Source organism: Nocardia jinanensis (assembly GCF_014645735.1).
Taxonomy (GTDB): Bacteria; Actinomycetota; Actinomycetes; order Mycobacteriales; family Mycobacteriaceae; genus Nocardia; species Nocardia jinanensis.
In genome coordinates this window covers 941,976-999,646 of the sequence record NZ_BMMH01000001.1, presented here as the reverse complement: position 1 = coordinate 999,646, position 57,671 = coordinate 941,976, and the positions used below count along the sequence as shown (strand labels likewise).

Annotated in this window: 50 protein-coding genes and 2 tRNA genes (2 of these 52 cut by a window edge); 26 read left to right on the top strand and 26 right to left on the bottom strand. The window is 66.6% G+C overall.

Annotated features, from left to right (window positions below; translation table 11 throughout):
- The 6 genes from IEY68_RS04620 to IEY68_RS04595 form a co-directional block, all read left to right on the top strand.
- On the top strand, positions 1–153 hold the final stretch of the coding sequence (locus tag IEY68_RS04620) for a PD-(D/E)XK motif protein (RefSeq protein WP_308434942.1). 864 nt of this gene lie to the left of the window's left edge; only the last 153 of its 1,017 coding nucleotides appear in the window; its start codon lies off the left edge, out of view; it ends in the stop codon at positions 151–153.
- A complete protein-coding gene (locus IEY68_RS04615) occupies positions 150–2,111 on the top strand; it encodes a hypothetical protein (protein ID WP_062995621.1) in 1,962 nt (653 codons plus the stop codon). The genes IEY68_RS04620 and IEY68_RS04615 overlap by 4 nt, the downstream gene beginning before the upstream one ends.
- Complete coding sequence (locus IEY68_RS35910) at positions 2,111–3,007, top strand: hypothetical protein (RefSeq protein ID WP_229718591.1); 897 nt, start codon at positions 2,111–2,113, stop codon at positions 3,005–3,007. The genes IEY68_RS04615 and IEY68_RS35910 overlap by 1 nt, the downstream gene beginning before the upstream one ends.
- Entirely contained in the window at positions 3,007–3,828 is an 822-nt protein-coding gene (locus IEY68_RS04605) for a DUF6339 family protein (protein ID WP_062995619.1), read from the top strand. Before IEY68_RS35910 ends, IEY68_RS04605 begins: the two co-directional genes overlap by 1 nt.
- A gap of 1,216 nt (positions 3,829–5,044) precedes the next feature.
- Positions 5,045–5,581 carry a hypothetical protein gene (locus IEY68_RS04600; protein ID WP_189094031.1) on the top strand — a complete coding sequence of 179 codons (537 nt, stop codon included), beginning with the start codon at positions 5,045–5,047 and terminating at the stop codon, positions 5,579–5,581.
- Positions 5,582–5,784: 203 nt separating this feature from the next.
- Entirely contained in the window at positions 5,785–9,216 is a 3,432-nt protein-coding gene (locus IEY68_RS04595; protein ID WP_189094030.1) for a phosphotransferase, read from the top strand.
- Here IEY68_RS04595 and IEY68_RS04590 read toward each other — a convergent pair.
- The 14 genes from IEY68_RS04590 to urtA form a co-directional block, all read right to left on the bottom strand.
- Positions 9,213–11,270, bottom strand: a complete 2,058-nt coding sequence (locus IEY68_RS04590) for a S8 family serine peptidase (protein WP_229718590.1) — start codon at positions 11,268–11,270, stop codon at positions 9,213–9,215. The genes IEY68_RS04595 and IEY68_RS04590 overlap by 4 nt on opposite strands.
- A 559-nt stretch (positions 11,271–11,829) precedes the next feature.
- Complete coding sequence (locus tag IEY68_RS04585) at positions 11,830–12,618, bottom strand: ABC transporter permease (RefSeq protein ID WP_062995609.1); 789 nt, start codon at positions 12,616–12,618, stop codon at positions 11,830–11,832.
- On the bottom strand, positions 12,618–13,355 hold the full coding sequence (locus IEY68_RS04580; protein ID WP_062995607.1) for an ABC transporter ATP-binding protein: 738 nt from the start codon (positions 13,353–13,355) through the stop codon (positions 12,618–12,620). Before IEY68_RS04580 ends, IEY68_RS04585 begins: the two co-directional genes overlap by 1 nt.
- A gap of 140 nt (positions 13,356–13,495) precedes the next feature.
- Entirely contained in the window at positions 13,496–13,978 is a 483-nt protein-coding gene (locus IEY68_RS04575) for an MTB12 C-terminal domain-containing protein (RefSeq protein WP_062995605.1), read from the bottom strand.
- A 184-nt stretch (positions 13,979–14,162) separates the two neighbouring features.
- Positions 14,163–15,398, bottom strand: a complete 1,236-nt coding sequence (locus tag IEY68_RS04570; protein WP_062995603.1) for a cytochrome P450 family protein — start codon at positions 15,396–15,398, stop codon at positions 14,163–14,165.
- Positions 15,399–15,419: 21 nt separating this feature from the next.
- A complete protein-coding gene (locus tag IEY68_RS04565; RefSeq protein ID WP_062995601.1) occupies positions 15,420–16,673 on the bottom strand; it encodes a cytochrome P450 family protein in 1,254 nt (417 codons plus the stop codon).
- Between the two features lie 826 nt (positions 16,674–17,499).
- On the bottom strand, positions 17,500–19,236 hold the full coding sequence (gene atzF, locus IEY68_RS04560) for an allophanate hydrolase (protein ID WP_062995597.1): 1,737 nt from the start codon (positions 19,234–19,236) through the stop codon (positions 17,500–17,502).
- Between the two features lie 2 nt (positions 19,237–19,238).
- On the bottom strand, positions 19,239–22,898 hold the full coding sequence (gene uca, locus IEY68_RS04555) for an urea carboxylase (protein ID WP_229718589.1): 3,660 nt from the start codon (positions 22,896–22,898) through the stop codon (positions 19,239–19,241).
- Between the two features lie 51 nt (positions 22,899–22,949).
- Complete coding sequence (locus tag IEY68_RS04550; RefSeq protein ID WP_268241616.1) at positions 22,950–23,651, bottom strand: GntR family transcriptional regulator; 702 nt, start codon at positions 23,649–23,651, stop codon at positions 22,950–22,952.
- A gap of 10 nt (positions 23,652–23,661) precedes the next feature.
- Positions 23,662–24,354 carry an urea ABC transporter ATP-binding subunit UrtE gene (gene urtE, locus IEY68_RS04545; RefSeq protein ID WP_062995653.1) on the bottom strand — a complete coding sequence of 231 codons (693 nt, stop codon included), beginning with the start codon at positions 24,352–24,354 and terminating at the stop codon, positions 23,662–23,664.
- Between the two features lie 5 nt (positions 24,355–24,359).
- Positions 24,360–25,334: an urea ABC transporter ATP-binding protein UrtD gene (gene urtD / locus IEY68_RS04540; protein WP_189094027.1), complete on the bottom strand. Its 975-nt coding sequence runs from the start codon at positions 25,332–25,334 to the stop codon at positions 24,360–24,362.
- A complete protein-coding gene (gene urtC / locus IEY68_RS04535; RefSeq protein ID WP_062995595.1) occupies positions 25,331–26,449 on the bottom strand; it encodes an urea ABC transporter permease subunit UrtC in 1,119 nt (372 codons plus the stop codon). Before urtC ends, urtD begins: the two co-directional genes overlap by 4 nt.
- Positions 26,446–27,333 (bottom strand): urea ABC transporter permease subunit UrtB, encoded by an 888-nt coding sequence (gene urtB, locus IEY68_RS04530; RefSeq protein ID WP_062995593.1) that lies wholly within the window; start codon positions 27,331–27,333, stop codon positions 26,446–26,448. The genes urtC and urtB overlap by 4 nt, the downstream gene beginning before the upstream one ends.
- A gap of 6 nt (positions 27,334–27,339) precedes the next feature.
- Complete coding sequence (urtA, locus tag IEY68_RS04525) at positions 27,340–28,629, bottom strand: urea ABC transporter substrate-binding protein (protein WP_062995591.1); 1,290 nt, start codon at positions 28,627–28,629, stop codon at positions 27,340–27,342.
- Between the two features lie 269 nt (positions 28,630–28,898).
- On the opposite strand from urtA, the gene IEY68_RS04520 reads away from it, so the two are divergent.
- On the top strand, positions 28,899–29,504 hold the full coding sequence (locus IEY68_RS04520) for a ClpP family protease (protein WP_062995589.1): 606 nt from the start codon (positions 28,899–28,901) through the stop codon (positions 29,502–29,504).
- Positions 29,505–29,642: 138 nt separating this feature from the next.
- The gene (locus IEY68_RS04515) at positions 29,643–30,233 is read left to right on the top strand and encodes a ClpP family protease (protein WP_062995588.1); all 591 of its coding nucleotides are present in this window, start codon (positions 29,643–29,645) and stop codon (positions 30,231–30,233) included.
- Between the two features lie 4 nt (positions 30,234–30,237).
- Here the strand turns inward: IEY68_RS04515 and IEY68_RS04510 are convergent, their stop codons facing one another.
- Complete coding sequence (locus tag IEY68_RS04510) at positions 30,238–30,606, bottom strand: helix-turn-helix domain-containing protein (RefSeq protein ID WP_062995586.1); 369 nt, start codon at positions 30,604–30,606, stop codon at positions 30,238–30,240.
- A gap of 189 nt (positions 30,607–30,795) precedes the next feature.
- Entirely contained in the window at positions 30,796–31,125 is a 330-nt protein-coding gene (locus tag IEY68_RS04505) for a hypothetical protein (protein WP_062995584.1), read from the bottom strand.
- 363 nt (positions 31,126–31,488) lie between these two features.
- Between IEY68_RS04505 and IEY68_RS04500 the strand changes: the two genes are divergently transcribed.
- The 4 genes from IEY68_RS04500 (at position 31,489) to IEY68_RS04485 (ending at position 35,522) form a co-directional block, all read left to right on the top strand.
- Positions 31,489–31,692, top strand: a complete 204-nt coding sequence (locus IEY68_RS04500) for a cold-shock protein (protein ID WP_062995652.1) — start codon at positions 31,489–31,491, stop codon at positions 31,690–31,692.
- 314 nt (positions 31,693–32,006) lie between these two features.
- Positions 32,007–33,605, top strand: coding sequence for a phosphoglycerate dehydrogenase (serA, locus tag IEY68_RS04495; RefSeq protein WP_062995582.1), 1,599 nt, complete (start codon positions 32,007–32,009; stop codon positions 33,603–33,605).
- Positions 33,606–33,805: 200 nt separating this feature from the next.
- Complete coding sequence (locus tag IEY68_RS04490) at positions 33,806–34,813, top strand: 3-isopropylmalate dehydrogenase (protein WP_062995580.1); 1,008 nt, start codon at positions 33,806–33,808, stop codon at positions 34,811–34,813.
- Positions 34,814–34,919: 106 nt separating this feature from the next.
- Positions 34,920–35,522 (top strand): Uma2 family endonuclease, encoded by a 603-nt coding sequence (locus IEY68_RS04485; RefSeq protein ID WP_229718588.1) that lies wholly within the window; start codon positions 34,920–34,922, stop codon positions 35,520–35,522.
- 52 nt (positions 35,523–35,574) lie between these two features.
- On the opposite strand, the gene IEY68_RS04480 is transcribed toward IEY68_RS04485, so the two are convergent.
- Positions 35,575–36,792, bottom strand: a complete 1,218-nt coding sequence (locus IEY68_RS04480) for an MFS transporter (protein WP_189094026.1) — start codon at positions 36,790–36,792, stop codon at positions 35,575–35,577.
- A 186-nt stretch (positions 36,793–36,978) separates the two neighbouring features.
- Between IEY68_RS04480 and IEY68_RS04475 the strand changes: the two genes are divergently transcribed.
- From IEY68_RS04475 to IEY68_RS04460, 4 genes are all read left to right on the top strand, one after another.
- The gene (locus IEY68_RS04475; RefSeq protein WP_062995578.1) at positions 36,979–37,740 is read left to right on the top strand and encodes a fumarylacetoacetate hydrolase family protein; all 762 of its coding nucleotides are present in this window, start codon (positions 36,979–36,981) and stop codon (positions 37,738–37,740) included.
- Between the two features lie 13 nt (positions 37,741–37,753).
- Entirely contained in the window at positions 37,754–39,229 is a 1,476-nt protein-coding gene (gene gltX, locus IEY68_RS04470; RefSeq protein ID WP_062995576.1) for a glutamate--tRNA ligase, read from the top strand.
- A 220-nt stretch (positions 39,230–39,449) separates the two neighbouring features.
- Positions 39,450–39,521: transfer RNA gene (locus IEY68_RS04465), tRNA-Gln, on the top strand.
- A gap of 149 nt (positions 39,522–39,670) precedes the next feature.
- Positions 39,671–39,743 (top strand) — tRNA-Glu (locus IEY68_RS04460).
- 617 nt (positions 39,744–40,360) lie between these two features.
- Here IEY68_RS04460 and IEY68_RS04455 read toward each other — a convergent pair.
- Positions 40,361–40,888: a pyridoxamine 5'-phosphate oxidase family protein gene (locus tag IEY68_RS04455; protein WP_062995574.1), complete on the bottom strand. Its 528-nt coding sequence runs from the start codon at positions 40,886–40,888 to the stop codon at positions 40,361–40,363.
- A gap of 34 nt (positions 40,889–40,922) precedes the next feature.
- Positions 40,923–41,624 carry an IclR family transcriptional regulator gene (locus IEY68_RS04450; RefSeq protein ID WP_062995572.1) on the bottom strand — a complete coding sequence of 234 codons (702 nt, stop codon included), beginning with the start codon at positions 41,622–41,624 and terminating at the stop codon, positions 40,923–40,925.
- 145 nt (positions 41,625–41,769) lie between these two features.
- On the opposite strand from IEY68_RS04450, the gene leuC reads away from it, so the two are divergent.
- From leuC to IEY68_RS04435, 3 genes are all read left to right on the top strand, one after another.
- On the top strand, positions 41,770–43,185 hold the full coding sequence (gene leuC, locus IEY68_RS04445; RefSeq protein ID WP_062995570.1) for a 3-isopropylmalate dehydratase large subunit: 1,416 nt from the start codon (positions 41,770–41,772) through the stop codon (positions 43,183–43,185).
- 48 nt (positions 43,186–43,233) lie between these two features.
- Positions 43,234–43,842 carry a 3-isopropylmalate dehydratase small subunit gene (leuD, locus tag IEY68_RS04440; protein WP_062995568.1) on the top strand — a complete coding sequence of 203 codons (609 nt, stop codon included), beginning with the start codon at positions 43,234–43,236 and terminating at the stop codon, positions 43,840–43,842.
- A gap of 156 nt (positions 43,843–43,998) precedes the next feature.
- Complete coding sequence (locus tag IEY68_RS04435) at positions 43,999–44,646, top strand: HU family DNA-binding protein (protein WP_062995566.1); 648 nt, start codon at positions 43,999–44,001, stop codon at positions 44,644–44,646.
- A 298-nt stretch (positions 44,647–44,944) separates the two neighbouring features.
- Here IEY68_RS04435 and IEY68_RS04430 read toward each other — a convergent pair whose 3' ends face one another.
- From IEY68_RS04430 to cofC, 3 genes are all read right to left on the bottom strand, one after another.
- On the bottom strand, positions 44,945–45,910 hold the full coding sequence (locus IEY68_RS04430; protein WP_062995564.1) for an NUDIX hydrolase: 966 nt from the start codon (positions 45,908–45,910) through the stop codon (positions 44,945–44,947).
- Entirely contained in the window at positions 45,907–48,096 is a 2,190-nt protein-coding gene (locus IEY68_RS04425; protein ID WP_189094025.1) for an RNA degradosome polyphosphate kinase, read from the bottom strand. Before IEY68_RS04425 ends, IEY68_RS04430 begins: the two co-directional genes overlap by 4 nt.
- 136 nt (positions 48,097–48,232) lie before the next feature.
- Positions 48,233–48,919 (bottom strand): 2-phospho-L-lactate guanylyltransferase, encoded by a 687-nt coding sequence (gene cofC / locus IEY68_RS04420; protein ID WP_062995562.1) that lies wholly within the window; start codon positions 48,917–48,919, stop codon positions 48,233–48,235.
- Between the two features lie 30 nt (positions 48,920–48,949).
- Here cofC and IEY68_RS04415 point away from each other — a divergent pair, with 30 nt between their 5' ends.
- Together IEY68_RS04415 and IEY68_RS04410 are read left to right on the top strand one after the other, a co-directional pair.
- Positions 48,950–49,945, top strand: coding sequence for an NAD(P)H-dependent glycerol-3-phosphate dehydrogenase (locus IEY68_RS04415; protein ID WP_062995560.1), 996 nt, complete (start codon positions 48,950–48,952; stop codon positions 49,943–49,945).
- 56 nt (positions 49,946–50,001) lie between these two features.
- A complete protein-coding gene (locus IEY68_RS04410) occupies positions 50,002–51,117 on the top strand; it encodes a D-alanine--D-alanine ligase family protein (protein WP_062995558.1) in 1,116 nt (371 codons plus the stop codon).
- 4 nt (positions 51,118–51,121) lie between these two features.
- Here the strand turns inward: IEY68_RS04410 and IEY68_RS04405 are convergent, their stop codons facing one another.
- Positions 51,122–51,706: a DUF3515 domain-containing protein gene (locus IEY68_RS04405; protein ID WP_062995556.1), complete on the bottom strand. Its 585-nt coding sequence runs from the start codon at positions 51,704–51,706 to the stop codon at positions 51,122–51,124.
- Positions 51,707–51,954: 248 nt separating this feature from the next.
- Between IEY68_RS04405 and IEY68_RS04400 the strand changes: the two genes are divergently transcribed.
- The 4 genes from IEY68_RS04400 to IEY68_RS04385 are packed head-to-tail and all read left to right on the top strand — an operon-like array spanning position 51,955 to position 54,842.
- Complete coding sequence (locus IEY68_RS04400) at positions 51,955–52,956, top strand: thiamine-phosphate kinase (RefSeq protein WP_268241618.1); 1,002 nt, start codon at positions 51,955–51,957, stop codon at positions 52,954–52,956.
- Positions 52,957–52,967: 11 nt separating this feature from the next.
- The gene (locus IEY68_RS04395; RefSeq protein WP_062995552.1) at positions 52,968–53,651 is read left to right on the top strand and encodes a uracil-DNA glycosylase; all 684 of its coding nucleotides are present in this window, start codon (positions 52,968–52,970) and stop codon (positions 53,649–53,651) included.
- 37 nt (positions 53,652–53,688) lie between these two features.
- A complete protein-coding gene (locus tag IEY68_RS04390) occupies positions 53,689–53,928 on the top strand; it encodes a hypothetical protein (RefSeq protein WP_062995550.1) in 240 nt (79 codons plus the stop codon).
- 50 nt (positions 53,929–53,978) lie between these two features.
- Positions 53,979–54,842 (top strand): alpha/beta fold hydrolase, encoded by an 864-nt coding sequence (locus IEY68_RS04385; RefSeq protein ID WP_062995644.1) that lies wholly within the window; start codon positions 53,979–53,981, stop codon positions 54,840–54,842.
- 199 nt (positions 54,843–55,041) lie between these two features.
- Here the strand turns inward: IEY68_RS04385 and IEY68_RS04380 are convergent, their stop codons facing one another.
- From IEY68_RS04380 to rpmB, 3 genes are all read right to left on the bottom strand, one after another.
- Positions 55,042–55,827 (bottom strand): enoyl-CoA hydratase/isomerase family protein, encoded by a 786-nt coding sequence (locus tag IEY68_RS04380; protein WP_062995548.1) that lies wholly within the window; start codon positions 55,825–55,827, stop codon positions 55,042–55,044.
- 39 nt (positions 55,828–55,866) lie between these two features.
- The gene (locus IEY68_RS04375; protein ID WP_063916164.1) at positions 55,867–56,304 is read right to left on the bottom strand and encodes a GNAT family N-acetyltransferase; all 438 of its coding nucleotides are present in this window, start codon (positions 56,302–56,304) and stop codon (positions 55,867–55,869) included.
- Positions 56,305–56,498: 194 nt separating this feature from the next.
- A complete protein-coding gene (gene rpmB, locus IEY68_RS04370; RefSeq protein ID WP_011210730.1) occupies positions 56,499–56,690 on the bottom strand; it encodes a 50S ribosomal protein L28 in 192 nt (63 codons plus the stop codon).
- Between the two features lie 353 nt (positions 56,691–57,043).
- Here rpmB and fakA point away from each other — a divergent pair, with 353 nt between their 5' ends.
- On the top strand, positions 57,044–57,671 hold the 5' portion of the coding sequence (gene fakA / locus IEY68_RS04365; protein ID WP_062995639.1) for a DAK2 domain-containing protein. Its footprint extends 1,088 nt past the window's final position; only the first 628 of its 1,716 coding nucleotides appear in the window; it begins with the start codon at positions 57,044–57,046; its stop codon lies beyond the right edge, outside the window.

Sequence of the window (57,671 nt, the reverse complement as noted above, 5' to 3'; positions counted from 1 at the left end):
AAGCTCACTCGCGTAAACCTCGTGGCGAGTGGCGCCTCCGCAAACGTTCGTGATGTCGACTACACCATCGATCTGGGGGTCGAGCCGCCGAAGCCTATGGAGAACAGCGATATAGAACGGTATCTGGCTGCAATGCTCGAGGAGCAGGTATGACCTCGCCCGCGTGGTTTTCCCAGTCGTTTCCACCCGAGGGTGCAAGCACCGCGGAAGGTATCCGTAATCAGCTCGGTAAGCCTGAACTGGACCACCTGACGATCCTTGTGCGTGAATCTGCCCAGAACAGTTGGGACGCACGAGTCGAGGATGAAGCGCAGGTTCACTACCGGATCAATCTGCAGACTGTCAGTGCCGCGCACGCTCCGGCGTGGCGAGAGCATCTACTCCGGAAAGCGCCGGCAAAGCAGTACCTGCCGCTACGAGAGTCGCTTCAGAAGCCCACGATTCGTGTCCTGTCCATCTCCGACCGCGGCACCAAGGGCCTCGGCGGACCGACTCGCGCTGATACCGTCACAGATCAAGGGCGTGACTTCGTCGCATTCTTACGCAATATCGGCGAACCGCGCGATCAGGCGTTCGGCGGAGGCACGTACGGTTTCGGCAAGGGAATCCTGTATCTGGTTTCCAATCCCGGAACTATCCTCGTGCATACGCGGTGCCGGTACGAAGGCCGGTATCAAACTCGACTGATGGCAGCGTCGCTGTGGAAGAGCTTCGATGCCGGAGAAGAAGGCTCGGCGCGTCGGTTCACGGGACGACACTGGTGGGGCGACATATCCGGTGAAGTGGTCGAACCTCTTATCGGAGACGCAGCGGATTCGATGGCCGCGAAGCTGGGCCTTCCGCCGTTCGATCCGACAGAGACCGGCACCACCGTAGTCGTCATCGACCCCAATCTGGAGGGGCTGGGGGCCGCCGATGCGGCCGATTACATCGCAGAAACTATTGCATGGCAGCTATGGCCCAAGATGCTGCCCGGGAGTGACGGTATCGCACCGATGCGGTTCACCGTTGCCTACGACGGGATAGAAGTATCTGTCCCGGATCCGATGAAGCACCGGCCTCTGCGAATGTTCGCACGTGCGTATGCGGAGATGGCGGGGTCCGGGGGCGAGGATCTGCACTGGCGGCGGACCAAGCTTCTCGGTCGGTTCGGTCTCGATCACACGATGGCGCCACGGTTCGAGCTCAGCCGAGCGGCCGAGATGGCCGGGTTCGGCGAGGGGCGAGTCCATCACGTCTGTCTCATGCGTCCCGCCGAGCTCGTGGTCTGCTACTGGCCGGGTCCGGATACGCCGAGTGAAGTGGTCGCGTATGCGGGCACGTTCCGAGCCGACGAGTCGATGGACGAGACCTACGCGGCGGCCGAACCGCCGACTCACGACAGCTGGAATCCACAGTCGCTCGAACATCCCGACAGTTCCCACGTGAAGACGACCTTCACCAGGCTGAGGGAGCGGATCCAAGCCGCGGTGGTTTTGCACGGAAAGGGGGACGTCGAGGTCGCGGACGTGTCGTTGGGGGCGGCCAGCGATAAACTTGCACCCCTGGTCGGTGGCGCATGGGGCATCGGGTCTGCTACCGACTACGCCCGTCCAGGTGACACCAAGGCGCCGCCACGTAGGCGCCGGTCCACGGTTGCAGCAGATGAGGATTTCCGATCCGAAGAGCCGGTGCCGCCTGATTCCGTGACGGAGCCGGAAGAAATGGAAGTCGGCGGTGGGGAGATCGGTATTCGGACGGACGAGATGGCGGCTCATCGCAAGCCGAAGGTTCGTCGTCCGCGGGTGGACTACGTCGGTGACGCCTATTTGGACGAATACTGGGGGAACGCGGTAGTCGTTCAGGAGTTCCGATTGCCCATTCCAAGCGTGCAGCGCATAAGCGCCACAATTGCTGTTGCGTTGGCAACGGACAGCGGAGTCGAGACCGAGCCTCCTGCGGGTGCTGAAATGCCCGGACTGGTGGGATGGGAAGATCCCACCGGCCAGTTGCACAGTACTCCCACCTTCGTGATCGAGGGCGGCGATGGATCGGTGTGGAAGGCTATCGCCAAGCCTGCTCCGGACACCATGACCGAAATCCATCTGTCCGTAAAGGTGGTGGGGTCCTGATGACTCAGCGTGTTCTCCCGTACCGGACGGCATCCGAAGGGTGCGTAAAGGCCGCCGACTGGTGCTTACTCATCGATGGCGACGAGATCCCGTTGCCCGAGGCATACCCGAATTGGGACTATCAGACAAACTTGAACCTGTGTCGCGAGCTACGGATCGACCGATCCCGAGTACTCAAGGAATCCGGCCTAGCGCCTGATACGGAACTGGTGGTAGCCGCACTCTGGACCTCAACCGGGTCCAAATTGCGGGGTACGTTGCAGCGAGCGGTAGTCCCCGAGTCGGGCGTCATCGAATTATCGGGAACGGTGGTTGGCTCCCACCTCGGCGGCACTGTTCTGCTGGACACGGTCCTGGTGCTCTCCAGACGTCGACACGGGCATGATCGCCCTGTTGCGCCGCGCCGAGCGGGTTCGGTGATGTGGTCCGACCGCACCCAGATTCGACTTCAAGGTGATGCGCCGCAGTTCCCCATCGCCATAGTGGACTTCGTCAAGACGAACTATCCGGAGACAGCCGCTTGGCATCTCGAGATCGGACCCGGTCTCGATTCCGCCACGATGGGTTCGCTGCTGCTGTTGGTGAACGAGCAATATCCCATGATCACCGAAGCCCTTCAGCGCGCCGGAAAACCGACTCCGCAAGATCGGATGGCGTTGGCGATGATCCACGCCGATGTAGCACGCATCATGGTCGAGTATGCTCTTCGGCATCCAGAATTCGACGGTGCTGCGGACTATCTCGACGAGACCATCGGGGCTACCCTCCAAGAACTGTTGGTGCGGCTCTTCCCCGGTCGCTCACTCGCTGATATCAGATTGCGGGCCGAGCAGGCACCGAATGTCTTTGCTTCCGAACTTCAATCCGCAGTCAAGGTCTTCGAAGGAGTTGTGTGATGCTGTTGTATCCGCGGCTCCTGCGTTCGCGTGCCAGGGAACTCGCGGGCCGATATCGTGAACAGGCTGCGGGAGAACTTTCCCGAGAGTGGAAGACGCGCGACGAATCTGCTGTCTTCGTAGCGACCGGGGGAACCCGAGTGAGCGAGGACAGGCTCCGCTGGATGCGAGAGACGATTGTCGACCTCGCGCGCGAGTCGGCGTTCCCCGAAGCCCCCGATCCCGCGCAGAAAGTCACTTTCGATCTGAGTTCGGCACGCATCCTGCATCGGGAAATGAGAATAGCGCCGGCAGAGGCGGCTGCGGGTGATGTGTGGGCTTTCTTGGCCCTGGTGCTTCTTCCTGATATCGCTCATTGGCGTTATCCGAGGCCTCCAGGAGATCGCGTACTCGGTACCGACCTGACGCGGCATGTGTTCGGGAGACTCTGGTGGCGATCGCAGTTCGTTCACTCTTCATCAGAACCGGACCCATACGCTGCCCTCTCGATCCTGGGAGAGTCGGCCTTCGACCAGATCTATGCCCGTCGAGCATCGCTCGGCGGAAGCCCGCATCTGATCAAATCGATCCTCCGAGTTTGGAGGACTCTGGATCTGACCGGGCTGCAGGAGCGCGATCTTCTCCGAGACTTTCTGAAGCGACTGTTGAGATTGGCGCCATTCGTCATGTTCGAGGCACTCGACGAGCAGGCTCTCGACGAAGAGTTGCTGACTGTGGCCCGTGAGACAATTCTGGGCGTACTCGAATCGAAGGGGATGGATACCGGCGAGGCGGTTGTACGTGCGGATCGGGCCACCAGGGTTCGGCATCCGAAAGTCTGACGATCTACTCAACCGATCTTGTGATCGTCCGTCCGGCCGACCCCGGCGATCGCTTTCGTAGTGCATGCGGGGATTGCCCGGATCGTCTGTGAGCGTACGGCTAGTAGCCCTTGTGTCGGTGACTTGCTCTGTAGGTGTCGAGCCTTCGCGCCGGGATCTGCCGGGCAATAACAACTTACGGTCGTAGCAGGGCTCACGCTGTATCGGAGAAGTACTCGGGAATCATCTGGGATACTCGAGTGTGCGAGGAATACCTGGGCAATCCGAACCGGTGGATGCGGAGAGAGTGGGAGGCTGTTCTGTGCTCATAGGAGCGGCAGTCCTGACCCGGTCCGGCCTTCCCGGACTGCCGATCCCATCTGTATCCAGGCTGTGATGTGATCACGACCCGGCAGAGTCCGATCGGCCGGCGCGCGGGTGCTCAGTAGCCCGTGATTCTTCCGCGGATACATGGCTCACGGTGGACCGAGCCACATGCCGGTACTGAAAGTACGGTCGGTCGGCGGGTCGATCTCGACGGGTGAGGGCTCCTGGTTGCGCGCGCCGGTGCTCACCGATACGCGGCACTGTTGAGGACAGTTGGTGGCGCCGCGAAGCCGAACGGATCGGTGGGCGGATCGGTGACAATCCGACCGCCGGGCTGCTGCCGGATATCGTCGTGCTCGCGGGTGCTGGGCCGCCTTCATCCGGATTCTATGAGCACACCTCGTTGTGGCGGATGGAGGCGTGGGGTGCAGTGGGCGCATGGTCGCGCTCGGTGGGCGGTTCGAGACGTGGTTCCCCGGCGTCGGGTGAGTCAGTTGGCGCTGCCGGTTCGTTCGCTCGATACCGCTCGGGAGGTCGATAGCCGGGTCGAGGCTCTGCTGGTCGCGAGCCGTGCGTATCGCGGGGTCACGTGGTTGTGGAACTCCGGGAACGATCATGCTCTCTCGGTAGGCCGTGCCACGGTGCTTTGGTTGCACTATCTGCTCGTGCGGGATTGATCGGTCGCTGCCGTGCCGGCAGAGCTCGAGTGCGTTCGACCGTTGGCGGCACCCGGGCTCCGTGCTGCTACCGAGATGGCTCGAGTAAATTCACCCTGGTCGGTCCGGTCTGCTGCTGCGAGCCTGAGGACATGATGTTTTCCCAGCTCTCGATTGTCGGCCGGAGCGCTGGTCTCGCGTTTCTCGCTGCGCTCACAGCGGTCGCGTGTGCGACAGGTACTGAACATCCGCCGGTGCCGCACCCCGACGAACCCGAGCCGCCGCCTACATCGGCCGGACCGCCCCCGGCCCCGCCCGAGCCCGCTCTCCCCCCGGGACGCCACCCTGTCGTGGTACACGACTGTGATTACAGCGGCGGCTACGAAGTCACCGAGAAACGCAATCACATTCCGGGTGCCACCATCGACGTGCATGCGATCGAGGTATATGAAGCACGTGGTTCCGGCGTGGTCGGCCCTTACTCGGAGGAGGCGGCGGACGTGTTCGTGCACAACACCGCGCGTCCGCAGGTTCTGGTGCTGACCGCGGAAGGTGGGCCCACGGTGTGGCGTGTCCACGCCGATGACGGCGTACGCATTCCGATGGTCGTGCTCGGGAGCGGCGATAGCCGGGTGGAGGGTGTACCGCACGGTATAGAGGTCGTCACCGAACGCAACTGGGCCTCGGTGACAGACCCGGCTCTGGCCGCTCTGGCCGAAAGGTCTGCGACATCGGAAACCGATTGCTATTCGGCAAGCGTGTTCTCGGTCCGCCCGGAACTGAACGGTTGACACGAGTTTGCGGGGCCGATCTCCGGAACAGACATATGGACCGTCGTTCGGTAGCCCGTGGTGTCTGTTACGGAGGACGAGGACGGATGTGGAAGACGACCCTTCCCAGCTGATCGGTGGCCGATAAGCTCTTTGCTGCAATAGGATTCGCACTGAGTCGATTCCGAGGGAACCATGGGTCGACCGCGTCGAGGGGGAACGATATGGCGCTGACCGCACGGTTCCAGCCAGGATCTACACGTCGGCCGTTCGTGGATCGTGAGATCGTGCTCTCCGCGTTCGACAGCGCGCTCGCCGAACTCCCGGATCGTCCCCGCGTGCTGCTGCTGAGCGGCGTCGGTGGGATCGGGAAGTCTCGATTACTCACCGAACTGCGTTCGCGTGTCGGCGCCCGGCCGACGGCGCTGCTGGACTTTCAAGTACCCAGCCAGCGGCAGGCCGCGGAGGCTCTGGTCGCTCTGCGTATCCAGCTCGGTGAGAAGAGAGTCAAATTTCACCGGTTCGATATCGCCTGTGCGGTGCTCTGGCAGCGGCTGCACCCGCATCTCCGATTCACCGGTGACTCGCTCGCGCTCGCGGAGCACAGCGAAATCCTGACCGAGATTCTGAACGACACGACCGGAATCCCGGTGTTCGGGACGGCGGCCAAACTGGTCGAGACCGGGGCGCGCCGCGCGGTCCGCAGTCACCGGATTCGTCACGACCCGGTATTGCAGGAGCTGGATCGGATGAGTTTGGCACAGCTCGAGGAGGCTGTTTCGTATCTGTTCGCCCAGGACCTCTCCGCCGGCACGGCAGGACGCTCCTACGTGATCTTTTTCGATGCCTACGAGGCGATGATGGGCGGGCCGCGGCAAGGTCGGTCCGCCGCGATGGATCTGTGGTTGCGTGATGTCGTCGCCCAGCTGGACACCGGGCTCGTGGTGATCGCCAGTCGCGAACCACTCGGGTGGGAACGGCACGATCCGGAATGGGACGAACGGACCCGTGAAATGCGGGTCGACGATCTGCCGATGGACGCCCGGTACGCACTGCTGGACGCCTGCGGTGTCGAAAACCCCGCCGAACGCGAGGTGATCGCCCGCTCCAGCGCCGGGGTGCCCTTCTACCTGCATCTCGCGATCGACGCCCGGGGGCATCTGGATGGGGTCGGCGCCGATGAGTTGGTGTCACCGGAAGCGATACTCGACCGTTTCCTGCGCTATGTCCCTCACGATGAGATACGCGTGCTCGAACTGCTCGGCGTGCCGCGAACCTTCGATCACGACATCTTCCGCACGATCACCGCTCGCTTCGACCTCCCGGGCAACCCGGTGATCTGGAACTCGCTGATCGCGTACTCGTTCGTCTACTCCGCCGACGGCGATGGCGACCGCTACCAGCTGCACCAGCTCATGATCGCCGCGCTGCGCCGCCGCCTGCCCGACGACGTATGCGCCGAGCTGCATTCGGTCCTGCACCAGCTGTGGTGGGAGCGAGCCCAGGATGCGGGTAATCGGGTCTCGGCGTGGCGCGAAGCCGGATATCACGGGTTGCGGTCGGGTGCTCTCGATGCGGTGGAACTGCTGGGCTACGTGGACCGCATCGTGGCCGGCGGCGGGTATCAGGGCATCGACGGTGTGATCAGTGACCTGGAACGTTACCTGCGCGATGGGGGTGGGAACGTAACAACTATGGCGGAGATCTCGGACTTGGCGACCTGTCTGGAGGCGGAGGGCGCTCTGCTGCTCGGCGACGCGAAAGCCGCCGACCGGTTGACCCGGGATATCGATCTGGCTCGCACCGGGCCGATCGCGGATCGGCTCGCAGTCGCCGCCGGGAACGCGCGCCGCATCCTCGGGGAAACGGATGCGGCGCTGACTATCTACACCTCGGTGTGGGACGGCGGTGCGGGCCGGGCACAGCTCGAAGCCGGGTTGTGGGCGGCGGATCTGCATATGTGCCAGGGCCGATTCGCGCAAGCTCTCGGACTGTGCGAGGAGTTGGTCGCCGCTGCGGGGGACGATCGGGAGCTTCTGGGCGATATCGCCCGTTTGCGCTACCTGTCCTATCGTCTCGCCTTCGATACCGAGACGGCTGCACACTATCTGGTGGAGGCAGAAGATCACTACATCGCCGCTGGCAGCATCGTCGGCCAGGCGAACATTGTGACGAATCGCGCTGAACTGCTGGCGTTGACCGACCCCGGTGCCGCGATCGCCGCCGCCGGTGCCGCCATCGCCGGGCAGCGCGAACTCGGTGCTTTGCACGAACTCGGTAAGTCCTATACCGCGCTGGGGTTGGCCCAGCTGGCTCTCGGAGAGCTCGACGCCGCGGACCGCGCTCTGGCCGATGGATGCGATGTACTGGAACAGGCCGGGTACCGTTCCGGGCGGGCACGGGCCGACCTGTTCCGCGCGGCGGTACACGCCCGTCGTGGTGCGCGGTCGGAGGCGATCCGCTGTGTCCGATGGGCGATCTCCGAACTGGAAGCTACCGAGGTGTATCCCGGTTTGATCCTGGTGGCGCGTGCGGTGCTGTCGCTCTACGGTTGGATCGAACCGGATGTCTCCGACGCGGCGGTACGGGCGCTGGGCCGGATCCAGCCACCGGCACCGGACGCCGACCTCGATCGGGGAGCTCAGCGGCTGATCGCGCGTGTGCTGGGGATCGAGCCGGACCTGCTCTACTACGAAGCCGCGGCTCGAACCGATACGGCGGCAGGGTATTACAACCACAATGTGCGAGTCGACGGAATGCTGGGCGCTGTGAACGTTCGCATTCCTGTCGCGGGTGCGGATGTGATGGATCTGCGGCAGTGGCCCGAAGCGTTGGTGCTGCGGGCGATCGAGGCATCTGTGGTTCCCGCGCCACGACTGCGATGGGAGTCGCGGTCTCCGAAATACCAGATCCACGATTACATCGAGGGCGAATTACTGGACCGGATCGCCCCCAGAGGTGTGGCGGTGCCCGCGCACGTTCCCACGGATGTGGGCGCATTCTTCGGCTCGTTGCGGCAGGTCCCCTCGGACCGGCTACCGACCACACCCGACGAGAACAGAGGCGACCCCGCTTCGTTCGCGCGGCGGCTGTCGGACGTTTCACAGCGCGTGTATCGGGAGGCGAGGGCATCGTTCGGTCGGCTCTATCGAGACCTGGAAGTGCCGCCGGATCCGTTCGCCGGCATCGTCGATTCCTGGACCACACTGCAGACCAGGCCCTTCCGGTTGCTGCACTCGGATGTGCATCGCAAGAACATGATCATTCGAGCCGGCCGGGTCGTGTTCATCGACTGGGAACTGGCGCTGTTCGGCGACCCGGTGTACGACGTCGCAACGCATCTCCACAAGATGGGCTATTTTCCGGACGAGCGGGAAGTTTTGCTGACAGCATGGGCAACCGCGGAGCCTACGGCCGCCGTCGGTGCGTGGGCCACGGACCTGCAAACGTACCTGAACCACGAGCGTGTCAAGTCTGTGATTGTCGATGCTGTCCGCTATACGAAGGTGTTGGCCGAGGGGAGCCGGGGTCCCGAGGAGGAGCAGGCACTCGTTACCAGCCTGGTCGGTAAGCTGACGGCTGGTCGAGCCATCTGGGGCCGTACCGATCCGGTCGACCCCGCACAGGTAGAGGCCGTAATGCGGTCGTGGCACTAGTTCTCCCGCCGCACGCGGGTACTTACGCCGTGGCGGGGATGCCAGTCCACGTCTGCGATCAAGCGCCCCGCTGCCACGCTGAACCTGACGATTGCCGTCGGCTGCTCACCGTCGACATCGAGGAGGCGGACAGAAACATTCTTCGGCAAATCCACGCCGAATGTCGTCAATGCCGTCTCTCGATCTCGACGAAGCAGCTCCTGGAATGCTGTCGAGCCCATCACCTCTCTGACGAGTAGGCGCACACGATCGTTGCGGCCGAGCACGACCAACGTACGGTGCAATTCCTCCAGCGTTGAGCTGGCGACGCCATCGGCAAGCGCGGTTTCATGTGCTTGCACCGCCCGTTCCAGCCGTTCGGCCAGCAGGGGAGGGATCGATTCGTCGGATACGGCGGACTCAGGTGCGAGCACGGACCCGGCCGATCGGAGCGGCCACCACGGCGTGGTAGCCCTGATCACCGCATCGTAGGCATTGATGCGGCCGTAGCCCATCATTCGGCTCCACTTACCGTTGGGACGCAACTCGTTGTACGTCTTCACGTCGTAGGCATTACCTACTTTGTCGGCAGTGGATTCGATGATCTCTCTGACTTTTACGTTGGTCAGCGACGTGTTCCGGCTGATGATCAATGCCGCGAGTCCCGCAACATGCGGCGCGGCAGCGGAAGTTCCGCGAAAATCGGATGTGTAATCATTGCCGACTTCTCCCATATTTCCGGTCCCGCGCACCGTCGTCGTCGGAATCGCTGTTCCGGGCGCCATAACCGAGATCTCGGACTCGAAATTCGACCAGCTTGTTCGATGGTCGTTCTGATCCGTGGCGCCGACGGCGATAACGTATTTGTTGCTTGCGGGAAAATCTGTTGCCGGCTTCCCGGTGCTGTTGTCGAGATCCCCGGGTTTGTCGCCGTTTCCGGCCGAAGCGCACAGCACCACATCGTAGTAGTTGTGAGAGCCTTGGATCTGCGCATCGACGAGCAGGCTCGGTAGTACGCGGAAGCTCATATTGATGACGCGAGCGCCGGAATAGGAAGCAAAGATGATCGCATTCGTGATCTCCGAGTCCGACAGGGTGGTGAGTCCGATGGGCATGATCTTGCACAGACCTGCCATTCCCGAAATTCCTTTGAGGCTGTCCGTCGTAGCCGCGGCCACCCCGGCGACCATTGTTCCGTGACCTCTCGGAGCAAAGGATGTGGCAGGATCTTCCTCACCGATTCCTGGGGAGATTCCCCAGGTCTTGCCTGCCACATATGCCAGATCCGGATGCGTGAGATCGCAGCCCGAGTCGATGACCGCGATCTTCACGCCCGGGTCGCCTCTTGTCCAGTCCCACGCCGTCACTCCGGGACCACCCGCGTCGACCTTCACCATGTTCCACTGTCCGAGGTACGGGGGATCGGCCTTATAGAACGTGTCCAGTGGTTCATATGAATAGGGTGACAGCATCGGCATACTGTCGAACTGGACTCCGTCTACTGTGTGGTCTCCGTTATCCAGCAATCGAGTGCGTAATTCGTACGCGGACGTTGTCGGATCCACCACCCGGTAATACCGATAACAGATCATGTATCGGGACCGTTCGGTGTCCTCCCTTAACGAAGGATGCTCGACAGGTTCTTTGATCAAGAGGACGTCGGGCAGCGGGCAGTACCTTCCCGAAAGTCCGCTTTCACCGGGGTAAACGTATACCGGCGCGATCCAATCGACGTTGTCACCGAACTGGTCTTCGGCTGCGCGGAGAATATCGCTCCGGGCCGCATCGCCGGACAGCGACCGGACCCAGTAGCGCCGCGTGGTGTGGTTTACGCGTGGAGCGATCGAGGATTCGCGATCCCGGGGGTCACCCTCCAGCGTGAGCTCCAGTCCCCGGAGTCTCGGGGCGAAAGCGTCGATATCGATGGGATCTTTCAACCCGAGCAACAGTCGAGTGGGATCGAGCGTCACGGTCGTTTTCGAGTCCCGAACGAGCTCGGATGGAAAGCAATACTCACTTCCGGTGTCCTCGACGCCATAGCTGTTTTCCGATCCGGAGTCCATCGTCGTCACCACCAGTGTTTCCAGAGGTATGTCCGGTCCACGAGGGGCCGGACCTCATGCTGTGACCGATCGACTACTCAGGACATGCCACGTAGACCGGACTCACGGTCGTCCGACCTGATGATGGCGACGTGGACAGTTATCCCCGAACTCGCATTCGTCGAGACTCGGATTCGCTGTGGCCGGTAGCCGGGTGAATCGGCCAGGAACGCTGTGCGCCATGGGGCACAATCCGCACGATGCTGCGGTGTACGCCTGCACGACCGTTCGAGCCACCTCTCGCGATGGCAATCAGGTCAACCATGTGCGGGATTCACGTTTCTCCCACTATCGATAATGAGACGCCCCCATCGTCGACGCAACCCCCCTGATCGAGAAACAGCAGGCCGCCGGAGTTCTCTCAGTGCCCATCTCTGCTCCGAACCCTCGCCGAGCCGTCGACGGCACCGCCGACAAGGGGTGAGAGGCGGTCGAGCTTTCGGCGCGCGGTGGGAGCGCCGCCGCTGCTGCTCGACGTGATGCCGGACAAGGTCGCCAGGGTCCAGCCGTGTGCCCCGACCTCCGATCGGAACTAATATCCCTTCGTGTCGGTGACTGAGAGTCGTACCGTGCCGACCGAGAAGATCACCACACAGATCACCGCGAAGTAGACCAGCGATCCGTTCTGCCCGCCGAACAGGCTCTCGATCGTTGCCAGCTGCCCCACTCCCAACTCGCCGTTCTTGAACGGCGACAGTTGTTGAAGGGTGACACCCAGGTCCCCGGGCACGAAGGTTACGAACACCTCCACCCCGAACTTCCACAGCAGCACGATCATGACCACCAACCCCGGCTTCGGAACCAGTGCCGCCACTCCCAATCCGAGCGCTGTGATCAGCAGTGTGTAGATCGGAACCCCGATCAACAGCTGAATCCCGTCGCCCGAGAACACTTCGACCCGGCCCCAGATCTCCGGGAACAGCTGCGGAAAGGCCCACAGGATAAGGAACGTGACCACCAGGGCGGCAAGGCCGGCGATCACGCCGAAGACCACGAGTTTCGCGATGGGCAGGAGCCAGCGGCGGGTCTGGATTCCGAAGACCGTTTCGACCGTGTTGTCCTTGAATTCCGCGCACAGCGAGGACACCCCACCCGCCATGAGGATGAAGGACGAGAAGACGAGAATCCAGTAGGCGGCGTTGTTGGTGTCCATCCCGCCGGCGCCGTTGAGTTTGTTCGCTTCGGTGGCTTTCGCGATTCCGAAGTTGAGGCCCAGCGGAATCAGGATGGCGAGGGGGACGATGGCGTACCAGACCGAGCTGCGCCGGGAGAGTTTGGCGATTTCACTGCGGACCGCGCGGACGAGGTAGGTGGCGATCATTACTTCGCACCTCCGGCCGCGACGTATTCGACGCTGTTCTCGGTGATCTCGATGTACGCCGATTCCAGTGGGCGTGGTCCCGACCCTGCCGCCACCAGTTCGTCCTTACTCGTATCGGACAGGAGTTTGCCTTTGCCCATGATGACCACGCGGGTACCGGTGATCTCGACTTCGGTGAGGTTGTGGGAGGCCACCAGCAGGCATTTTCCTTCGGCAGCCAGGCCGAGGAGGAGTTCGCGGAGCCAGATGATGCCTTCGATGTCCAGGCCGTTGGCCGGTTCGTCGAGGACCAGGGTTTTCGGGTCGCCCAGCAGGGCGGAGGCGATGCCGAGGCGCTGGAGCATGCCGTAGGAGAATTTGCCGACCGATCGTTTCGCGACCGGGGCGAGGCCGACTCGGTCGAGTACCGGCGCGATATCCGATTTCGGCAGGCCGCCCAGCCTTGCCTGCCACAGCAGATGTTGTTCGGCGGTATGCCCGGGATTGCGGGCGAAAGCGCCCAGGCCGAAACCGATCTCGTTGATCGTGCTGCGGAAATCTCGAAGTCCGCTGCCGTTGACCGAGATCGTGCCGGAGCTGGTGTGGGCCAGGCCGGCGATCATGCGCATCATCGTGGTTTTCCCGGCACCGTTCGGTCCGAGCAGATAGGTTATCGAGCCCTGCTCGGCCTCGAAGGTGACGTCGTCGACGGCGAGTTTCTCACCGAAGCGTTTGGAAACGCCACGAACGCTGATCATATGAATTCCTGGTGACTGGTACCGGTCCGGCCGGGAACGGAGGTCCCGGTGGCTGTTTCGGAAATGCGGGCGCACGCCCGAGCGGAGCGACGCCCCGGGCCGAATGGTCTCGGGGGTCGCTCCGGCAGGTGTGGCCGGGATCAGTAGCCGAAGGTGGGGTTACCCTGGCATTCCATTTCCTGGCAGGTGGCCTTCCAGTCGAACTTCCACAGGCCGCCTTCGCGGATGTAGTGGTAGAGGGTGCTCTGCGCGGGGAAACCGGCCATCACGCCGTGCACGGTGACCGTCATGGTGTTACCGGAGACATCGACCGGGGCGATGGCGCGGCCCTGGATGGAGAAGAAATCCATGGTCTTGCTGGTTTCCATGATCCGCTCGAGGGCGGGGCGGGCCGAGGGGCCGTTGTAGGTCACCTCGATCTTGGGATCCATACCGATATTCGGGTTCCAGAACGCGGCGAATTGCCTTTCGATCTGCGCCAGGGTCGGCACCTCGTCGCGGACGTAGAGATCCGATGCCTGGGAGGACCGGATGGAGAAATCGGCCGACGCTGGTTGCGTCAGGCCGAATCCCATGAGCGCGGTGAGAATACAGACAGCGGCGATTCTGATGAATCTGGACATGACGGCCCCTTCTAAGACCAACCTGCGAACCGATGCGCCGGAGGCGGTGTTCGCGGTATCGCATACCTCGTCCGCCGGCGCTGCCCGAGTGGGCGAACGCAGCGCGAAACACACTCGGACAATGCGAAACGCTAGCGGCGGATCTTAGGTTAGTCAATCCTAAGTTTTGGATCGGGGGCCGGGGTCACACCACCACCGGGAGGGTCCGGTGACCGTTGGTGACGAGGCTGGGGACATTGGCGAGGGCCGCGGGATCATCGGTGACCAGTCGCATCTCCGGGAACCTGCTGAAGAGGGCGGGCAGCGCGACCGTCGCTTCGAGCCGGGCCAGGGGAGCGCCGAGGCAGTGGTGCACGCCGTGGCCGAAGGCCATGTGGTCCTTGGCAGGCCGCGACGGGTCGAAGGAATCGGGGTGTCGGGGGTGGACCTTGGGGTCGCGGCCCGCGCCGGCGAGCCCGGCCAGGATCGCGTCGCCCGCGGCGATGCGGTGGCCGCCGGGCAGGTCGATGTCCTCGAGGGCGAAGCGCATCGGCATATGGGCGATCGGGGGTTCCCAGCGCAGGGTCTCCTCGATGATGTCGGACCAGTCGAGCCGGCCGGTGAGCGCGGCGGTGCGGTGCTCCGGGTGGGTGAGCAGGGCATGCACGGCGTGATCGAGGAGGTTGGCGGTGGTTTCGTGGCCGGCGACGATAATGAGCAGGAGGGTGTCGCCCAGTTCCTGTTCGCTGAGTTTCGAACCGTCCTCGTCGTGGGTGGTCATGAGCACGGTGGTCAGGTCGTCGCCGGGGTTGCGGCGCTTGTAGTCCAGGAGTTCGTGCAGGGTGGTGTAGAGGCCGGCGAAATTGGCCTGGGCCTGTTCGGGAGTGAGGGTGGTGTCGAGGGTGCCGCCGGCGTAGGTGCGCAGGGCGGTGGACAGTTCGGCGGGTACGCCCATCAATTCGCCGATCACCCCGATCGGGAGGGCGCAGGCGAAACGGTCCCGCAGATCGACGGGTTCATCGGCCGGGGTAGTGGCGATCTCGTCGAGCAGTTCGGCGGTGATCGCCTCGATCCGGGGACGCAGGGCCTGCGTCCGGCGGTGGGTGAACGCGGGGGCCACCAGTTTCCGCAGCCGCCGGTGGTCGTCGCCGTAGGCGGTGAGCAGGTTGGAGACGGCCACCCACGGCCACATCACCCAGTCCTGCGGGACCTCTCCGGTGTGCATGGCGGGCCAGTGCCGGTTGGCGTCCTTGGAGACGCGGGGATCGGTGCACAGTTTCTCGAGCAACTCGGCATCGATCACCGACCACGCGGGCACGCCGCCGGGAAGTTCGATCACGGCGAGCGGGCCGCGCGCGCGGATGCGGTGGATCTCGGTGTGGAAGTCCGCGCCGGCGGGGTCGAGCACGAGCGGTTCGGTCTGCGACTGTTCCTGAGTCATCGGGTTGCTCCTGTCATCGGGTCAAGGGCGCATCGGGGTCAAGGGCGCGGACGGGGGAAATCGGACGGGTAGCGCGCTGAGGGCGCGATGGAACAGGCCGGGACGCCACTCGAGCTGATCGGTGGGGATCGCGAGCTCGATCTCCGGCAGGGCGTCGAGTAGTTGATCGACCGCCTCGCCGGCGATGATGCGGGCGATATCCTCGGCCATACAGGCGTGCGTGCCCTGTCCCCAGGCGAGATGGGACCGGTTGCCGATACGTTCGCCGCCACCGATTCTCGGATCGGTGTTGCAGGCGGCGATGCTGATCACCACCGGCTGGTCGGCGGGCAGCCAGGTATTGCCGACGAGGATCGGCTGGCGTGGATAAGAGGTGCAGAAGTTCGGTAGCGGCGGGTCGGTGAAAAGCACCTCGTCGATGGCGTCGCGGGTCGACAGCGAACCGCCGAGCATATGACTGCCGAACCGATCGTCGATGAGCATGAGTCGCAGCGTGGTGGTGATCAGCGAGGTGGTCGGCTCGGTACCGGCGGCGTACACCAGGGCCGCCTGCTGCACCATCTCCATATCGTCGAGCCGGGATTCGTGCTGCATCATCCGAGAGGTCACATCCCGGGCCGGGCAGGCACGCTTCTGTCCGACCACCTCCATCAGGGCTCCGGCGAAACGCGTATTGCCCGCGGCGGCGCTCTCGGCGGAGGTGGCGTCCAGGATCGCCGCCATACCCTCGAACGCCGTACGCCCGGTCTCCGGTGAGAGGCCCATCAACTCGGTCAGGGTGGCGAAGGTGAGCGGAAACGCGTACTGCGTGCGCAGATCCGCCGCACCGGCTTCGCAGAAATCGTTGATCAACGGGATCGCCAGGCGCTCGATGGTGGCGCGCAGCAGATGCTGATCCACCGACTCGAGGCCCGCGACGATGGGCGGCCGCAGGCGGGCGTGCTCCTCACCGGCCGAGCGCAGGGCGTTGGGTCGGTACTCCATCATCGGCAGGAGCGGGCAATCCGGTGGGACCGTTTCCTGCCAGCGGCGGGGGTCGGCGGGGAAATGGTCCGGGTCGTGCAGGATCCTCAGGGCGTGGCGATATCCGACGACCAGTGTCGCGGGCACGTCCGGCGCCAGATCCACCGGGACCAGCGGCCCGAACCGGCGCCGCATCTCGCGATACGCGGCGGCGGGGTCGGCAGCGAACTCGGGTGTGTACAACGGCACGCGCTCCCCGCCGAGGGCGAGGGGAGACCCCTGCAGGGCCGGGTGTGTGGACGACGTCGTCATTGGTCACGTACTCCAGAGCGGATCGATGGTTCGGTCGAATGCCCGGTGCACGGCGCCACCCCGCGCGACGGCAGCACGAACACGGCTGCGGGCGCCCAGGACGCGGTTCATCGTGCGGTGTTCCCGACCGGAACGATTACCGGGCTGTCCAGATGATGGCGGTTCGTCGGCGACGAAACCGCCATGTATCAAGCGAAGATCGGGCCGGTGCACCGCCGGCGGCGGGGTCGCCGGCCGTCGATAATCGAGGGCGGCCCGGCCGGGACGGCGGAGTTCGCCGGATCGTGGCGGCCGAGCGCGTACGGCGGATCGGATGGTGTGCGGTGTACGCACCCCGGAGGGTATTCGGGGCCGCTGTCACCCGATGGGCACAATCGGCGCGCCGACGGGCGTGCGTCACTCGGGAATCGGGATATCGGACGCAGGGGGCGTGCTCGTCGAGGACGCCGGCGCGGCTGCCCAGAAGCGGAATCGGCGGAGTGGCCGGACCGGGCGAAGGCGGTGGCGCGGCACGACCCGGCACAACGAATCCCTCCCGCTTCGTCGAATGACTTTCGTCGTGAATTGTAGTTCAGCACTTCGGAATACGTGCGGCGAGCGAGGTGCCGCAGGTCATCGGACCCGGCGGCGAGGTGACGCGGTCCCGTTTCGAATCGTCCGGATAGCGTGCGCGTCCGGCGACTCGTTGGCGACGGGAAGGTGCCGTCGATGGCCACCCGGCCGCTCCTGCTTCGCAGGCTGCCCTGCAACCCTCATCGGGAACGGCCGGGTGGCGCGCCGTGCGGCTGGACGGGCCGCACGGCGGGTCTTCAGGGTCGGATCGGTATCAACGACCAGCTTTCAGGTAGTTGCGCCACCCGCCGTATTCGGTGATATCTGTGGCGGCGCGGGCGGATTCGTAGTCGCAGGCGAAACCGGTGACCCACTGCCCGGAATCCAGTTCGACCTTGCCGAGGGTCATCGGCGCCGGCAGATTGCTCAGGAATGTGCCGAGGGCGGCGGGGGAGAGCCGGTACAGCTCGCCGGGTAGCGAACTGCCGGAACCGGCGCCCACGCGGAGCATGCCGGGTTTCGGTGGGGTGGCGGTCAGCGCGACCATGCGGTACGCCGCCGAGGTGGTGACCTCGCCGAGGAATCGCGCTTCGGCCTGCTCCAATTGGTGGTGCAGCGGGAGGCCGCGCAGGTGGGCACCGACGACCAGGAGGTCGGTGCCGGTATCGGTGAGCAGCGGTGCGGGAGCGTCCAGCAGCCGGGCGGCCAGGTCGATACCCACCTGGTCGGCGAACGCGGGGGTCACCAGCATGACGCCGAACGGGTCACCCGTCGCGGTCTCCGCGCCCGGTACCGCGACAGCGGCCAGATCCAGGAGGTTGCAGAAATTGGTGAAGGTACCCATGCGGGTGTTGATCGTGATCGGTTCGGCGGTCACCGCGTCGATGGTGGGGTGTTCGGTCGTGGTGGGGAGCAACAGGGCCGGGTACTGGTCGAACAGACGGCGTGCGGCGGCCGCGGCCCGGGCGAGCCGGCCGAGGTCGGTGACGTACTCGTGGGCGGCGGGACGTGCCGCGCCCGCGACGATCTTCGCGACGACCGGGTCGGCGCCTTCGGGCTCGCCGCTGAGGAATTCGCCCATCGCGGCATAGCGCTGCGCGACGATGGCACCGTCGTAGAGAAGTACGGCGGCATCGAGCAGTTCGCCGATATCCACTGTCGCTACCTCGCCGCCGCCCGCCTTCCAGCGGGTGATCGTCGCGTCGAAGGCCGCCCGGTAGGCGGGGGCCAGGGCGGTGAGATTGTGGTCGGCGGGTATCGCGAGGGTGGTGCGGGCGGGCGCGCCCAGGGGTGTGTCGGCGGGCCAGGGACGGGAGCGGGGGTCGGCGGGGTCGGGGCCGATCATGGCGGCGGTCACCGCGGTGGCGAGGGTGAGGTCGCGGGCGAAAACGGTGACCACGTCGTAGTCCGGGCAGGCGGGGACGACACCGCTGGTGGGTACGAGTCCGAGGGTCGGTTTGACGCCCACTATGCCGTTGAGCGCGGCCGGGACGCGGCCGGAGCCCGCGGTATCGGTGCCCAGTGCCGCGTCGACCATGCCGAGCGCGACGGCGACGGCCGAACCGGAGCTGCTGCCGCCGGAGACCCGGTCGGGGAACAGGGCGTTGCGGACCGCGCCGTAGGGGCTGCGAGTGCCGACGAGGCCGGTGGCGAACTGGTCCAGGTTGGTCTTGCCGAGCACCAGCGCACCCTGCTCGATCAGGCGGGCCACAGCGGGAGCAGTGCGCTCTGGCGTTCGTTCGAATCCGGGGCAGGCGCAGGTGGTCGGGATATCGGCGACGTCGATATTGTCCTTCACGGCGATCAGCAGCCCCGCCAGTGGCAACTGCTCACCTTCGGTGAGCCGGGACTCCAGCGCGGCGGCCTCGGCCAGTACCTCGGCCTCGGCGCGCAGGGTGATCCAGATCTCGGGCCGGTCGTGTGCACGGATGGTCCGGTAGGCGCGGGCCACCTTCTCGGTGGGGGCGACCGGGGTCTGGGTCGCCGGTGCCTCTAGCGGTAGTTGCTCCACGGTCAAGCCGCTCCTTCGGTTTCGACGGCGACCAGAGGTGCGCCGGTGGTGACTTGATCGCCCGCCGCGACGGTGATCGTATGAACGGTGCCCGCGACCTCCGCGACCACCGGCAGCTCCATCTTCATCGCCTCGAGCACGAGCAGGGTGGCACCGGCCTCGACGTGATCGCCCTCGGCGACCTCGACCCGCCAGACATTGGCCATCATGGGCGCCGCGACGATATGGGCGCCTGCGGGCAGGTCGAGCTCCGCGGTGGGTTCGGGTTCGGCGGCGAGATCGGCCGGGGCGTCGAATTCACCGCTCGCCTCCCAGCGCTGCCGCTCGGCGGCGAACGCGGCCTGCCGATGCTCCTCGGTGACGGCGATATCGGCAGAGTTCTCGTTCAGGAACGCGAGATGTTCGGCCATGGCGAATTCGCCTGCACTCGTGCGCATTTCGTAACGGCCCGCCGCCATATCGGCGCGCAGGCCGAGCAGTTCCCCGGCCGAGACCGGATACCAGCTGATGCGGTCGAAGAACCGGAACAGCCACGGTTTGCCGGATTCGAACGGTGCGCGCTGCCGGTAACCCGACCAGATCGGAACGGTGCGGCCCACGAGCTGATAGCCGCCGGGGGATTCCATTCCGTAGACGCAGAGGTACTTACCGCCGATACCCACCGCGTCGGAGGGGGTCCAGGTGCGGGCGGGGTTGTACTTGGTGGTCACCAGGCGGTGGCGGGGGTCGAGCGGGACGGCCAGTGGTGCCCCGAGGTACACATCACCGAGACCGAGCACCATGTACTGGGCGTCGAAGACGATATCGCGCACCTCGTCGATACTGTCCAGACCGTTGATCCGGCGGATGAACTCGATATTCGACGGCAACCAGGGGGCCTCGGAGCGGACGCCGTGGCCGTAGCGTTCGATGGCCGCCACGATGGTCGGGTCGTCGAAGGACAGCGGTAGTTCGATATGGCGGCTCGGGACACGCAGGTCGGCGGTATCGGGGATATCGTCCTCGAGTTCGCCGAGCAGGCGGACCACGGTGCGCTGGTCGATGACACCGGGGTCGAAGTGCAGGTGCAGGGAGCGCACCCCGGGGGTGATATCGATCAGGCCGGGGATGGAGGCCTGTTCGAGGCGTTCGCTCAGGGCGTGGACCCGCATCCGCAGACCCAGATCGAGTTCCATCGGGCCGTATTCGATCAGTACGTTGTCGTCGCCGCCGCGCAGGTATTTCACCTCCGGGGTGCCGGTACCGGCGTCACGGCGGCCCAGCACACCGTTGTCCTCTTCTCTGGACCCGAGGAGTTCGGGGGTGGGCAGGCTCCGGCCGCGCAGAGCGGGCGAGGCGCGGAACGCGCCCGTCCGTTCGTCGGCGATCGGGACGAAACGCACCTGGTCGCCGGGGCGCATCTGGCCGAGTTTCCAGCGGTGCGCGGAGATCACGGTGAGGGGGCAGGCGAAACCGCCCAGGCTGGGGCCGTCGGGACCCAGCAGGATCGGGGTGTCGCCGGAGAGATTGAGCGCGCCGACGCTGTAGGGGCAGTCGTGCAGGTTGGACGGGTGCAGTCCGGCGTCGCCGCCGTCGGTGCGCGACCAGGTCGGTTTGGGGCCGGCCAGGCGCAAACCGGTGCGGTTGGCGTGGGCCTGTACCTGCCAGGTGGCGTCGTAGAACTGGGCGATATCGGCGGGGGTGAAATAGTCGGGGGCGGGCTGGGGGCCCTCGCCGACACCGACGTACCAGGTGTGGCCGAATTCGGGTCGTTCGCCGACCGGAATGGGCGCGGGGTCGAGCAGACCACCGGCGTCGGGTTTGATGCCGAGGATATCGCCTCCTGCGACGGCGCGGCCGGTGATACCGCCGAAACCGCCCAGGGTGAAAGTGGCCGCGCTGCCGTGGTAATCGGGGGCGAGGATGCCGCCGCGGACGGCGAGGTAGGTGCGCAGACCGGTGTCGTGCGGGGCGCCGATATCGAGGACCGAACCGGCGGGGACGGTGACCGGCTCCCACATCGGGACCGGCCTGTCGTCCACCGTGACGGGGGCTGCGGCGCCGGTCACGCAGATGACAGTGGTATCGGTGACGCGGATCCGCGGACCCAGCAGCGTGGCCTCGAGACCGTTCTCGCCGAGCGAGTTCCCGACGGCGTGGTTGGCGAGCTGGAAGGACAGATCGTCGAACGCGCCCGACGGCGGGATACCGACACTCCAGAGTCCGAGACGGCCCGGGAAGTCCTGGATGGTGGTGGAAACCCCGGCGCGCAGCACTTCCAGGCGCGGACGGATGGTGGCCAGGCTGCCGAGGGTGGCGGTGGTGTGCCGGGCATCGAGCATGGGGGAACTCGTGGCGGCGGCGCGTAATTGGGGCAGGTTGGTGGTGATACCGAACATGCGCGTCTCGTCGAGGGCCGCGCGCAGCCGGTGCAGGGCCTCGGGGCGGCTCTTCCCGGAGGTGATGATCTTGGCGATCAGCGGGTCGTAGTACGGGCTGATCTCGGTACCGGTTTCGACCCAGGTCTCGACCCGCGCCGTCGCGGTGGGGATCTCGACACCGGTGAGGGTGCCCGCGCCGGGACGGTAGTCGTTACCCGGGTCCTCGGCGTAGACGCGGGCCTCCACGGCATATCCGGTGATCGGTGGCCCGGCGTCGGGGATCGCGTCGAGGAATGCGGAATCCCCGCCCGCCAGGCGCAGCATCCACTCCACCAGGTCGACGCCGGTGACGGCTTCGGTGACCGGATGTTCCACCTGGAGCCGGGTGTTCACCTCCAGGAACGACGCCTCGCCGCGGTCGACGTCGTAGATGAACTCGACCGTTCCGGCCGAGCGATAGCCGACATCGCCGAGCAGTCTGCGGCTCGATTCGAGGAGCCGTTCGCTCACGGTGTAGGGGAGACCGGGAGCGGGTGCCTCCTCGATGACCTTCTGGTTGCGCCGTTGCAGACTGCAATCGCGGGTCCCCAGCGATACGGCGCGCCCGCGACCGTCGCCGAAGATCTGCACCTCCACGTGGCGAGCCCGGGCCACGAACCGCTCCAGGTACACGGCCGAGGAACCGAAGTTGTTCTGCGCCAGCCGGATCACCCGCTGGTAGGCCGCTGTGAGCTCCTCGGGAGTCGCACACGCGGCCATCCCGATACCGCCGCCGCCTCCGGCTGCCTTGAGCATCACCGGGTATCCGATGCGGTCGGCCTCGGCGCGGGCTTCGTCGAGATCGGTGAGCAGACCGCTACCGGCGACCAGCGGGACACCCGCAGCCGCGGCGGCCTCGCGGGCGCTGTGCTTATCGCCGAAGAGCCGCAGATGTTCGGCGGCCGGACCCACGAACGCGATACCGGCGGCCTCGACCTCGGCGGCGAAACCGGCATTCTCGGAAAGGAATCCGTATCCGGGATGAATGGCGGTCGCGCCGGTGGACAGCGCCGCCTCGATCACCGCGTCCGCCCGCAGATACGACTCGGCGGCCGGGGCGGGACCGAGTCGGACCGCGCGATCGGCCATCCGCACATGCCGTGCCCCCTCGTCGGCGTCGGAGAACACCGCGACCGTATCGATCCCCAGCTGCCCGGCGGTGCGCAGGATGCGGCAGGCGATCTCACCGCGGTTGGCGATCAGCAGACATTCGGGCAGCGGCGTATGCAGCGGCGTATACAACTGCGGGGCGGTCTCGGTCACGGTCGATCCTCTCGGCGTGGACAGTGCGGCTACCGGAGTAGCCGGGGAGTTTCAGGTCTTGGTCGCGCGGGCCATGCGGGTCAGCTGGAGCACCTGACCGGCGCGGTCGGCCACCACGCGGCGGGATTGGTCGATATGGGCGAGGAGCTGTTCTCGGGCGCCGGTGAGATCGCGGTCGAGGACGGCCTCGCCGATGACGATGTGCTCCTCGATGGTCGCGAGCATGCGGTCGGGGGTCAGGTAATCGAACATCCGGACCGGGCGGATCCGGGCGTTCACAGTGCGCAGGGCGTCGGTGAGAGCGCGATTGCCGGAGGAATCGAGCAGGACGGTGTGGAACTGTTCGTCGGCGTCGACGAAACCGGCGTCCGGGTCCGGGGGCGCGGTGCGGAACGCGCGCCAGCGGTCGATCTCGGGTCCGAGAACGGCACGGTCGTGGCCCAGTTCCGGATCGTCGAGGACGCGGGCGATGCCCTGAACTTCCAGGGTGATCCGCAGCTCGTAGTAGTCGCCCAGGGTGTCCAGGCGCGGGCGGTAGGGGAACAGTCCGGCGTCGTGGCGTTCGACCAGACCGTCGGCCTGCAGCCGGGCCAGCGCCTCGCGTACCGGGGTGCGCGAGACGCCGTAGCGTTCGGCCAGCCGTTCCTCGCCGAGCCGCTCCTCCGGCGCGAGCGCGCCGGCCATGAGTTCGTCGCGCAGCGCCTTGTACACAGTGTCGCTGCGTGATTCGCGTTTGCTTCGAGGTTCTGTCACGACGCGCAGCCTAGAGAGTCATGGCGGCGCGAACGGTTTCGACAGCCCCGGCTCCGCCTTCCCCGGTAGAAGTGACCCGCCCGCTCTCCAGCACGTAGTACCGGCTCGCGGCCCGGAGGGCGAAACCGATGTGCTGTTCCACCAGCAGCACTCCGAGCCCGCCACGCTGCACCAGGCCGGTGATGGTGTTCTCGATCTCGGCGACCACCGACGGCTGGATACCCTCGGTGGGTTCGTCGAGGATCAGCATGCGTGGTTCGGTGATGAGTGCGCGGGCGATGGCCAATTGCTGGCGTTGTCCACCCGAGAGCAGCCCCGCCCGGCGGTCGAGCAGATCCTTCAGCGCGGGGAACAGGTCCAGTTGTTCGTCGATCAGCGCCGATCCGCGTTTGCGGCCGTCGGCCACCACCCGCAGGTTCTCGGCGGTGGTGAGATGACCGAAGCACTGCTGTCCCTGCGGAACATAGGCCAGCCCGCGCTTCACCCGGGCGCTCGGTCGCAGTGCGGTGATATCGGCGCCGTCGAAACGGATCTTGCCCCGGTCGGCGCGCACCAGTCCGACGGCCGCGCGCAGCAGCGTGGTCTTCCCGGCACCGTTGTGGCCCATGATCGCGGCCACGCCGTCGGCGGGTACCTCGATCCCGATCCCGTGTACGACCTCGGTGCGGCCGTAACCCGCGTGGACGTCGATGAGTTCCAGCATCGCGGTCACCCTCCCTGTCCATTGCGCCCGAGCGCGGGCCCTGTGTGGTCCCGCTGCGCTCCCGCCTCCGGGCTCGAGTCGCTCGGGCGGTGTTCCTCGGGCCCGACCGAGGGCGCTACTCGGTTACCCGGCGCCACCGGCTCCGGGGCCGACCCGGTCGGGTCCTCTTCTCCGGCGGCCGCGGCGGTGCCCAGATAGGCCTCCTGTACTGCGGGATCGGCTTGCACCTCGGCAACCGATCCCTCGGCGAGTACCGCGCCGCGGGCCAGCACCGTCACCGAAGTGGCGAAGTTGCGCATGAAGTCCATATCGTGTTCGACCACCACGACGGTGCGCTCACCGCCGATACGGCGCAGCAGGTTCCCGGTCTCCTCGCGCTCCTCCTGGCTCATCCCGGCGACCGGTTCGTCCAAGAGCAGCACCGAGGCGTCCTGCACGAGCAGCATCCCGATCTCGAGCCACTGCTTCTGGCCGTGCGCCAGGGTGCCGGCGGGTTTGTCGCGCAGCGCCGTGAGGCCGATGGTCTCCAGGGCCTGTTCGATCGATGCGGAGACCTCGACCGGCCGGCGGCGCAGCATGGTCCAGATCGAACGGCCCGCGCCCGCGGCGATATCGAGGTTCTGCAATACCGACAGCTCCTCGAATACGCTCGCGGTCTGGAAGGTGCGGCCCACGCCCAGGCGGGCGATCTGGTGCACCTTCTTGCCGAGCAGTTCGACCCCCGACTTCTGTACCGACCCGGTCGCCGGGACCAGCCCGGTGATCGCGTCGATCATGGTGGTCTTCCCGGCGCCGTTGGGTCCGATGAGGAACCGCAGATCGCCCTGGAACAGTGTCAGATCCACGTTCGAGACGGCTGTGAACCCGTCGAATTCGACGCTGAGTCCCCGGACCTCGAGGTAGTCGCTGTGCATTCCGGCGTTACCGCCGGCGACCGGTGCGCCGGCCGCCGTGGTCGCGCTCGTCGCCTGCTCGGTCATGACGACACTCCTACCGGGGTAGCGGGTGCGGGTTCCGGTGCCGGGCCAGGTGGTGCCGGGTCCTTGTCGTCCCCGCGTCCGCGTCGCCGCAGGAGCGTGACCAGACCCGCGAGACCCGCCGGGAAGAAACCGACCACGACGATGAAGAGAATGCCCTGCGCGTAGACCCAGCCCGAGGGGAAGTTCTCCGACAGGCTGGTCTGCGCCCAGGCCACCGCGACGGCGCCCAGCACCGGCCCGAGCAAGGTGGTGCGGCCGCCGATGGCGACACCGGTGAGGAACGCGATGGAGGGGACGATCCCGATATCGGCGGGGGAGATGATCCCGACGATCGGTACGAACAGCGCGCCGGCGATACCGGCGAACAGTGCCGCCACCGCGTAGGCGACGACCTTCACATTGGCGGGGTCGTAGCCCAGGAAGCGCACCCGCTCCTCCTGATCACGCACCGCGACCAGGAGTTCGCCGTAGCGGCTGTACATCAGCTGCCGGGTCAGCGCGACGATCACCAGCAGCGCGCCGGCCACGATGAAGAACAGCAGCCGCCGGTTGACCGGGTCGTTCAGGGCGAGCCCGAAGAAACTGCGGAACCGGTTGAGCCCGTTACTGCCCCCGGTGGACTGCTGGCCCACCAGCAGGATCGCGAACGCAGCGGCCAGCGCCTGGGACAGGATCGCGAAATAGGCGCCCTTGACCTTGCGTTTGAACACACCGAGTCCGAGCAGGACCGCCACCAGCGGCGGCACGATCAGAATGCCCAGGATCGTGACCACCGGCGAACCGAACGGCACCCAGTATCCGGGCAGGTCGCGCATGCCCGCGATCTGCATGAAATCCGGGACGTCGTCGCCGCGTAACTGCGCGTCGGAGATCTTCAGATGCATCGCCATGATGTAGGCGCCGAGCCCGAAGAACACGCCCTGTCCCAGGGTGAGCATGCCGCCGCGGCCCCAGGCCAATCCGATGCCGACGGCGACGATGCCGAAGCACAGGAATTTGCCCAGCAGGTTGAGCCGGAAATCCGAGAGCACCGCGGGCGCCACCGCGAACAGCAGTACGGCGGCGATCGCGAAACCCGAATAGGCCTTCCAGCGGGTCGTGAGGAATCCCCTCATACCAGACTCCTCGACCGAATGATGAACAGTCCCTGCGGGCGGACCTGCAGGAAGATCACGATGATGGCGAATACGATCACCTTCGCGACCGAAGCCGTGGTGCTGTATTCGATGAACGAGTTCAACAGTCCCAGCGCGACCGCAGCGAGTACCGCGCCCCGGATCTGCCCGAGGCCACCGATGACCACCACCAAGAAGGCATCGACCAGATAGGTGGCGCCGGTGTTGGAACTGGTGGAGCCGATCAGCGTCAGCGCCACCCCGGCGACCCCGGCGAGCCCGGAACCGATGAAGAACGTGGTGATATCGGTACCGCGGCTGGAGATCCCGCTGGTCTCCGCGAGATCACGATGCTGGACCACGGCCCGGATACGCCGGCCCATCGAGGTGTACTTCATGGTCACCGCGACAGCGGTCACGCAGAGCACCGCGAGCACCATGATGAAGATCCGTGTCTTCGGGACGACCGCCCCGAGGATCTCGACCCCGCCACCGAGCCACTCCGGGGTCACCACACGTACGGCCGGCGCGCCGAAGATATCCCGCGCCGCCTGCTGCAGGATCAGACCGACACCGAAGGTCACCAGCAGGGTGTCCAGCGGCCGGTCGTACATGCGTTTGATCAGGGCCACCTCGAGGGCGACACCCATGAGGCCACCGACCACGAACCCGATGAACAGCGAGACGATCAGGGAGACCTCGGCATTGGAGACCAGATATTCCTGCACCGTGTAGGCCGTATACGACCCCGCCATGATGAACGCGCCGTGGGCCATGTTGATGACCCCCATCTGACCGAAGGTCAGCGACAGGCCCAGGGCCGCGAGCAACAGGATCGATCCCAGACTCAGACCGGTGAACAGCTGGCCGATGACTGCTTCCACGGTGCGTCAGCCCCCGAGTCCCTCGGCCCAGGAGTAACCGGCCAGGTACGGGTCCGGTTCCACGGGCTGACCGGAATCCCACACGCTGTAGATCAGGCCGTCGGGCCGGATCTCACCGATACGGGCGGTTTTGGTGATGTGGTTGTTCTCGCTGTCGATGGTCACCAGACCCTCGGGGCCTTCGAAGGTGACGCCACCCGCGGCCTTCTGCACCTCCGGGACGGCGAAGGACTGCGCCTTCTCCACGGTGTTCTTCCACAGGTAGACCGAGACGTAGGCGGCTTCCATGGGATCGGAGGTCGGCTTGCCGGCACCGTATTTCGCCTTGTACGCCTTGACGAACGCGCTGTTCTGCGGGTTGTCCACGGTCTGGTAGTAGTTCCACGCGGTCAGCTGGCCGGCGATGTTCTGCACCCCGATACCGCCGACCTCCTCCTCGGCGATGGACACCGAGACCACTGGCATATCTTTCGCGGTCAGACCGACGTTCTTGTACTCGCGGAAGAAGGCGACATTGGAATCGCCGTTGAGGGTGTTGAACACGGCATCGGCATCGGCCGAACGCACTTTGTTCACGATGGTCGAGAAATCGGTGGAGCCCAGCGGGGTGTAGTCCTCACCTTTGATCTCGATTCCGTTGGCTTCTGCGTAGGCCTTGATGATGCGGTTCGCGGTCTGCGGGAAGACATAGTCGCTACCCACCAGGTAGAGCGATTTCACGCCGCGTCCCTTCAGGTAATCGAGGGCGGGCACGATCTGCTGGTTGGTGGTGGCGCCGGTGTAGAAGATGTTCTCCGACGATTCCAGGCCCTCGTACTGGACCGGGTAGTAGAGCAGCGCGTTACGGTCCTCGAAGACCGGCAGCATGGCTTTGCGGCTCGAGGAGGTCCAGCCGCCGAATACGGCGGCGACGCAGTCGCTGCTGATGAGCTTCTCCGCCTTCTCCGCGAAGACCGTGGGTTCGGAGGCGCCGTCCTCGCCGACCAGTTGGATCTGCTTGCCCAGCACGCCGCCGGCGGCATTGATCTCGTCGACCGCGAGTTCGATCGAGTCCCGGACGGTGACCTCGGAGATCGCCATCGTGCCCGACAGCGAGTTCAGCGAACCGACCTTGATCGCGGGACCGGCGGTATCGACACAGGAGGTGGTGTTCGCACCGGCCTGGTCGGAGGCCGAGCTACCGCAGGCGGTCACCGCGAGCGCGGTCGCGCACAGGGCGGCCGGGAGGGCGAGCAGGGTGCGTGCGCGCCGGCCCGGCCGACGGTTTCGGGTGTCGCGTGATGCCGCAACTGTCATGGGTTTTCCGGATTCTTCGGTTCTGGCTGCATTCATGACCGTTCGGCCTCCACTCAGGAAAGGTCAGCCCGCTGGCTTGCCCGTATTCGGCGTTGTATACAGCGACGTATACGAAGAATTACGGTAGGGAGGCTGTGTTTCGGCCACGTATCGCAGCGTGAATCTCGAGTATCGATCGGCCGACGGCATCCGGGGCCGCTGCTGAGAGCAGATCTGCTCACAGCAGCGCGCACTCCCGTCCGCCCGCGCGGTCCGGCAGCGTGGGGACCATGGCTCACGACGATAAATCCCCGCTGTTCGGTTGGCGTGCCCGGGAACAACTGCTGTCCCGCCGCATCCTGGTTCTCGACGGCCCCCTCGACGACGACAACGGCACGCTACTGGCGACTCAGCTGCTCACCCTCGCCGCCGAGGACGGCGAGGCCGGTATCTCGCTGTGGATCCATTCGCCCGGCGGTTCGGTCCCGGCGATGCTGGCCATCCGCGATGTCATGCGGCTGGTACCGACCCCGGTGTCCACTCTCGCGCTCGGATTGGCCTGTAGTGCGGGTCAGTTCCTGCTCTCGTCCGGGACCCCTGGTAAACGCTTCGCGCTACCGCACGCCCGGATCCTGATGCACCAGGGTTCGGCCGGTATCGGCGGGTCCACGGTGGATGTCGAAGTACAGGCCGACGACCTGCGCTACACGGTGGAAACGGTGCTCGGCCTGATCTCCGAGGACACCGGGCAACCCTACGAACGGATCTACGACGATTCCCTGCACGACCGCTGGTTCAGCGCGACCCAGGCCCAGGAGTACGGCTTCATCGACCATATCGTCGGCGATTTCGAACAGGTCGTCCCACAACGCCGGCGGGTCGGGATCACGGCATGAGCGGGCGGTGCCCGGAGGAGGCAGCTTGCGTAACCACGGAGGGTGGCGCCCGGTCGTGCCCCGTGAGCACGGCATGAGCGGGCAGCACGAAGACCTGACAACAGTCGCATCCAGTAAACGAGGCCTACCGGAGATCCGATGAGCACCTACACGATTCCCAATGTGATCGCCCAGCATCCGCGCGGTGAGCGGATCACCGATATCTATTCGCATCTGCTCGCCGAACGTATCGTCTATCTCGGCACCCCCATCGATTCCGGCGTGGCGAACGCGCTCATCGCGCAGTTGCTGCACCTCGAATCGGAGAGTCCGGGACAGGAGATCGACTTCTACATCAACTGCGAGGGCGGGGATCTGTCGTCGATGCTCGCCGTCTACGACACCATCCAGCACATCGGTGCCCCGGTGCACACGACCTGCGTGGGACAGGCCATCGCGGTCGGGGCGGTGCTGCTGGCCGGTGGCGCACCCGGGCACCGGGCGATGCTTCCGCATGCCCGGGTGGTGCTGCACCAGCCGGCGGCGCGCGGGCAGGGCGCCATCCCCGATCTCATCCTTCAGGCCGATGAACTCGTGCGGATGCGGGCCGAGATCGAAACCATCCTCTCCCGGCACACCGGACGGACTCCGGAACAGTTACGCCACGACACCGACCGTGACCGGGTGTTCACCGCGGCGGCCGCCGTCGAATACGGGCTGGCCGATTCGGTGCTGGAACCGCGGCGCTAGCGGGTCAGGCGGCCCGGAGCATCACGGTGGGGGCGGCGGGCCGTGGGGCCACCACGGGCCGGCGCCGGGCCCGGAGCTCGTCGGCCACTTGTCCGGTGAGCGCGCCGAGGGAAGTACCGAGTGCTCCCGCCAGCGCGGCGATCATCTCGCTGGAGGGTTCCTTGCGTCCGCGTTCGATCTCGGACAGGTACTGCGGCGAAATACCCGCGCGCTCAGCGGTTTCCGCGAGCGTTTCGCGTTTCTCGGTGCGCAGCGTACGCAATTGTCCGCCGAGGAGTTCGCGCCACAGTGGTTCGGGCCGGTCCACCGGACGCCGGGGCGGCCGGTCGGCGCGTCCCCCGGGTATCGACTGGAGTCTGCGAGGCTCGGTCATGGATCGAGCCTAGAATTCCGGTCCGCCGGTACGGGCGGATTACGCTACAGGCGTACAAGCGGTCCGGGTACGGGATCGCTTCGCGGACACAGCGACCACGGCACGGGCACCGCAGGGTGCGCACCCGTGGGACGGGGATCTGCCGGCGGCCCGGGACGCGGGCCCGCGCACACGCGGACCCGCGCTCGGTCAGCTGCTGCCGAACAGACCACGCAGCAGGTGGCGGGCCCAGCTCGCCGGGTCCTGCCAGCCACGGTCCCGCCCACGGTCCCAGTGGTCGTCGCGGTCCCAGTGGTCATCTCGGTCCCAGTGGCGGTCACGGTCACGGCCGCGATCCCAGTGGCGGTCGCGGTCACCGTGCCGATCCCGGTCCACTTGTGTGTAGCCGGGGGCGGGGGCCGCCGGGTCGGCCACCGCGGGCGCGGCGAGGGCGGCCAGCGGCAGCAGGGTGATGGCACCCGCGACGGCGATCCGGGCGGTGGCCCGGCGGGTCGCGTGTACTCGGTTCGTGCGGAACACTTCGAATCCTCTCGTACTGCGCTTTCCGGCACAGCGGGGAGGACCGGCCGAAAAGCGATAGACCTTTACCCTCGCGCAACGGCCCTGAATGTCACAGACATTCAGCGAACTCGTTCGAAGAATCATCCTCGGGTACTACGGGTTTCCCCGGGGCCGCTGCGAACGGGCCGAGGGCGGGTCATCCGTGAGATGGATCGCTCGCACCGGGGGGTCATATCCGGCGTGCGGAATCCGCGTTATCCCTCACAGTGGGGGATTTACCCGGTGCCGGAACTCTTCGGAACGTGGCATCGTTGTTCATAGAGATCAGGTGGATCGACCGTGATCCGTCTGGCTCGCAACAGAAAGTATGAAGTAAGTATCATGGCTCAAGGCAGTGTGAAGTGGTTCAACAGCGAGAAGGGCTTCGGCTTCATCGCGCAAGACGGGGGCGGACCTGACGTCTTCGTGCATTACTCCGCGGTCTCCGGAAGTGGTTTCCGGTCCCTCGAAGAGGGCCAGCGGGTGGAGTTCGAGATCGGGCAGGGCCAGAAGGGTCCGCAGGCTCAGGATGTTCGCTCCATCTGAGTGATGTGACGATGTAGCGCGGCCCCGCACCTCTCCGAAGGTGCGGGGCCGCGCGTCGTTTTCGGGTCTATGTGGTGGGGCGGGTATTTCTGTGCCGGTGCCGCCTCCACTCGGGGCCGGTGCGGCTGCGGAGAATCCCGTCACGGCCCCGACCTGGGCGGTCCGCGCCACGCGCGCGTGATTCGGCACACCCGATCCGCCGGGTAGGCGCAGGTCGGCGGGTGGCGACTGCAGGGGGCAGGACATGGCCGGATCGGGCCGAACTAAGCTTGGGCCCGTCAACTGGCCGTCCCCACATCCAGGAGTACCCCACTGTGAGCCAAGCAGGCCGTCCTGTAGTTCTGATCGCCGACAAGCTCGCCCAGTCGACCGTCGACGCGCTCGGTGACGGTGTCGAGGTCCGCTGGGTCGACGGCCCGGATCGGCCCGCACTGCTCGCCGCGGTGCCGGAGGCCGATGCGTTGCTCGTCCGCTCCGCGACCACCGTCGACGCCGAAGTCCTCGAGGCCGGCAAGAACCTGCAGATCGTCGCCCGGGCCGGGGTCGGCCTGGACAACGTCGATGTTCCCGCCGCCACCGAACGCGGTGTCCTGGTGGTCAACGCGCCCACCTCCAATATTCACACCGCCGCCGAGCACGCTGTCACCCTGCTGCTGAGCGCGGCGCGCCAGATCCCGGCCGCCGACGCCACCCTGCGTGAGCGCACCTGGAAGCGCAGCAGCTTCAACGGTGTGGAGATCTTCGACAAGACCGTCGGTGTGATCGGGCTCGGCCGGATCGGGCAGCTGTTCGCGGCGCGCCTGGCCGCGTTCGAGACCAAGATCATCGCCTACGACCCCTACGTCTCCCCGGCGCGTGCGGCGCAGCTCGGTATCGAACTGCTGAGCCTCGACGAGGTACTCGAGCGTGCCGATCTCATCTCCATCCACCTGCCGAAGACCCCGGAGACCAAGGGCCTTCTCGGCAAGGACGCGCTCGCCAAGACCAAGAAGGGCGTCATCATCGTCAACGCCGCGCGCGGCGGGCTGGTCGACGAGGCGGCGCTCGCCGAGGCCATCACCTCCGGTCAGGTGCGGGCCGCGGGTATCGACGTCTACGAGACCGAGCCCTGCACCGACAGCCCGCTGTTCGACCTGCCCCAGGTCGTGGTGACCCCGCACCTGGGCGCCTCCACCAGCGAAGCCCAGGACCGGGCGGGCACCGATGTCGCGAAGTCCGTACTGCTGGCCCTGGCCGGCGAATTCGTACCGGGCGCGGTGAACGTGACCGGCGGCACGGTCGGCGACGAGGTCGCGCCCTGGCTGGACCTGGTCCGCAAGCAGGGTGCCCTGCTCGGCGCGCTCGCCGACGAACTGCCGGTGAGCCTCGAGGTGCAGGTGCGCGGCGAACTGGCCGCCTCCGACGTCGAGGTGCTGCAGCTCGCGGCGCTGCGCGGAGTGTTCTCGGCCCACGTCGACGACCAGGTCACTTTCGTCAACGCTCCGGCGCTGGCCCAGGCTCGCGGGATCACCGCCGCGGTGACCACGGTGACCGAAAGCCCCAGCCACCGCAGCCTGGTGGATCTGCGCGCGGTATTCGGCGACGGCCGCACCATCAATGTCGCCGGTGCGCTGACCGAGCCGCAGCAGGTCGAGAAGATCGTCAACATCAACGGCCGTAACTACGATATGCGCGCCGAAGGCATCAACCTGGCCGTTCTCAACTACGAGGACAGGCCGGGCGCGCTGGGTAAGGTCGGTACCGCGCTGGGCGCCGCCGAGGTCGATATCCTCGCCGCCCAGCTCACCCAGGACGCCAACAAAGAAGGCGCCACGGTGGTGCTGCGGGTCAACAAAGAGGTGCCCGAGGCGGTGCGCTCGGAGATCGCCGCCGCGGTCGGCGCCGCCAAGGTCGCCCTGGTCGACCTGTTCTGATGTAACCCGTGCGCGCTATCGCCCGGGCCGGTGGGTAGCGCGCACCGACGGGCACCGTCCGCCCGGGCCTCATCGCCCGGGGCGGCCGGTACCCGGACACCGTCGCCGCGACAGGACACCGCCGCGACGAGGCGTACCCGGCCCCGCAACCGCGTCCTGCTCCGGTCGCGGCCTCGTCGTTCGTAGAAAGCGTGGTTGTCATGAAACTCGCCGTGATCCCCGGTGACGGTATCGGCCCGGAAGTCGTCACCGAGGCGCTCAAGGTCCTCGATGTGGTGCTGCCCGGTGTCGAGCGCACCGAATACGACCTGGGTGCCAAGCGCTACCACGCGACCGGTGAGGTCCTGCCCGAATCGGTGCTGCCCGAACTCAAACAGCACGACGCCATCCTGCTGGGCGCCATCGGCGACCCGTCGGTACCCAGCGGCGTCCTCGAGCGCGGCCTACTGCTGCGCACCCGTTTCGCGCTCGACCACCACGTGAACCTGCGCCCCTCGAAGCTGTACCCGGGGGTCGGCAGCCCGCTGGCAGGCACCCCGGATATCGACTTCGTGGTGGTTCGCGAGGGGACCGAGGGCCCGTACACCGGCACCGGGGGCGCGATCCGGGTGGACACTCCGCACGAGGTCGCCACCGAGGTCAGCACCAACACCCGGTTCGGCGTGGAACGAGTGGTCCGGTACGCCTTCGCCAAGGCACAGGCCCGCCGTAAGCACCTCACTCTGGTGCACAAGACGAATGTGCTCGCCTTCGCCGGTTCGCTGTGGCAGCGCACGGTCGACGAGGTGGGCGCGGAATTCGGCGATGTCGAGGTCGCCTACCAGCACATCGACGCCGCCACCATCCATATGGTCAACGACCCGGGCCGTTTCGACGTGATCGTCACCGACAATCTGTTCGGCGACATCATCACCGACCTCGCCGCCGCCGTCAGCGGCGGTATCGGCCTGGCGGCCAGCGGGAATATCGACGCCACCGGCACCAACCCGAGCATGTTCGAACCGGTGCACGGCAGCGCCCCCGATATCGCGGGCCAGTCCAAGGCCGACCCGACCGCCGCCATCCTCTCGGTCTCGCTACTGCTGGAGCACAAGGGCGAATCGGCTGCCGCCGCCCGTATCCAGGACGCTGTCGCCAAGGACCTGTCCGGTCGTACCGGCACCGCGTCGACCACCGAGATCGGCGATCGGATCGCCGCCGCGCTCTGATCTCGACGGCCCGTATTCTCGCGAGCGGAATGGGGTCGCAGGTCCGATACCATCGGGGGTACCTGGGCGTATCCCCGATGGACGGCCCGAGCACTTGGAGGGCAGCATGACCGCGTGGCACGCCACCAGTGATGCCGGTTTCGGCCCGTACACGGTGCTGGATCTGTACGACCTGCCGGAGGACGGTAAGGGTTTCGAACTGGAAGACGGGTGGTTGGTCGAGGTGGCAGCGGGGGCTCGGCACAACTGGATTGCGCGCACGCTTGCCCGCAAGATCGAGGGAATGCTCGGCGATGCCGCTGTAATCGTGTGTGACGGTGGGGAATGGGAGATCAGCACCCCGGCCGGGGTACGTAAACCCGATATCGCACTGGTTCCCTATGACGTCGCGCGCTCGGTGATCGCCGATGAGTCCCCGAAGCTGATTCCGGGGATCGACCTGCTGCTGGTGGTAGAGGTGGTATCTCCGGGCAGTGGCAGCGAGCGCACCGACCGCGTTCGGAAGGTGCGCGAATACGCTGAACTGGGCGTACCGCAGTATTGGATCATCGAGCATCAGCCGAAGGTCCGGATCCATCGCGGAATTCTGGACGGTGCCACCTACCGGTGGGAGCCCACGGCCGCCGAGGGACAACAGTTCACTGCCGAAATCGAGGCGGATAAGACGATTCGGGTGGAATTCGATCCCGCGGTCCTGATCGAGATCTGACCGGTTGATCCGAGGGCCGGTCGCCCCCCGGATCAACAACCGATGTGGTCACCTACTCCAGGGGTTTCTCCGACGCCACCGGGACGAGTGGGATCGCTACGGCGGCCAGGGCCGCCGCTGCGAGATAGACGGCGGGGAAACCGGTCGCGGTGATGAGCGCTCCGAATACCGGCGGCACCGCGGCGACCGTCAAATTCTGGCCGGTGTTCTGGATACCGAGACCACGGCCGCTCCAGAACGGCCCCGCGCGTTCGGCGATGGCGGTGAAGGCCAACCCGTTGTCGGAGACCGTGACCACCGAGGCGACCACGAGCAGTGGGACCGCGGCCCACCACCAATGCGTCCACGAGGTGAGTCCCAGCAGTGCCATCGTGGCGACCGCGGCGACCGCGACCTGGCGCAGCGGGACCATCCGGCTGCCGACCCGATCCGACCAGGCGCCCGCGCCGATCCGGCCGAGCGCGCCCAGGATCTGAGTACCGGTGACCAGCGCGCCGGCACCCGCCAGAGACCAGCCCAGGTCGCGGTGCAGCCAGAGCAGGGCGAAGGTCCAGACGGTCGCCTGGGGGACGACCAGCAGGATCGAGACCCCGTGGATGCGCCACAGCGTGCTGCTGCCCCGGTAGGGATTGGCGCCGGAGGACTGTGCCCGCGCGGGGCGGGGCGGGTCGACGATCCCCAGCAGGCAGCACACCGCGGCCAGTCCGGCCAGGATCGCGGGCACGGTCAGTGCCGGTGCGACTCCGAATCGGTCCGCGACCAGCGGAATGGACATCGCCGCGATACCGACACCGAGGGGCTGGCCGGTTTGGCGGATCCCCATGGCCAAGCCGCGCCGGTCGGGTGGGAACCAGCCGACGATCACCCGGCCGCTGGCGCCGTTGGTGCTGGCGGCGCCGACTCCGCCGAGGAACAACAGCACTCCGAGCGCCGGATAGCTGGTTGTGAAGGCGGCGGCTGCCCCGGCCGCGCACATGATCAGCGGTCCGGCGACCAGGGCGATGCGTTCGCCGACCCGGTCGACCAGGTAGCCCCAGGCGATCAGGGTGCAGCACAGGCCGATGGTGGGCATGGCGACGAGCAGACCGGCGGTCGGCAGCGACATACCGCCGGCGGTGAGCGCGGGAAGCAGGAACGGCACGCCGTGGACGAAGATCGCGCTGGTGGTCTGGGCGAAGACACCGAAGGCGAGCATGAGCCAGCGGTGGGCGGGGGATATCTGTGCGCCGGGTGCGGCGATCGGGACGGCCGTCGGTGAGCTGTGCGCCATGGTTCCCCATTTCGGAACGAAAGCATCTCAGTATATGAGAATAAATTCTCAATCTATGAACCTACGTCGGTCACCGTACACCTCGGGGCCCGGGCGCCCGCAAGTGGTGCCGCGGTTCTCACCGCCCGCCGGACCGACCGGTCGGGTGCATTCGGGCTGGTGGACCCGGCTGGATAGACTTCGGTCATGCGTCTAGGTCGAGTTGCCAGCCCCGACGGGGTCGCGTTCGTCGCCATCGAAGGCGAGACCGCAAAGGAAATCGCCGAACATCCGTTCGGCACCCCGACGTTCACCGGCCGCAGTTGGTCGCTGCCCGATATCCGTCTGCTCGCTCCGATCCTGGCCAGCAAGGTGGTCTGCGTCGGGAAGAACTATGCGTCCCACGCTGCGGAAATGGGCGGTGAGGCGCCGGCCGAACCGGTGATCTTCCTGAAACCGAACACCTCCATCATCGGCCCCGATATCCCGATCATCGTGCCGCCCAGCTCCTCCCGCGTCGATTACGAGGGCGAGCTCGCGGTGGTCATCGGGCGGCCCTGCAAAGATGTACCCGCCGCCCGTGCCAAGGATGTCATCCTGGGCTATACCGTCGCCAACGATGTGACCGCCCGCGACCAGCAGGCCCAGGACGGTCAGTGGACCCGGGCCAAGGGCTACGACACCTTCTGCCCGCTGGGCCCGTGGATCGAGACCGAACTCGATCCGGCGGATCTCGAGATAACCACCGAACTCGACGGCGAAGTACGCCAGCGCAGTACCACATCGCTACTGCTGCATGATATCCCGGAAATCATCGAATGGGTCACTCGCGTGATGACCCTGCTTCCCGGTGACGTGATCCTCACCGGAACTCCCGAGGGCGTCGGTCCCATGAAAGATGGTCAAACTGTGTCGGTGACCGTCGCCGGAATCGGTACGCTGACCAATCCTGTTGCCGCAAAACGCTGAACGAAAGAGAGACATGACAAACGTACGGGTCCGTTTCTGCCCGTCACCCACCGGGACACCGCATGTCGGGCTCATCCGCACGGCGCTGTTCAACTGGGCCTACGCCCGCCATCACGGGGGCACCTTCGTCTTCCGTATCGAAGACACGGATGCCGCAAGGGATTCCGAAGAGTCCTATCAGGCACTGTTGGATGCGCTGCGCTGGCTCGGACTCGATTGGGACGAGGGGCCGGAAATCGGTGGGCCCTATGCGCCCTACCGGCAGTCGCAGCGACGCGAAATCCACCGTGACGTGGTGCAAAAGCTCATCGACGCCGGTGAGGCGTACGAATCCTTTTCCACGCCAGAGGAAGTCGAGGCGCGTCACAAGTCGGCCGGACGTGACCCGAAACTCGGTTACGACAATTTCGACCGCGACCTCACCACGGAGCAGATCGAGGAATACAAGGCGGCCGGCCGGGGGCCGGTGGTGCGACTGCGAATGCCCGATACCGATATCACCTGGCACGATCTGGTGCGCGGCGAAACCACGTTCAAAGCCGGCTCCGTTCCGGACTACGCGCTCACCCGCGGTACCGGCGATCCGCTCTATACGCTGGTCAACCCGGTCGACGACGCGACCATGCGGATAACCCATGTACTGCGCGGTGAAGATCTGCTCTCGTCTACACCGCGGCAGCTCGCGCTCTACGCCGCGCTGCGGCGTATCGGGGTCGCCGATTTCACTCCCGAATTCGGCCACCTGCCGTTCGTGATGGGTCAGGGCAACAAGAAGCTGTCCAAGCGCGACCCGGAGGCCGATCTCTTCCTGCACCGCGAACGCGGATTCATTCCCGAGGGGCTCCTCAATTACCTCGCGCTACTCGGCTGGAGCATCGCCGACGACCACGATGTGTTCTCCATGGACGAGATGGTGGCGGCCTTCGATGTATCGAAAGTGAATTCGAACCCGGCCCGCTTCGACCAGAAGAAGGCCGATGCGATCAATGCCGAACACATCCGTTTGCTGGAGCCGGCCGATTTTGCCGGACGGTTGCGCGCATTTTTCATACAGCACGGATATATAGGTAGCGGAACGGACGAAAAGATTTTCGCCGTGGCCGCGGATCTGGTGCAGACACGTATTGTCGTCCTCGACGACGCATGGGGTCTGTTGCGATTCCTCTTCGCACCTGCGGACGAGTTCACCATCGACCCCGCCGCGGGTAAGAAGAATTTGGGATCCGACGCCGTCCCGGTATTGGACGCCGCAATTTCCGCACTCGAACCGCTGCCCGCCTGGACCGCGCCCGAGATCGAGAACGCACTGAAAGTCGCGCTCATCGACGGAATGGAATTGAAACCACGCAAGGCATTCGCGCCGGTGCGGGTTTCGGTCACCGGATCCCATATCAGCCCGCCGCTCTACGAATCGATGGAACTGCTGGGCCGCGAGCTCACCGTGCAGCGACTGCGCGCGGGCCGCGAATGGGCGCCGCCGGCCGAATGAGGTTCGGGGGTACGAGGCCGTCCGCGGTGCTGCCGGGGGCGGTCTCGGCTTCCGCCGCCGCGTGAACGCCCGGTCCGTGGCTCCGCAGCGACCGTTACCCACTTGATGTGGCCGCGTGACCAGCCGATTTGTAGTTTCCCCCGAGCAGTTTGGTACTCTCTTTCTCGGCCGGAACGACGGTGCCTCCGCAGCCAGCGGTGAAGCCGAAAGCCCAGGTCATTGGGGTATGGTGTAATTGGCAACACAGCTGATTCTGGTTCAGCCATTCTAGGTTCGAGTCCTGGTACCCCAGCGGAGATCGCTCTCAGCTTCATCGTCCAGATGCGGTACGGAACGAGTTTTCCAGGCGATTTGGTCGCCACCGCCCGGTCGGTTACGCTGATCGAGCTTCGGATCGAGAGATCCACGATCCACTCCAGCCAGGAGTTGATCACAAGTCCTGGCCCCGTCGTCTAGCGGCCTAGGACGCCGCCCTCTCAAGGCGGTAGCGCGGGTTCAAATCCCGTCGGGGCTACTCAGCTGACAGGCTCATGCTCATGGAGCATGAGCCTTTGCTGTTTCCGGGGGCGCGCCCCCGCATCCCGTCCAGGCGGGCTCGGCGCCCCCCTGGACACCCTCTGCGGACCGGAAACAGTCCGGTGCCGGGGCTGCGCCCCTGGGCCCTTCACGAACTGAGTACCTTCGGAGGTTTTGCCGGGGCTTGCGCCCCTGGAGCCCCGGCGTGTACGCGAGGGTAGGCGGGAATCGAACTGATGGTCCAGGGCGCCGTCATCTCGGCCGAACACGTCGGCGCGGGTGAACTGCCGAACGCCGGGGTTGCCCCGGAACCCCTGGCGGGGTCTGGTTGTTCGCGAGGGCGATACGCGGTTCGCGGCCCTGAAACCCCGCGGGTGCGCAGCGACCGGACCATTTCGGCTCGGTGAGCAGGATCACCTTCCTGGTACCGGTCGCAGATCGTGTCGGCCGCCCGCCGGGCTCGCGGCTGGGCGAAACTCCGCATCACTTCGGCCGCCGGACGAGTTTCAGCACAGGATCGTCGCCCGGATCCGGGTCGGTGGCGGCCGGTCAGAGGTGGCTTTCGGAGGTGGGGGCGAGTTCCGGGTGCTGTCGACGGACAGCACCCGGGGGTGATCAGTCTTCCAGGGCGTTGGCGGTGGACCCGCCCAGTGGCATGGCGGGGAGGCCCAGTTTGCGGTGGTCCCAGCTGCGGATACGGTCGGGGACGATACGGACCGCCACCCGCTTGTTGAGCATGCCCTCGACGTATTCGCGCATATCGTCGGTGTAGGGGCCGGTGTAGCGCTCCCAGACGCTGACTCCGACGGCGAACAGTTTCTCGGGGTCGTCGATGATCTCGGCGTGGCCCTCCAGGGAGACTCCGCGCAGCGTGTCGTAGGTTTTCCCGGCCTCGACCATGCAGGTGACCGTGGGGTTGCGGCGCAGGTTGACGGCCTTCTGGGATTTGCCCTTGGTCTCGAACCACAGCTCGGGGATCGCGTCGGGCCGCCCCGGATCGGTGATCAGCGCGTACCACATGGCGGTGAGGTGTGGTTTTCCGTCCGCCCCGAGGGACGCCAGGGTGGCGACGCGGCTGCGGGTGAGGAAATCGGTGATCTCGGTATCGGTCATCACGATCTGTGACCGTTGGTTCACTCCCATCAGGTCACCATAAGTGACGGCATCTGCCCGCCGCTCAGAGTCGGCGGTGCAGGGCATCGGCGGCGGCGACCAGATCCGCTGCCCAGCGGGCCCCGGGGCGGCGGCCCATCCGGTCGATGGGGCCGGATACGGAGACCGCGGCGACCACCGCGCCCTGCTGGTCGCGGACCGGCGCCGAGACGCTCGCGACCCCGGCCGCGCGTTCGCCGGCGCTCTGCGCCCAGCCGCGTTTGCGGACCTCGGTGAGGGTGCGGTCGGTGAACATCGCCTCGCCCAGCACGGTGCGCTGCAGTTCGGGATCGGCCCAGGCCAGCAGTACCTTGGCCGCGGATCCCGCGGTCAGCGGCAGGCGGGAACCGATGGGGACGGTGTCGCGGAGCCCGGCGGGGGGTTCGAGGGCGGCGACGCAGATACGTTCGTTGCCCTCACGGCAGTACAGCTGCACACTCTCGCCGGTGATCTCGCGCAGCCGGGGCAGAATCGAGCCCGCGGCCTCGAGCAGCGGGTCGGCGGCGCCGGTGGCGAGTTCGGCGAGGGCGGGGCCGGGGCGCCAGGCGCCGTTGCCGTCGCGGGCCAGCAGGCGATGGGTTTCCAGGCCGACGGCGAGGCGGTGCGCCGTTGCCCGGGGCAGGCCGGTGCGCTCGCACAGTTCGTTGAGACCACACGGCTGCTCGGCGACCGCATACAACACTGCCACCGCTTTGTCCAGGACGCCGATACCGCTATGCTGTCTCATAGAACGATATTAGCGTCCTGCATTCTGAGATGCCATTGCGAACAGCCCAGGTGGCGTCCAGGACGGGGTCGCATGATTCCAGCTAGCGCGTATCGATGCCGGGCAGGCTCGGCATCGATACCCAGCCCGAGAGGTGATCGCAACAATGCCACGTACGCTGGCCGAGAAGGTATGGGAACAGCACGTCGTCGCCCGCGGCGAGGGTGAGGGCGAGGCGCGCGAACCCGATCTGATCTACATCGATCTGCATCTGGTGCACGAGGTGACCAGTCCCCAGGCCTTCGACGGTCTGCGGGCCGCCGGCCGTCCGGTGCGCCGCCCCGATCTCACCATCGCGACCGAGGACCACAATGTCCCGACCGTCGATATCGATAAACCCATCGCGGACCCGGTCTCCCGCACCCAGGTGGAAACCCTGCGCCGCAACTGTGCGGAATTCGGTGTGCGGCTGCACCCGATGGGCGACCGTGAGCAGGGCATCGTCCACGTCGTCGGACCGCAGCTGGGGCTGACCCAGCCGGGTACGACTGTGGTCTGCGGTGACAGCCACACCTCCACCCATGGCGCCTTCGGCGCGCTGGCCATGGGAATCGGCACCAGCGAGGTCGAGCATGTGCTGGCCACCCAGACTCTTTCGCTGCAGCCGTTCAAGACAATGGCCATCACCGTGGACGGTGCGCTGCCACCGGGAGTCACCAGTAAAGATCTCATTCTCGCGGTTATCGCCGAAATCGGCACCGGTGGTGGGCAGGGCTATGTACTCGAGTATCGCGGTGCCGCCATTCGCAATATGTCGATGGAAGCGCGGATGACAGTCTGCAATATGTCCATCGAAGCCGGCGCCCGGGCCGGAATGATCGCACCGGACGAAACCACCTACGAGTTCCTGAAAGGCCGCCCCCACGCTCCGCGGGGCGCGGAATGGGACGCCGCGGTCGAGGCCTGGGAGGCGCTGAAGACCGACGAGGACGCGGTTTTCGACCGGGAGGTGCATATCGACGCGAGCGTGCTGACTCCGTTCGTCACCTGGGGCACCAACCCCGGCCAGGGCCTGCCGCTGGGTGCGAACGTCCCGGACCCCGCCCAGATCGCCGACGAGTCCGCGCGCGAGTCCGCGGAGAAGGCGCTGCGCTATATGGATTTGACCCCGGGTATGCCGCTGCGCGACGTCACCGTGGACACCGTTTTCGTCGGATCCTGCACCAATGGCCGGATCGAGGACTTGCGGGCCGTGGCCGGGGTCCTGAAGGGTCGCAAGGTCGCCGCGGGTGTGCGAATGCTGGTGGTACCGGGCTCGATGCGGGTGCGGGAACAGGCCGAGACCGAGGGACTCGGCGAGATCTTCACCGCGGCCGGAGCGGAATGGCGCCAGGCCGGCTGCTCGATGTGCCTGGGGATGAACCCCGATCAGCTCGAGCCGGGCCAGCGCTGCGCCTCCACCTCGAACCGGAACTTCGAGGGCCGGCAGGGCAAAGGCGGCCGGACCCACCTGGTGTCGCCGCTGGTGGCCGCCGCGACCGCGGTACGGGGCACGCTCTCGGCGCCCGCGGACCTGAACTGAGCCCGTCTTATATCGAAACTCACTTATAGCTGACACAGGAGAAATGCGATGGAAGCCTTCACCGCGCACAAGGGGATCGGCGTTCCGCTGCGCCGGTCCAATGTCGACACCGACCAGATCATCCCGGCCGTCTATCTGAAGCGCGTCACTCGTACGGGATTCGAAGACGGCCTGTTCGCCGCGTGGCGCGGCGAACAGGACTTCATTCTGAACACCGAACCGTACAAGCAGGGCACGGTCCTGGTGGCCGGGCCGGATTTCGGTACCGGATCTTCCCGTGAGCACGCTGTATGGGCGCTCATGGACTATGGCTTTCGGGTAGTTATCTCTTCACGTTTCGCCGACATCTTCCGCGGTAATGCAGGCAAGGGCGGTCTACTGGCTGCGCGAATGTCACAGAATGATGTCGAAATGCTCTGGAAGTTGCTCGAGGAACAGCCCGGACTGGAATTGGTTGTGGACCTCGGGGCGCGCACGGTGACCGCGGGAACCATCGTGTTGCCGTTCGATATTGACGACTACACCAGGTGGCGCCTGTTGGAAGGTTTGGATGACATCGGCCTGACGCTGCGGCGTAGCGATGTGATCACCGAGTTCGAAAAGACAAGGCCGGCTTGGAAACCAAAGACCCTGCCGGAACCTATTTCGCGGGCGTAATGTTCTCGGCCTCTTAGAGGCCGCCCAGATGTCGTGGTAGCTGTGCGTGTGCTAGACCACATGAATTTTGGCGTGGCACATAGACTCTTGCCCATTGTGGGTTTACCGTGGTACCTAGTCGGTCCGACGACGGGCCATTAGTCTGCGGAGGATTCAATGAACAAGGCGGAACTGATCGACGTTCTGACCGAAAAGTTGGGTACTGACAGGCGCACGGCCACCGCGGCAGTCGAGCACGTGGTCGACACGATCGTGCGCGCGGTACACAAAGGGCAGAGCGTCACCATCACCGGATTCGGTGTGTTCGAACAGCGTAAGCGGGCAGCTCGGGTCGCGCGGAATCCGCGTACCGGGGAAACCGTCAAGGTGAAGCCCACTTCGGTGCCGGCGTTCCGGCCCGGCGCCCAGTTCAAGGCGGTTATCGCCGGTAAACAGAAGCTCGCGGCAACCGGCCCCGCGGTGAAACGCGGTGTCAATGCTCCTGTGGCGGCCAAGAAATCCACAGCGAAGAAGACAACGGCGAAGAAAGCCGCCGCCAAGAAGACCGCCACGAAGGCGCCCGCCAAATCAACGGCACGTAAGACGGCCACCAAGGCGCCGGCCAAGAGCAGCGCCGCCAAGAAGGCGGCCACCAAGACCGCGGCTCGCAAGACGGTGGCGAAGAAGACCACCGCCAAGGCCACCAAGGCCACCGCCGCCAAGAAGGCCCCGGCCAAGAAGACCACGGCCGCCAAGGCCACAGTGAAGAAGACGGCCGCCGCGAAGCGGACTCCGGCCAAGAAGACCGCCAAAAGGGCTCGCTGACCCGCGGGCCAGGCGTGCCGGCAGCGCATCGATTTCAGCGCGGATCCCACCGGATCCCATGTGCCCGGCCCGCTCGTGTGGCACCGCCGCACTGTTCGACCCCACCGGATCCCGGGTGCGAGCCAGCACCCGCGGACGGCTAGAGACAACGCGAACGGTTCTCGGAGACGCGAAACCGGGACGTGCCACGGCTCGGCTACTCGCGACTCACACAACCGGAACGCCGGACGGACAAGCCCCCGGGCGATCCCCGGGGGCGTAACCGTCTTTATCACCGGCCGCCCGGCCGGCCGCGGTGCTACGCGGTGACGGCGGGCGCGGTATCGACCGACAGCGATCGGTCGAGATGATCGGCGGCCACCAGTCGGTCGCCCGAGAACGACAACACCCAGACCGATCCCTTACGGGTCCGCGCGGGCGACAACCGCATCCCGTCCTGTTCGGTCCACCAGCGGACGAGATCCGGAATGGTGTCACCCTGGCTGCACAGCACCCGGACCCGCTGCGCGGAGACCAGTGACCGGATCCGGTCTCGCGCTTTGTCGGGATCGGCGGCGTAGCCGATATCGCCCAGCAGCGGTTCGATCTCCACTCCGACGCCGAGTTCCTCGGCCAGGGGCGCCACCGTCTGCACACAGCGCAACGGTTCGGCCGAATAGATCTCCTGCGCGCCGAACGCCAGCAGATTCGGTACCAACGCCAGCGACTGCCGGTAGCCGGCCAATTCCAGCGGGCGTTCTTCGTCGGGGCCCTTGTACCGGTCGCGCCGTCCGGCCTTGGCGTGCCGCACCAGCAACAGAGTGTGGGTCGCGGCCGGTAACCGGGTGAACGCCCGCACGATCTGCCGGTCCATCGGATACGACAGCTCCGACATCACCGTGTTCAGCGGACACCAGACGAGTTCGTCTACCTCGCTGTTGGCGCTGAATTCCCCGTCGACGACCTCGGCGGCCCAATAGTCGACCCGTTTCATCTTGCGGTGCCCGGTGATCGGATAGGTCACCTTGCCGAGGTAGCGGCCCAGCCGGGGCCGCAGCCCGGTCTCCTCCTCGGTTTCCCGGAAAGCCGCCAGCACCGGGGACTCACCGGGGTCGAGTTTGCCCTTGGGCAGCGACCAGTCCTGATATTTGGGGCGCCGGATCACGGCGATCTCCACGCCGCCCACGGAACCGGGTGCCTGCCGCCACAACACGGTCCCGGCGGCGAGAATATTGGGTGGTGTCCGGGGATCCGGATAGGACGGTCGGGTGTGTGTGCCGTTCACTGCTGATCCGGGCGGCGTAGTCGCATGAGCGCCACCTGATGGTCGCGAACCGCGATCCCGTCACCGTCGGGACCGGTACCCGCCCCGTCGGGACTGGATTTCCAGTTGCCGTCGGGGTCCAGGACCCAGCAGCGTGTCATCGGGTGCAGCGCCGATTCCAAGATCTCGTCGAGGCGTTCGCAGAGTCTCGGATCCTTCACCTGGGCCATGACCTCCACCCGGCGATCCAGGTTGCGGTGCATCATATCGGCGCTGCCGATCCAGAACTCGTCCTGTGCCCGGAAGTTGAGGAGCCGCGAATGCTCCAGGACGCGGCCCAGAATCGACCGCACCTCGATGTTCTCGCTCATCCCGGGGACGCCCGCGCGCAGCCCGCAGATACTGCGCACCACGATCTGTACCGGCACCCCGGCCTGGGAGGCACGGTAGAGCGCGTCGATGATCTGCTCGTCGACCAGCGCGTTGGCCTTCAACCGGATCCCGGCCTCGGCACCTGTTCGGGCCAGTTCGATCTCCCGTTCGATCCGGGCGACGATCCCGGCGCGGATACCGTTCGGAGCCACCAGCAGATTGCGGTAATCGGATTTACGGGAGTAGCCGGTGAGCGAATTGAACAGGTCGGTGAGGTCGGCGCCTATTTCGGGTGCCGCGGTGAGCAATCCGACGTCCTCGTACAGGCGCGCGGTTTTGGGGTTGTAGTTGCCGGTGCCGATATGGCAGTAGCGGCGGATGGTCGAACCCTCCCGGCGCACCACCAGGCAGGTCTTGCAATGGGTTTTCAGCCCGACCAGGCCGTAGACCACATGCACGCCCGCCTGTTCCAGGGTGCGGGCCCATTTGATGTTGGCCTGCTCGTCGAAGCGCGCTTTGATCTCCACCAGCGCCACCACCTGTTTGCCCGCCTCGGCGGCGTCGATGAGCGCGTTCACAATGGGAGAATCGCCGGAGGTCCGGTACAGGGTCTGTTTGATGGCCAGCACTTGCGGGTCGGCGGCGGCCTGTTCGATGAAGCGCTGCACGCTGGTGGAGAACGAATCATAGGGGTGGTGCACCAGCACATCGCCCTCGCGCAGCGCCTGGAACACATTGCGCGGCGTCTCGCGTTCGCCGAACGCCGGCGGGGTCGCGGGAACGTAGGGCGCGTCCTTGAGGTTCGGGCGGTCCACCCCGTACACCTGCCACAGGCAGGACAGGTCCAGCAGGCCGGGGACCTGGATGACATCGGCGGGGTCGACCTCGAGCTCGCGCAGCAGCAGATCGAGCATATGCTCGGTCATATCGTCGGAGACCTCGAGCCGGACCGGGGAACCGAAGCGGCGGCGCGCGAGTTCGCGCTCCAGCGCCTGCAGCAGATCCTCGTCGCGGTCCTCGTCGACCTCGAAATCGGCGTTACGGGTGATCCGGAACGAATGGTGCTCCACCACGGTCATGCCGGGGAACAAATGCTCCAGATGTGCCGCGATGAGCGCTTCCATCGGCAGGAAAGCGGCGATGCCGCCGCCGCTGGGTCCTGGCCGGCGTACCCGGACGAAACGGTCCACATTGTCGGGGACCTTCACCCGCGCGAAATGTTCGCCGCCGGTGGTCTCGTCCTGCACGGTTACCGCGAGATTCAGGCTCAGGCCGCTGATATAGGGGAAAGGATGGGCCGGATCCACGGCCAACGGGGTCAATACGGGAAAGACCTGGTCCTGGAAATGCGCCGACAGTCGTTCCCGTTCCGCATCGGCGAGATCGGCCCAGTCGATGATCTCGATACCCTCTTCGGTGAGCGCGGGCAGCACTTCGGTGAGGAAGACTTCGGCGTGGCGGACCGCGAGATCCTGACTGCGGGCCGCGATGAGCGCGAGTTGTTCGTTGGGCGAGCGGCCGTCGGCGGAGCGCACCGAAAGCCCCGTTTCGGCGCGGCGTTTGAGACCGGCGACGCGGACCATATAGAACTCGTCGAGGTTCGAGGCGAAAATCGCCAGGAATTTGGCGCGTTCCAGCAACGGCAGCGAACTGTCCTCGGCCAGGGCCAGGACGCGGGCGTTGAAATCGAGCCAGCTCAACTCCCGGTTCAAGTAGCGATCGGCCGGCAAACGTGGTGTGTTCCCGTCTGCCGGTATCTGGGTGGCGGCCGGAGGCGGGGTCGGGAGCACCTGCTGCTGCTTGATGGTTTCCGTATCGCTCACGCCTACGATCATTCCCTACCGAACGGTCACCGTGCATGTGCCGTAGATGACTGTTATCTCGCGTTCACGTGGTAGTGGCCCCTCATCGGCAGCTGGACGGAGACCGTTCACCGACCGCGCACGCGGCGCCAGCGAACGGGGAGCGCGCTCAGCACACCTGGGTGACGGCTTCCCGCATGTGATGTGGCCAGCCGAGTTCGTCCAGCAGTGCGGCGGTAACGGGGCCCGCCCCCAGTGCCTGCGCCGCCGCCAGATCGTCGGCCGTATCGACATCGTGGCGTAACCCCGGCCAGTCCCCATGTAACAGGACCGCACCGTCGTCCCGGTGACGGTGTGCCGAATCCCGTCCGAACCGGGGCCGTAGCGCCGTCCCGGCCGGAGCCAGCAGCGCGGCGGTACCGGTACCGGCGTGGTCGGCGACGAACGCACGGGTGCCGGCGGGCGCGGCCGCCAGGACCGCGGACAACTCCGCGGTGCGCAGGGCCGGCAGATCGGCCTGCAATGCCAGCAGACCCACCTCGCCGTACCGGGCCCGCAGGGTGGCCGCGGCAGCGGACAGGGCTGTGTTGAGACCGTCGAGGTCGGTGGTGAGGCCCCGGGGTTCGGGGTGGACGGCGGCACCGAGCGCGCGGGCTGCGCGTGATACCGCGGGATCAGGGGTGACCACCGTGATCGAGGCGATCTCCGGGGCCGCCGTGGCCGCGCGCACGGTATCGGTCAGCATGGCCAGCACCAACCGGGATCGCTGCGGCGGGGCCAGGACTCCGGCCAGCCGGCTCTTGGCACTTTCCAGGGTTTTCACCGCGATCACGGCGTGCACGGTGTGCGGGCACATGGACCCATCCTGTCATGGCATATTGGGCTGATGACGAGGGCGGCGGTACTGGGCGCGGGATCGTGGGGCACGGCGTTCGGGAAGGTGTTGGCGGACGCGGGAACCGAGGTGACGATCTGGGCCCGCCGGCCCGAGGTCGCCGAGGCGTTGGCCACCGATCACCGCAACCCCTACTACCTGCCCGGGGTGCAGTTGCCGCCGGTCGCGGCCACCGACGACTACGCGCGGGCGCTGGACGGCGCGGATATCGTGGTCCTCGCGGTGCCGTCGCAATCGCTGCGGTCGAATCTGTTGGTCTGGTCACCGTCGATCGGCCCGGACGCCACACTGTTGAGCCTGGCCAAAGGGATCGAGACCGGCACGCTGCTGCGGATGAGCGAAGTGATCGCGGAGGTCAGTGGTGCCGCGCCGGAGCGTATCGCGGTGCTGTCGGGTCCCAATCTGGCCAAGGAGATCGCCGCCGGGCAGCCCGCGGCCACGGTGATCGGCTGTACCGACGCCGAACGGGCCGCCGCGGTACAGCGGGCCTGCGTCACCGGGTACTTCCGGCCCTACACCAACACCGATGTGATCGGCTGCGAACTCGGCGGCGCCTGTAAGAACGTCATCGCTCTGGCCTGCGGGATCGCTTCGGGAATGGGTTTCGGCGACAATTCTCTCGCCGGACTGATGACCCGCGGACTGGCGGAGATCATCCGCCTCGGTGTGGCGCTGGGCGCCGAACCCGTGACACTGGCCGGGCTGGCCGGTATCGGGGATCTGATCGCGACCTGTACCTCGCCGCTCTCGCGGAACCGGTCGTTCGGACAGGTTCTCGGTAGCGGCGGGTCCATGCAGGCGGCGCAGGAGGCCACGCACGGCCAGGTCGCCGAAGGGGTGAAATCGTGCACATCGGTGCGCGCGCTGGCGGCGGCGGAGCAGGTGGAGATGCCGCTCACCGAGGCCGTACACCAGGTATGTCACGAAGGTCTGCCGGTGCAATCGGCGCTGGAGAAGCTGCTGGGCCGCCGGATAAAACCCGAATAGCCGCACCGGCGCCTCCGGCACGGTTGACGGGGGCCCCGGCAGGGTACGGTTCGGACATGAACCGGATCAGGGTGGCCGTAGTCTTCGGCGGACGCAGCAACGAGCACACGGTGTCGTGTGTCTCGGCGGGTGCGGTGCTGCGGAACCTCGATCCGGCGCGTTTCGAGGCGGTGCCGATCGGGATCACCCCGGAGGGCACCTGGATGCTGGCCGGTGGCGACGCCGCCGAACTCAGCAGGCACGACCGTACCCTGCCCTCGGTCACCGGCGGCGGCCCGGAACTGATCCTGGCCGCGGATCCGAGCCGGGCCGCGAAATTGGTCGTCCTCGACGATCCGCACACCGGGCTCGATGCCATCGATGTGGTGTTCCCGGTACTGCACGGAGCGTTCGGCGAGGACGGCACCGTGCAGGGCATGCTCGAACTGGCCGGGATCCCTTACGTGGGGCCGGGGGTGCTGGCGAGCGCGGCCGGTATGGACAAGGAGTTCACCAAGAAACTGCTCGCCGCCGACGGATTGCCGGTCGGTGTGCAGGTGGTGTTGCGGCCGGGTACCGCCACTGTGGCGCCCGCGGAGCGTGAGCGGCTGGGGTTGCCGGTCTTCGTGAAACCCGCCCGCGGCGGTTCGTCGATCGGGATCACCAAGGTCACCGACTGGGCCGATCTCGACGCTGCCGTCGCCGCGGCGCGCGTCCACGATCCGAAGGTGATCGTGGAAGCCGGGATCGTGGGCCGCGAGGTCGAATGCGGTGTGCTGGAGTTTCCGGACGGCCGGGTGGAAGCCAGTGTGCTCGCCGAGATCAGGATGCCCGAGGATCTGGCCGATGCCGACGCCGGTGAGGAACCCGGTCCCGCCTTCTACGATTTCGACACCAAATACCTCGACGATGTCTGCGAATTCGATGTGCCGGCCAAACTCGACGACGACATCTCCGACGAGGTCCGGGCGATCGCGGTTCGTGCCTTTCGCGCGCTGGACTGCCAGGGCCTGGCCCGGGTCGATTTCTTCGTGACCGAGGACGGTCCGGTGATCAACGAGATCAACACCATGCCCGGTTTCACACCGATCTCGATGTATCCCCGGATGTGGGGCGAGACCGGTATCGGCTACGGGGAACTGCTGACCACGCTGGTGGAAACGGCGCTGGCGCGCGGTACCGGTCTGCGCTGACAGCTCAGTTCGGGAGTTCGCCCGGATCGAGCGGCCGTACCGGCAACTGTGCGGTGACGGTGTCCGATATCGTCTGCAGGGGCGTCGGCCCGGACCCGTCGGGAACCGTGAGGGCGATATAGGTTTCGCGGTCCACCACGAACCAGGTGGCCGTGGCGGCCGCGTCGTCGCGGACCTCGAACCACTGCACACCGTTGACCACCTGTAACGGGGATGCCCGGTTGAATTCCAGCGGCCGGTCGAGGCCGCAGCGCAGCACGATCGGCTCGCCGCCGTCGGGTAACTGCCACGCTGTCGTCGCCGCGGGTGCGGGTTCGACCAGGGTCGAGCGGGTGTAGTCGCCGAGGTCGGCGGGCAGTGCGGGGAGCAGGTCGGAGCAGGCGGGACCGTCCGCCGCGGGTGCCGGGATCGGACCCAGCGCCAGTGGTTCGCGTTCGACCGGGGTGCGCAGGGCGATCACCGCCGCGACCACCACACCGATCAGCAGTGCGATCGGCAGCGCCACCGCGGTCGCGATCAGCGCGGCCGGATATCCGGTGTGCTCGGCGTCGGTGCCGTCGGTGTCCTGGTCCGGCGATGGCTCCGGCATCCTCGGCGGTCCTTTCGTCAGTGCGGCGGTACCGCGACGCGAGGCCCGGCCGCCGCGCCTGGTCACCGGGCACAGGGTACCGTCGTGCGGGGAGTGCCGGAGTACCGGCCGGGCGTGTGGGATCGGGGATCCGCGGAGCCCGGGGTACGGCAGGCAGTCGTCGCGTCGGCCGGCGCGGGCCGCGATCCGGACTCCCGAGGCGGCGGCCGACCCCGCCGGCGGCAGTAGCGAGTGAGGAAGGTCCCACGATCAGTACCGGACCGACAGTGCGCGACCTCGGTGAATTCGCGCTCATCGCACGGATCAACGCGGGCCGCGAACAAGGACCCGCCGTACAGTTGGGCCCCGGCGACGACGCCGCGGTGCTGGCTGCCGTGCGTGGTCGCTATGTGGTGAGCACGGATATGTTGATCGAGGACCGGCATTTCCGGCTGGACTGGTCGGGTCCCGCGGATATCGGCCGCAAGGCGATCGCGCAGAACGCCGCCGATATCTACGCGATGGGCGCCGAACCGGTCGGCTACGTGGTGGGTCTCGGGGTACCGGAACGGACTCCGGTGGATTTCGTCACCGCGTTCGCGGACGGGCTCTGGTCGGAGGCGGCGCGGGCAGGGGGTTCGATCGCGGGCGGGGATATCGTGCGCAGCCCGCATCTGGTGATCTCGGTGACGGCCTTCGGTGATCCGCTGGGCGAACAACCGGTGACCCGGTCCGGCGCGCGGGCGGGCGGAATCCTCGCGATCGCCGGGCGTCCGGGCCGGTCGGCGGCCGGTTACGCCGTGCTCGCGGGCGGGCACTCGATGGAGTCCTACCCGGGCGCGGATACTGCGGTCGCCGCGCATCGTGCCCCGCGACCCCCTTACGACCTCGTACGTACCGCCATGGCCGGTGATCACCCGCCGGTGGCGCTCACCGATATCTCCGATGGACTGCTCGCCGATCTCGGGCATCTGTCCGAGTCTTCCGGCGTGGCTATCGATGTGCGTTCGGCGGTGCTGCGGGATACCGCTCTGGAGGAATTGGCCGGTTCACTGGAAGCCGATGCGCGGCAATGGATCCTGACCGGTGGCGAGGATCATGTGTTCGCCGGGGTCTGGCCGCCCGGTTCGGTTCCGCCGCCGGGATGGACCGTCATCGGCGGTATCGAGGCTGGTCGGGGGGTGACTGTCGACGGTGTGCGATACAGCGGTCCGCAGGGCTGGGAAGCGTTCTCCGGGACGGACTCGGCGAAACCGGACCACTCACGATAGGTTGTGCGGTCATGGGCACGAAACCACTCGTGGAAATCATAGATCCGGGCTGGGCGAAAGCACTGGATCCGGTCGCCGGCCGTATTGCGGAGATGGGCGAATTCCTGCGTGAAGAGAACGCCGCGGGCCGGGGGTATCTCCCCGCCGGAGAGAACGTGCTGCGTGCCTTCCAGGAGCCGTTCGAGGCCGTCCGGGTGCTGATCGTCGGTCAGGACCCCTACCCGACTCCCGGGCACCCCATGGGACTGAGCTTCTCGGTGGCGCCCGATGTTTCGCCGGTACCTCGCAGTCTCGCCAATATCTTCGCCGAATACACCAAGGATCTCGGCCATCCCACACCGAGTTGCGGGGATCTGAGCCCCTGGTCGCGCCAGGGTGTACTGATGCTGAACCGGGTGCTGACGGTGACTCCGGGCACCCCGGCCTCCCATCGCGGCAAGGGCTGGGAGAAGGTCACCGAGCAGGCGATCGCTGCCCTGGTGGCGCGCGACGCGCCGTTGGTGGCGGTGCTGTGGGGCCGGGACGCGGCATCGCTGAAACCGGCACTTGCCGCGGCGGAGGTGCCCAGTATCGAATCCGCGCATCCGTCACCGCTGTCGGCATCGCGAGGATTTTTCGGCTCGCGTCCGTTCTCCCGGGTCAACGAACTGCTGGACGAACTCGGCGCCGAGCCGGTGGACTGGCGCCTGCCGTGAGCAGGCGTCCAACGAGAAACAAGATAGAGGAGACATCATGAAACTGCGCGGCATCACCGCCACGCTCGCGCTGGGCGCCGCCCTGTCGGGCGCTGCCGGGGCGACGGCCGGAGCGGCCCCGCTGACGCTGGAACCGGCTCGCCCGGTGACCGAGCCCGCGGGCCCTATCGCCGAGGATTTCACCTCGACCGGTTCGTCGACCATCTCCGCCTCGGTGAACGCCAAGGGCGCCTGCCTCTTCCAGCGGACTCTGAGCGCCATGGACCTGGACTGCTGATTTGTCCGTTCGTACGGCGTAACGCCCGCATATTTGCGATGCTGAAAATCGTGAGTAATGCGAACAATCTGCTCGATCCCGTCCAGCTGCGGTTACGCGGCGCGGGCGGGATCGAGCTCGTTGCGGACCAGTACGGCCCGCCGGACGGCCCGGCCGTGCTGTTTCTGCACGGTGGCGGCCAGACCCGGCACTCCTGGAAGCAGACCGGTGCCCAACTCGGTGCGAGCGGAATCCGGGCGGTCACAATGGACGCACGCGGACACGGTGACAGCCAGTGGGCCTTCGATCGCGATTATCGCTACGAGGCCATGGTCGGCGATGTACTCGCGGTATTGGAGCAGCTGGGCGGTGGCCCCGCGGTCGTGGTCGGCGCCAGCATGGGCGGGATCACCGGGCTGCTGGCTACTGCCGCGCCCGGCGGCGACGGCATCTCCGCACTGGTCCTGGTGGATATCGTCACCCGGCCCGAACCCGAAGGCGTCAACCGTGTGCTCACCTTCCTGAGCAAGAACCCGGACGGGTTCGCCACCCTCGACGAAGCCGCGGACGCCGTCGCGGACTATCTCCCGCACCGGCCACGACCCGAATCCAACGCCGGACTGCTGCGCAATCTGCGTAAACGCGACGGTCGCTGGTACTGGCATTGGGATCCGGGCATTCTCGGCGACAAGTCCGCCGACCCCGATGACATGGCTCGCACCCTCGACGGTGCGGCCCGCGCACTCGATATTCCGGTACTGCTGGTGCGGGGGCTGCAATCGGATGTGGTGAGTGCCGAGGGCGCCGCCGAATTCATGGAGCTGGTCCCGCACGCGGAGCTCGTGGAGATCGGTAACGCGGCCCATACCGCCGCCGGCGACGACAACGATTCCTTCACCGAGGCGGTCGCGGGGTTCGTCATACGCTCCCGCTGAGCCGGCCGCGGGAGATCATCCGGGACATCGCCGATCAGACCTCGTATCCGGATGTGCTCCGGTGGTCCAGGTTCGCCGTCCGACCCTCGCCGCCGGGTCCTCGACAGCCGAGCGCGTATTGCGCTGGTCCTCCGGACCCCCGATCCGGGGCGTCGGTCGGCGCGACGGTGGATACCGCGCCGACCGGCGCTGAGGTCCGTCAGTTCAGGCCGGAATAGTCCGGGGCGCGTTTGGCGAGGAACGCGTCCACACCTTCGCGGCCGGTCGGGCTGCCGGCGGCCGCGCCGATCGCATCGCGTTCGGCGTCCAGTTGCTCACCGAGGGTCGCGGTGGCCGAACGGCTGAGCAGGGCGCGGATGGAGGTGTAGCTGGCGCGTGGCCCGCGTGCCAGCGTGCGTGCCAGTGCGCGGGCGTTGTCGAGGACCGCTTCGTCGTTCTCGGTGAGCCGGGCCAGGATCCCGAGGCGCTGGGCTTCCGCGGCGTCGAGCACCGCGTCGGTCAGCAGGATCTCGCGGGCCTTGGCCGCGCCCACGAGTCGCGGCAGTGTCCAGGACATACCGCCGTCGGGGCTCAGTCCGACCCCCGGATACGCGGGACGCAGCCGGGTGCCGGGACCGCCGACCGCGATATCGGCGGCGCAGACCAGGCTCATCCCGGCGCCCGCGGCCCAGCCGTGGACCGCGGCGACGACCGGTACCGGGGCGCTGTCCAGTGCCCGGACGAAAATGTGCAGGGTGTCGGCGAGTTGGTACAGGTGCGCGGAACGGTCCTGCGCCGCCGCGAAATCGCGAATATCGCCACCCGCGCAGAAGTTCGGACCCGCCCCGGTGAGCAGGACGGCACCGATATCCGCTCCGAGTTCGGCCAGGGCGGCGGTTCCCGCCGCGACTCCGGCGAAATCCAGGGAGGTGCCCTTGGCTGCGGTGGACAGGGTGATCTCCAGGACCCCGTCGTCGATGCGGACGTATTCGGCTTCGGTGCTCATGGCCGCGACATTACTGGGCGCGGTGACCCGGCGATATGGCTACCGCCGCACCATACGGATCTCGGTGGCCGTGGCGAAACGTTCGGCCCGGGTGGTGCCGTCGGGGACGAAACCGTATTTGGCGTAGAAGGCGCGGGCCCGGGGGTTGCCTTCGAAGACCCACAGCGAGCACGACCGGTCCGGTTCCAGTACCGCGTCCATCAGGGCGCGGGCCAGGCCGCTGCCGTACCACTCGGCGCGGATATAGAGGGCCTGGAGTTCCCGTTCGGCCACCGCGGGTTCGTCGCGGGGCGGGCCGTAGTGGGTGAATCCGGCGATGGTGGTGCCCGATTCCGCCACCACGATCCGCCCGGAGTGTTTCCGGGCGGTCCGCTCCCAGTTGGCGGCCCGATGGTCGAGATCGAAGGCGTCCAGGACATGGTCGGGAACCAGCCCCCGATACGCCTCGCGCCAGCAGGCGATATGGCAGGCGGCCAAGGCGCGCGCATGGGTGGGGTCCAGCGGGGCGAGCCGCCAGGAGGTATCCGCGCTGACCGGCTCGTCGGCGTGCGTACTCGTCCGATGCTCCTTCCGAAACGCGATAAGACCTCGCCCCGGCTCCTGTGCGAAGCCGGGGCGAGGTCCTATCGAAGAGCTGTGGGCGTCCTCGGGTGAAAACCGGTGACCCGGTATCAGCCGCGGACCACCTTGCCCGCCTTCAGGCAGGAGGTGCACACGTTCATCCGGCGGGTGTTACCCGGGGCGACCTGCGCCCGTACGGTCTGGATATTCGGGTTCCAGCGACGGTTGGTGCGCCGGTGCGAATGCGAGACCGATTTACCGAAGCCGGGGCCTTTGGCGCAGACGTCGCAGACGGCAGCCATAGTCGCGAACTCCTTCATGTCATCATGGGGGACCTGCCACCGGTACAGCGGTCGATCCTGATCAATGTCGTCATGCCCGCCGACGAGCATCGGCGGATTCGATGACCATCGGACAGCGCCGACCTGAGACGGCCGCGCTAGGCAACCCCGCAAGCGTAGCCCGACCCGCTGCGATCCACCAAACCGGGGTGAGTCGCCACCCGCGCAGACCGGCCCGGCACCGGTCACGGTGTCGGGAGCGGCCGCTAACCTGGCTTTCGACGGTGGCGACGACGAGAGACGAGGTGGCGGTGCCCGAAACTCGGCAGGTGAGCGGCGACGGTTCGCCGGCCACCGGCTTCCCGCGGGGCGGGCTGGGCGGGGCCGAACTTCTGTCCTGGGGACATATCTGTGTAGCCGCGCTGGAACAGCGGCGCGCGGAGATCGATGCCCTCAATGTGTTCCCGGTGCCGGACTCCGATACCGGGACCAACCTGCTGGCGACCATGCGCGCCGCGGTGGCGGAAGCCGAACGCCCGCCCTCGGGCGGTGACGGTGCCGCCGGGGCGGCTGACCCGCTGCCCGCCCATCCGGTCGCCGCGGCGCTGGCCCGGGGCGCGACCGCCGGGGCGCGGGGTAATTCCGGAATCATCCTGTCTCAGGTGCTGCGGGGTATCGCGGAGGCGACGGTGGCGGAGGGGCTGACCGCGCATACCTATCGGGTCGCGCTGGTCCGGGCGGCCGCGCTGGTGCGGGGAAGTCTGAGCGATCCGGTGGAGGGCACCATTCTCACGGTGCTCGACCGGGCGGGATCCGCGGTGCGCGAATGCGTGGAACCCGGCCTGACCCCAGTGGTGCGCGCCGGGGCGGATGCCGCGGCGCGGGCATTGGAGGACACCCGGGATCAGCTGGCAGTGCTGCGGGACGCCGGGGTCGTGGATGCCGGGGCGCGCGGGCTGCTGGTGCTGCTGGACGGGTTGGTCACCGTGGTGACCGGGGAGA

Bases quoted from the DNA above. Each gene is read 5' to 3' on its own strand.
- IEY68_RS04415 (WP_062995560.1), top strand. From the start codon at position 48,950: ATGACGAGGGCGGCGGTACTGGGCGCGGGATCGTGGGGCACGGCGTTC.
- IEY68_RS04565 (WP_062995601.1), bottom strand. From the start codon at position 16,673: ATGACGACGTCGTCCACACACCCGGCCCTGCAGGGGTCTCCCCTCGCC.
- leuD (WP_062995568.1), top strand. From the start codon at position 43,234: ATGGAAGCCTTCACCGCGCACAAGGGGATCGGCGTTCCGCTGCGCCGG.
- IEY68_RS04615 (WP_062995621.1), top strand. From the start codon at position 150: ATGACCTCGCCCGCGTGGTTTTCCCAGTCGTTTCCACCCGAGGGTGCA.
- IEY68_RS04575 (WP_062995605.1), bottom strand. From the start codon at position 13,978: ATGTCCAGATTCATCAGAATCGCCGCTGTCTGTATTCTCACCGCGCTC.
- IEY68_RS04425 (WP_189094025.1), bottom strand. From the start codon at position 48,096: ATGATCGTAGGCGTGAGCGATACGGAAACCATCAAGCAGCAGCAGGTG.
- gltX (WP_062995576.1), top strand. From the start codon at position 37,754: ATGACAAACGTACGGGTCCGTTTCTGCCCGTCACCCACCGGGACACCG.
- urtC (WP_062995595.1), bottom strand. From the start codon at position 26,449: ATGAGGGGATTCCTCACGACCCGCTGGAAGGCCTATTCGGGTTTCGCG.
- IEY68_RS04570 (WP_062995603.1), bottom strand. From the start codon at position 15,398: ATGACTCAGGAACAGTCGCAGACCGAACCGCTCGTGCTCGACCCCGCC.
- IEY68_RS04510 (WP_062995586.1), bottom strand. From the start codon at position 30,606: ATGACCGAGCCTCGCAGACTCCAGTCGATACCCGGGGGACGCGCCGAC.
- urtD (WP_189094027.1), bottom strand. From the start codon at position 25,334: ATGACCGAGCAGGCGACGAGCGCGACCACGGCGGCCGGCGCACCGGTC.
- IEY68_RS04390 (WP_062995550.1), top strand. From the start codon at position 53,689: ATGAAACTGCGCGGCATCACCGCCACGCTCGCGCTGGGCGCCGCCCTG.
- IEY68_RS04480 (WP_189094026.1), bottom strand. From the start codon at position 36,792: ATGGCGCACAGCTCACCGACGGCCGTCCCGATCGCCGCACCCGGCGCA.
- IEY68_RS04485 (WP_229718588.1), top strand. From the start codon at position 34,920: ATGACCGCGTGGCACGCCACCAGTGATGCCGGTTTCGGCCCGTACACG.
- IEY68_RS04475 (WP_062995578.1), top strand. From the start codon at position 36,979: ATGCGTCTAGGTCGAGTTGCCAGCCCCGACGGGGTCGCGTTCGTCGCC.
- IEY68_RS04455 (WP_062995574.1), bottom strand. From the start codon at position 40,888: ATGGGAGTGAACCAACGGTCACAGATCGTGATGACCGATACCGAGATC.
- IEY68_RS04595 (WP_189094030.1), top strand. From the start codon at position 5,785: ATGGCGCTGACCGCACGGTTCCAGCCAGGATCTACACGTCGGCCGTTC.
- IEY68_RS04405 (WP_062995556.1), bottom strand. From the start codon at position 51,706: ATGCCGGAGCCATCGCCGGACCAGGACACCGACGGCACCGACGCCGAG.
- rpmB (WP_011210730.1), bottom strand. From the start codon at position 56,690: ATGGCTGCCGTCTGCGACGTCTGCGCCAAAGGCCCCGGCTTCGGTAAA.
- leuC (WP_062995570.1), top strand. From the start codon at position 41,770: ATGCCACGTACGCTGGCCGAGAAGGTATGGGAACAGCACGTCGTCGCC.
- urtE (WP_062995653.1), bottom strand. From the start codon at position 24,354: ATGCTGGAACTCATCGACGTCCACGCGGGTTACGGCCGCACCGAGGTC.
- IEY68_RS04585 (WP_062995609.1), bottom strand. From the start codon at position 12,618: ATGATCGCCACCTACCTCGTCCGCGCGGTCCGCAGTGAAATCGCCAAA.
- IEY68_RS04395 (WP_062995552.1), top strand. From the start codon at position 52,968: ATGGGCACGAAACCACTCGTGGAAATCATAGATCCGGGCTGGGCGAAA.
- IEY68_RS04520 (WP_062995589.1), top strand. From the start codon at position 28,899: ATGGCTCACGACGATAAATCCCCGCTGTTCGGTTGGCGTGCCCGGGAA.
- urtA (WP_062995591.1), bottom strand. From the start codon at position 28,629: ATGACAGTTGCGGCATCACGCGACACCCGAAACCGTCGGCCGGGCCGG.
- IEY68_RS35910 (WP_229718591.1), top strand. From the start codon at position 2,111: ATGACTCAGCGTGTTCTCCCGTACCGGACGGCATCCGAAGGGTGCGTA.
- cofC (WP_062995562.1), bottom strand. From the start codon at position 48,919: ATGTGCCCGCACACCGTGCACGCCGTGATCGCGGTGAAAACCCTGGAA.
- IEY68_RS04605 (WP_062995619.1), top strand. From the start codon at position 3,007: ATGCTGTTGTATCCGCGGCTCCTGCGTTCGCGTGCCAGGGAACTCGCG.
- IEY68_RS04410 (WP_062995558.1), top strand. From the start codon at position 50,002: ATGAACCGGATCAGGGTGGCCGTAGTCTTCGGCGGACGCAGCAACGAG.
- IEY68_RS04450 (WP_062995572.1), bottom strand. From the start codon at position 41,624: ATGAGACAGCATAGCGGTATCGGCGTCCTGGACAAAGCGGTGGCAGTG.
- IEY68_RS04580 (WP_062995607.1), bottom strand. From the start codon at position 13,355: ATGATCAGCGTTCGTGGCGTTTCCAAACGCTTCGGTGAGAAACTCGCC.
- IEY68_RS04435 (WP_062995566.1), top strand. From the start codon at position 43,999: ATGAACAAGGCGGAACTGATCGACGTTCTGACCGAAAAGTTGGGTACT.
- IEY68_RS04490 (WP_062995580.1), top strand. From the start codon at position 33,806: ATGAAACTCGCCGTGATCCCCGGTGACGGTATCGGCCCGGAAGTCGTC.
- IEY68_RS04515 (WP_062995588.1), top strand. From the start codon at position 29,643: ATGAGCACCTACACGATTCCCAATGTGATCGCCCAGCATCCGCGCGGT.
- IEY68_RS04380 (WP_062995548.1), bottom strand. From the start codon at position 55,827: ATGAGCACCGAAGCCGAATACGTCCGCATCGACGACGGGGTCCTGGAG.
- IEY68_RS04500 (WP_062995652.1), top strand. From the start codon at position 31,489: ATGGCTCAAGGCAGTGTGAAGTGGTTCAACAGCGAGAAGGGCTTCGGC.